Source organism: Litoreibacter janthinus (assembly GCF_900111945.1).
GTDB lineage: Bacteria > Pseudomonadota > Alphaproteobacteria > Rhodobacterales > Rhodobacteraceae > Litoreibacter > Litoreibacter janthinus.
In genome coordinates this window covers 988897-1044229 of sequence record NZ_FOYO01000001.1, presented here as the reverse complement: position 1 = coordinate 1044229, position 55333 = coordinate 988897, and the positions used below count along the sequence as shown (strand labels likewise).

General features: G+C 58.6%; 58 protein-coding genes and 1 tRNA gene (2 of these 59 running past the window's edge). 27 read left to right on the top strand and 32 right to left on the bottom strand.

The annotated features are described in order from the left end of the window. The 3 genes in view from glcF to BM352_RS05260 are tightly spaced (at most 42 nt apart) and all read right to left on the bottom strand, a layout consistent with a single transcriptional unit that may run on beyond the window. Positions 1 to 1107 carry the 5' portion of a glycolate oxidase subunit GlcF gene (gene glcF / locus BM352_RS05270; protein WP_090213422.1) on the bottom strand. The gene continues 225 nt to the left of window position 1, outside the view, so the window shows 1107 of its 1332 coding nt (coding positions 1-1107); it begins with the start codon at positions 1105 to 1107; its stop codon lies off the left edge, out of view. Positions 1108 to 1110: 3 nt separating this feature from the next. Further along, positions 1111 to 2205, bottom strand: a complete 1095-nt coding sequence (locus tag BM352_RS05265; RefSeq protein WP_090219874.1) for an FAD-binding protein — start codon at positions 2203 to 2205, stop codon at positions 1111 to 1113. A 42-nt stretch (positions 2206 to 2247) separates the two neighbouring features. After that, positions 2248 to 3681, bottom strand: coding sequence for an FAD-linked oxidase C-terminal domain-containing protein (locus tag BM352_RS05260; RefSeq protein WP_090213420.1), 1434 nt, complete (start codon positions 3679 to 3681; stop codon positions 2248 to 2250). Between the two features lie 90 nt (positions 3682 to 3771). Here BM352_RS05260 and BM352_RS05255 point away from each other — a divergent pair, with 90 nt between their 5' ends. The 3 genes from BM352_RS05255 to BM352_RS05245 are packed head-to-tail and all read left to right on the top strand — an operon-like array spanning position 3772 to position 5590. Then, a complete protein-coding gene (locus tag BM352_RS05255) occupies positions 3772 to 4497 on the top strand; it encodes a DUF599 domain-containing protein (RefSeq protein ID WP_090213417.1) in 726 nt (241 codons plus the stop codon). Next, on the top strand, positions 4494 to 4853 hold the full coding sequence (locus BM352_RS05250; protein WP_090213414.1) for a hypothetical protein: 360 nt from the start codon (positions 4494 to 4496) through the stop codon (positions 4851 to 4853). Before BM352_RS05255 ends, BM352_RS05250 begins: the two co-directional genes overlap by 4 nt. Then, the gene (locus BM352_RS05245) at positions 4850 to 5590 is read left to right on the top strand and encodes a DUF4344 domain-containing metallopeptidase (protein WP_090213411.1); all 741 of its coding nucleotides are present in this window, start codon (positions 4850 to 4852) and stop codon (positions 5588 to 5590) included. The genes BM352_RS05250 and BM352_RS05245 overlap by 4 nt, the downstream gene beginning before the upstream one ends. On the opposite strand, the gene BM352_RS05240 is transcribed toward BM352_RS05245, so the two are convergent. Genes BM352_RS05240 through BM352_RS05225 form a run of 4 tightly spaced genes read right to left on the bottom strand, consistent with a single transcriptional unit; the run spans position 5587 to position 12302 of the window. Then, positions 5587 to 7650 carry a hypothetical protein gene (locus tag BM352_RS05240; RefSeq protein WP_090213409.1) on the bottom strand — a complete coding sequence of 688 codons (2064 nt, stop codon included), beginning with the start codon at positions 7648 to 7650 and terminating at the stop codon, positions 5587 to 5589. The two genes, BM352_RS05245 and BM352_RS05240, sit on opposite strands and share 4 nt — an antisense overlap. 1 nt (position 7651) lies before the next feature. Beyond that, on the bottom strand, positions 7652 to 10396 hold the full coding sequence (locus tag BM352_RS05235) for a DUF4159 domain-containing protein (RefSeq protein WP_090213406.1): 2745 nt from the start codon (positions 10394 to 10396) through the stop codon (positions 7652 to 7654). Beyond that, positions 10393 to 11298: a DUF58 domain-containing protein gene (locus BM352_RS05230; RefSeq protein WP_090213403.1), complete on the bottom strand. Its 906-nt coding sequence runs from the start codon at positions 11296 to 11298 to the stop codon at positions 10393 to 10395. Before BM352_RS05230 ends, BM352_RS05235 begins: the two co-directional genes overlap by 4 nt. Beyond that, positions 11295 to 12302 (bottom strand): AAA family ATPase, encoded by a 1008-nt coding sequence (locus BM352_RS05225; protein ID WP_090213399.1) that lies wholly within the window; start codon positions 12300 to 12302, stop codon positions 11295 to 11297. The genes BM352_RS05230 and BM352_RS05225 overlap by 4 nt, the downstream gene beginning before the upstream one ends. Before the next feature lie 66 nt (positions 12303 to 12368). On the opposite strand from BM352_RS05225, the gene BM352_RS05220 reads away from it, so the two are divergent. The 5 genes from BM352_RS05220 (at position 12369) to BM352_RS05200 (ending at position 15649) form a co-directional block, all read left to right on the top strand. Then, on the top strand, positions 12369 to 12956 hold the full coding sequence (locus tag BM352_RS05220; protein ID WP_090213397.1) for a DUF1285 domain-containing protein: 588 nt from the start codon (positions 12369 to 12371) through the stop codon (positions 12954 to 12956). 158 nt (positions 12957 to 13114) lie between these two features. Next, positions 13115 to 13393 carry a DUF2798 domain-containing protein gene (locus tag BM352_RS05215; RefSeq protein ID WP_090213394.1) on the top strand — a complete coding sequence of 93 codons (279 nt, stop codon included), beginning with the start codon at positions 13115 to 13117 and terminating at the stop codon, positions 13391 to 13393. Between the two features lie 162 nt (positions 13394 to 13555). After that, positions 13556 to 14233: a hypothetical protein gene (locus BM352_RS05210; protein WP_139229787.1), complete on the top strand. Its 678-nt coding sequence runs from the start codon at positions 13556 to 13558 to the stop codon at positions 14231 to 14233. Continuing rightward, the gene (locus BM352_RS05205) at positions 14226 to 15161 is read left to right on the top strand and encodes a glycoside hydrolase family 19 protein (protein ID WP_090213385.1); all 936 of its coding nucleotides are present in this window, start codon (positions 14226 to 14228) and stop codon (positions 15159 to 15161) included. The genes BM352_RS05210 and BM352_RS05205 overlap by 8 nt, the downstream gene beginning before the upstream one ends. Positions 15162 to 15169: 8 nt before the next feature. Then, positions 15170 to 15649 carry a hypothetical protein gene (locus BM352_RS05200; protein WP_090213382.1) on the top strand — a complete coding sequence of 160 codons (480 nt, stop codon included), beginning with the start codon at positions 15170 to 15172 and terminating at the stop codon, positions 15647 to 15649. A 98-nt stretch (positions 15650 to 15747) separates the two neighbouring features. On the opposite strand, the gene BM352_RS05195 is transcribed toward BM352_RS05200, so the two are convergent. From BM352_RS05195 to BM352_RS05175, 5 genes are all read right to left on the bottom strand, one after another. Beyond that, a complete protein-coding gene (locus BM352_RS05195) occupies positions 15748 to 16257 on the bottom strand; it encodes a GNAT family N-acetyltransferase (RefSeq protein ID WP_217642982.1) in 510 nt (169 codons plus the stop codon). Beyond that, complete coding sequence (gene polA / locus BM352_RS05190) at positions 16254 to 19040, bottom strand: DNA polymerase I (protein WP_090213380.1); 2787 nt, start codon at positions 19038 to 19040, stop codon at positions 16254 to 16256. Before polA ends, BM352_RS05195 begins: the two co-directional genes overlap by 4 nt. Continuing rightward, complete coding sequence (locus tag BM352_RS05185) at positions 19040 to 19219, bottom strand: zinc-finger domain-containing protein (RefSeq protein ID WP_090213378.1); 180 nt, start codon at positions 19217 to 19219, stop codon at positions 19040 to 19042. The genes polA and BM352_RS05185 overlap by 1 nt, the downstream gene beginning before the upstream one ends. 267 nt (positions 19220 to 19486) lie before the next feature. Further along, complete coding sequence (locus BM352_RS05180) at positions 19487 to 19858, bottom strand: histidine triad nucleotide-binding protein (protein WP_090213375.1); 372 nt, start codon at positions 19856 to 19858, stop codon at positions 19487 to 19489. A gap of 4 nt (positions 19859 to 19862) precedes the next feature. Next, positions 19863 to 21440 carry a DUF5928 domain-containing protein gene (locus BM352_RS05175; RefSeq protein ID WP_090213372.1) on the bottom strand — a complete coding sequence of 526 codons (1578 nt, stop codon included), beginning with the start codon at positions 21438 to 21440 and terminating at the stop codon, positions 19863 to 19865. A gap of 156 nt (positions 21441 to 21596) precedes the next feature. On the opposite strand from BM352_RS05175, the gene BM352_RS05170 reads away from it, so the two are divergent. Both BM352_RS05170 and BM352_RS05165 read left to right on the top strand, forming a co-directional pair. Then, positions 21597 to 22415 carry a sulfotransferase family protein gene (locus tag BM352_RS05170; RefSeq protein WP_090213370.1) on the top strand — a complete coding sequence of 273 codons (819 nt, stop codon included), beginning with the start codon at positions 21597 to 21599 and terminating at the stop codon, positions 22413 to 22415. Positions 22416 to 22503: 88 nt separating this feature from the next. After that, the gene (locus BM352_RS05165) at positions 22504 to 23427 is read left to right on the top strand and encodes a sulfite exporter TauE/SafE family protein (RefSeq protein ID WP_090213368.1); all 924 of its coding nucleotides are present in this window, start codon (positions 22504 to 22506) and stop codon (positions 23425 to 23427) included. An 83-nt stretch (positions 23428 to 23510) separates the two neighbouring features. Here the strand turns inward: BM352_RS05165 and BM352_RS05160 are convergent, their stop codons facing one another. Next, positions 23511 to 24506, bottom strand: a complete 996-nt coding sequence (locus BM352_RS05160; RefSeq protein WP_090213366.1) for an adenosine kinase — start codon at positions 24504 to 24506, stop codon at positions 23511 to 23513. Continuing rightward, a complete protein-coding gene (gene nth / locus BM352_RS05155; protein WP_090213364.1) occupies positions 24499 to 25155 on the bottom strand; it encodes an endonuclease III in 657 nt (218 codons plus the stop codon). Before nth ends, BM352_RS05160 begins: the two co-directional genes overlap by 8 nt. A gap of 141 nt (positions 25156 to 25296) precedes the next feature. Here nth and BM352_RS05150 point away from each other — a divergent pair, with 141 nt between their 5' ends. The 5 genes from BM352_RS05150 to BM352_RS05130 all read left to right on the top strand — a co-directional run bounded on the left by BM352_RS05150 (position 25297) and on the right by BM352_RS05130 (position 29368). After that, entirely contained in the window at positions 25297 to 25980 is a 684-nt protein-coding gene (locus tag BM352_RS05150; RefSeq protein ID WP_090213361.1) for a Hint domain-containing protein, read from the top strand. Between the two features lie 68 nt (positions 25981 to 26048). Next, a complete protein-coding gene (locus BM352_RS05145; protein WP_090213359.1) occupies positions 26049 to 26936 on the top strand; it encodes a methylated-DNA--[protein]-cysteine S-methyltransferase in 888 nt (295 codons plus the stop codon). Between the two features lie 151 nt (positions 26937 to 27087). Next, complete coding sequence (locus BM352_RS05140) at positions 27088 to 27723, top strand: YiaD family glycine zipper/OmpA-like lipoprotein (protein WP_090213357.1); 636 nt, start codon at positions 27088 to 27090, stop codon at positions 27721 to 27723. 125 nt (positions 27724 to 27848) lie between these two features. Continuing rightward, positions 27849 to 28493 carry a YiaD family glycine zipper/OmpA-like lipoprotein gene (locus BM352_RS05135; RefSeq protein WP_090213354.1) on the top strand — a complete coding sequence of 215 codons (645 nt, stop codon included), beginning with the start codon at positions 27849 to 27851 and terminating at the stop codon, positions 28491 to 28493. 104 nt (positions 28494 to 28597) lie between these two features. Further along, positions 28598 to 29368, top strand: a complete 771-nt coding sequence (locus BM352_RS05130) for a FadR/GntR family transcriptional regulator (protein WP_090213351.1) — start codon at positions 28598 to 28600, stop codon at positions 29366 to 29368. Here the strand turns inward: BM352_RS05130 and BM352_RS05125 are convergent. Both BM352_RS05125 and BM352_RS05120 read right to left on the bottom strand, forming a co-directional pair. Then, positions 29358 to 30587 (bottom strand): mandelate racemase/muconate lactonizing enzyme family protein, encoded by a 1230-nt coding sequence (locus BM352_RS05125; protein WP_090213349.1) that lies wholly within the window; start codon positions 30585 to 30587, stop codon positions 29358 to 29360. The genes BM352_RS05130 and BM352_RS05125 overlap by 11 nt on opposite strands. Further along, entirely contained in the window at positions 30584 to 31672 is a 1089-nt protein-coding gene (locus tag BM352_RS05120) for an alcohol dehydrogenase catalytic domain-containing protein (protein ID WP_090213346.1), read from the bottom strand. The genes BM352_RS05125 and BM352_RS05120 overlap by 4 nt, the downstream gene beginning before the upstream one ends. Before the next feature lie 152 nt (positions 31673 to 31824). Between BM352_RS05120 and pcaD the strand changes: the two genes are divergently transcribed. Next, the gene (pcaD, locus tag BM352_RS05115) at positions 31825 to 32610 is read left to right on the top strand and encodes a 3-oxoadipate enol-lactonase (RefSeq protein WP_090213343.1); all 786 of its coding nucleotides are present in this window, start codon (positions 31825 to 31827) and stop codon (positions 32608 to 32610) included. 39 nt (positions 32611 to 32649) lie between these two features. After that, entirely contained in the window at positions 32650 to 33870 is a 1221-nt protein-coding gene (locus tag BM352_RS05110; RefSeq protein WP_090213341.1) for a TCR/Tet family MFS transporter, read from the top strand. Here BM352_RS05110 and BM352_RS05105 read toward each other — a convergent pair. The 8 genes from BM352_RS05105 to fabA form a co-directional block, all read right to left on the bottom strand. Then, a complete protein-coding gene (locus BM352_RS05105) occupies positions 33839 to 35029 on the bottom strand; it encodes an endonuclease/exonuclease/phosphatase family protein (protein ID WP_090213338.1) in 1191 nt (396 codons plus the stop codon). The two genes, BM352_RS05110 and BM352_RS05105, sit on opposite strands and share 32 nt — an antisense overlap. Then, complete coding sequence (locus BM352_RS05100; RefSeq protein ID WP_090213336.1) at positions 35026 to 36006, bottom strand: threonine ammonia-lyase; 981 nt, start codon at positions 36004 to 36006, stop codon at positions 35026 to 35028. The genes BM352_RS05105 and BM352_RS05100 overlap by 4 nt, the downstream gene beginning before the upstream one ends. After that, positions 36003 to 36824: an alpha/beta fold hydrolase gene (locus BM352_RS05095; protein WP_090213333.1), complete on the bottom strand. Its 822-nt coding sequence runs from the start codon at positions 36822 to 36824 to the stop codon at positions 36003 to 36005. The genes BM352_RS05100 and BM352_RS05095 overlap by 4 nt, the downstream gene beginning before the upstream one ends. Continuing rightward, positions 36821 to 37507 carry a haloacid dehalogenase type II gene (locus tag BM352_RS05090; RefSeq protein WP_090213331.1) on the bottom strand — a complete coding sequence of 229 codons (687 nt, stop codon included), beginning with the start codon at positions 37505 to 37507 and terminating at the stop codon, positions 36821 to 36823. Before BM352_RS05090 ends, BM352_RS05095 begins: the two co-directional genes overlap by 4 nt. 56 nt (positions 37508 to 37563) lie before the next feature. Further along, complete coding sequence (locus tag BM352_RS05085; RefSeq protein ID WP_090213328.1) at positions 37564 to 38346, bottom strand: metalloprotease; 783 nt, start codon at positions 38344 to 38346, stop codon at positions 37564 to 37566. A 123-nt stretch (positions 38347 to 38469) separates the two neighbouring features. Then, positions 38470 to 39258, bottom strand: coding sequence for an enoyl-ACP reductase FabI (locus tag BM352_RS05080; RefSeq protein WP_090213326.1), 789 nt, complete (start codon positions 39256 to 39258; stop codon positions 38470 to 38472). Positions 39259 to 39261: 3 nt separating this feature from the next. Further along, the gene (gene fabB, locus BM352_RS05075) at positions 39262 to 40491 is read right to left on the bottom strand and encodes a beta-ketoacyl-ACP synthase I (RefSeq protein ID WP_090213323.1); all 1230 of its coding nucleotides are present in this window, start codon (positions 40489 to 40491) and stop codon (positions 39262 to 39264) included. A 21-nt stretch (positions 40492 to 40512) separates the two neighbouring features. Continuing rightward, positions 40513 to 41022: a bifunctional 3-hydroxydecanoyl-ACP dehydratase/trans-2-decenoyl-ACP isomerase gene (fabA, locus tag BM352_RS05070; RefSeq protein ID WP_090213321.1), complete on the bottom strand. Its 510-nt coding sequence runs from the start codon at positions 41020 to 41022 to the stop codon at positions 40513 to 40515. A 161-nt stretch (positions 41023 to 41183) separates the two neighbouring features. On the opposite strand from fabA, the gene irrA reads away from it, so the two are divergent. From irrA to BM352_RS05055, 3 genes are read left to right on the top strand one after another with little or no spacing between them, the layout of a single operon-like run. Then, the gene (gene irrA, locus BM352_RS05065) at positions 41184 to 41600 is read left to right on the top strand and encodes an iron response transcriptional regulator IrrA (RefSeq protein WP_175500623.1); all 417 of its coding nucleotides are present in this window, start codon (positions 41184 to 41186) and stop codon (positions 41598 to 41600) included. A gap of 29 nt (positions 41601 to 41629) precedes the next feature. Beyond that, positions 41630 to 42301: a DUF1007 family protein gene (locus tag BM352_RS05060; RefSeq protein WP_245780916.1), complete on the top strand. Its 672-nt coding sequence runs from the start codon at positions 41630 to 41632 to the stop codon at positions 42299 to 42301. Next, positions 42286 to 43209: a nickel/cobalt transporter gene (locus BM352_RS05055; RefSeq protein WP_090213315.1), complete on the top strand. Its 924-nt coding sequence runs from the start codon at positions 42286 to 42288 to the stop codon at positions 43207 to 43209. Before BM352_RS05060 ends, BM352_RS05055 begins: the two co-directional genes overlap by 16 nt. 30 nt (positions 43210 to 43239) lie before the next feature. On the opposite strand, the gene BM352_RS05050 is transcribed toward BM352_RS05055, so the two are convergent. The 4 genes from BM352_RS05050 to BM352_RS05035 form a co-directional block, all read right to left on the bottom strand. Beyond that, entirely contained in the window at positions 43240 to 44685 is a 1446-nt protein-coding gene (locus BM352_RS05050) for a TRAP transporter large permease (RefSeq protein ID WP_090213313.1), read from the bottom strand. Between the two features lie 4 nt (positions 44686 to 44689). Then, positions 44690 to 45484, bottom strand: a complete 795-nt coding sequence (locus BM352_RS05045) for a TRAP transporter small permease subunit (RefSeq protein WP_090213311.1) — start codon at positions 45482 to 45484, stop codon at positions 44690 to 44692. Between the two features lie 96 nt (positions 45485 to 45580). Further along, complete coding sequence (locus BM352_RS05040) at positions 45581 to 46627, bottom strand: TRAP transporter substrate-binding protein (protein WP_090213308.1); 1047 nt, start codon at positions 46625 to 46627, stop codon at positions 45581 to 45583. Positions 46628 to 46881: 254 nt separating this feature from the next. Next, positions 46882 to 46958 (bottom strand) — tRNA-Arg (locus BM352_RS05035). 94 nt (positions 46959 to 47052) lie between these two features. On the opposite strand from BM352_RS05035, the gene BM352_RS05030 reads away from it, so the two are divergent. The 5 genes from BM352_RS05030 (at position 47053) to BM352_RS05010 (ending at position 50469) form a co-directional block, all read left to right on the top strand. Continuing rightward, positions 47053 to 47661: a TetR/AcrR family transcriptional regulator gene (locus BM352_RS05030; protein ID WP_090213305.1), complete on the top strand. Its 609-nt coding sequence runs from the start codon at positions 47053 to 47055 to the stop codon at positions 47659 to 47661. A 96-nt stretch (positions 47662 to 47757) separates the two neighbouring features. After that, entirely contained in the window at positions 47758 to 48435 is a 678-nt protein-coding gene (locus BM352_RS05025; RefSeq protein ID WP_090213302.1) for a PspA/IM30 family protein, read from the top strand. 39 nt (positions 48436 to 48474) lie between these two features. Beyond that, positions 48475 to 48762, top strand: a complete 288-nt coding sequence (locus BM352_RS05020) for a hypothetical protein (RefSeq protein WP_090213297.1) — start codon at positions 48475 to 48477, stop codon at positions 48760 to 48762. A 109-nt stretch (positions 48763 to 48871) separates the two neighbouring features. Continuing rightward, positions 48872 to 49510 carry a lysophospholipid acyltransferase family protein gene (locus BM352_RS05015; RefSeq protein WP_090213295.1) on the top strand — a complete coding sequence of 213 codons (639 nt, stop codon included), beginning with the start codon at positions 48872 to 48874 and terminating at the stop codon, positions 49508 to 49510. Further along, positions 49507 to 50469: a phosphatidate cytidylyltransferase gene (locus tag BM352_RS05010; RefSeq protein WP_342713590.1), complete on the top strand. Its 963-nt coding sequence runs from the start codon at positions 49507 to 49509 to the stop codon at positions 50467 to 50469. Before BM352_RS05015 ends, BM352_RS05010 begins: the two co-directional genes overlap by 4 nt. Before the next feature lie 4 nt (positions 50470 to 50473). Here the strand turns inward: BM352_RS05010 and BM352_RS05005 are convergent, their stop codons facing one another. Continuing rightward, positions 50474 to 50785 (bottom strand): ETC complex I subunit, encoded by a 312-nt coding sequence (locus BM352_RS05005; protein ID WP_090219864.1) that lies wholly within the window; start codon positions 50783 to 50785, stop codon positions 50474 to 50476. 129 nt (positions 50786 to 50914) lie between these two features. Here BM352_RS05005 and uvrB point away from each other — a divergent pair, with 129 nt between their 5' ends. Then, on the top strand, positions 50915 to 53125 hold the full coding sequence (gene uvrB / locus BM352_RS05000; RefSeq protein ID WP_090213292.1) for an excinuclease ABC subunit UvrB: 2211 nt from the start codon (positions 50915 to 50917) through the stop codon (positions 53123 to 53125). A gap of 546 nt (positions 53126 to 53671) precedes the next feature. Here uvrB and BM352_RS04990 read toward each other — a convergent pair. Continuing rightward, positions 53672 to 53989 (bottom strand): antibiotic biosynthesis monooxygenase family protein, encoded by a 318-nt coding sequence (locus tag BM352_RS04990; protein ID WP_090213287.1) that lies wholly within the window; start codon positions 53987 to 53989, stop codon positions 53672 to 53674. A 199-nt stretch (positions 53990 to 54188) separates the two neighbouring features. Here BM352_RS04990 and BM352_RS04985 point away from each other — a divergent pair, with 199 nt between their 5' ends. Continuing rightward, positions 54189 to 54527 (top strand): hypothetical protein, encoded by a 339-nt coding sequence (locus tag BM352_RS04985; protein WP_090213285.1) that lies wholly within the window; start codon positions 54189 to 54191, stop codon positions 54525 to 54527. Positions 54528 to 54602: 75 nt separating this feature from the next. Here BM352_RS04985 and BM352_RS04980 read toward each other — a convergent pair whose 3' ends face one another. Both BM352_RS04980 and BM352_RS04975 read right to left on the bottom strand, forming a co-directional pair. Beyond that, positions 54603 to 55010 (bottom strand): universal stress protein, encoded by a 408-nt coding sequence (locus tag BM352_RS04980; protein ID WP_175500621.1) that lies wholly within the window; start codon positions 55008 to 55010, stop codon positions 54603 to 54605. A 125-nt stretch (positions 55011 to 55135) separates the two neighbouring features. Next, positions 55136 to 55333: the 3' portion of a glycosyl hydrolase family 28-related protein gene (locus BM352_RS04975; RefSeq protein ID WP_090213279.1), read on the bottom strand. It continues 2094 nt past the right edge of the window; 198 of the gene's 2292 nt are visible here — the last part of the coding sequence; its start codon lies off the right edge, out of view; the stop codon is at positions 55136 to 55138.

Genomic DNA, 55333 nt, shown 5'->3' with positions numbered 1-55333 from the left:
GGAAATCTCCGGCTGCATCAGGTTATACGTCCCCGCCGAGCCGCAGCACAGATGCGGGTCTTTCGGCTCTAGCACCGTGAAGCCCGCGCGTTTTAGCAGGTCTTTCGGGTAGGTTTTGATTTGCTGGCCATGCTGTAAGGAACACGCCGCGTGGTAGGCGACCTTCAGTTCTTGATCCGCCACTTGAGGCAGGTCCAGCTTCATCAGCACTTCCGACACGTCCATGGCGATCCTGGAGACGGCTTCCGCCTCTGTCGCCAATGCATGCTCGCGGAACATGTGGCCGTAGTCTTTGACCGTCGTGCCGCAGCCGGAGGTGTTGATGACAATGGCGTCCAAGCCTTTGCCCTTCATCTCGGCATCCCATGCACGGATGTTCTTGGCGGCGGTGGCGTGGCTCTCGGAGGTTTTGCCCATGTGGTGGGTCAACGCCCCGCAGCAGCCCGCACCCTCGGCCACGACAACCTCGCATCCCAGGCGGGTGAGCAGGCGGATGGTGGCATCGTTGATATCGGTGTTGAGCGCCTTTTGCGCACAGCCGGTCATCAGCGCCACACGCATTTTCTTGGGCGCCTCCGGCGGGAAAGTTTGCGGGTCATCGTTGCGCGAGACGGGCGGAATGGTTTTCGGGGCCATTTCAAGCATTGCCCGCAGACGCGCATCCGGCATGAATCGCGCGAACGGACGGCCGATTTTGGCGCCTAGGAGTGCCACGCGGAAGCGGTTTGGGTAAGGCAAAATTCGCGCCAACACCCAACGCAACGCACGGTCGGTGAGGGGGCGGTCATAGTTCTGCTCGATATACTCGCGCGCGTGGTCGACAAGGTGCATGTAGTGCACGCCTGACGGGCATGTGCTCATGCAGGCAAGGCAGGACAGGCAACGGTCGATATGCTTTACCGTCTTGGCGTCCGGCTTGCGCCCATTTTCCAGCATGTCCTTGATCAGATAGATGCGGCCTCGCGGACTGTCGAGTTCATCACCCAGCACCTGATAGGTGGGACAAGTGGCCGTACAAAACCCGCAATGGACGCAAGCCCTCAGGATTTTTTCAGAATGGGCTGTGGCGGTGTCTTCAAGTTGCGCGGGAGAGAAATTCGTTTGCATGGCTTATCCCATCAATCCGGCGTTCAGAATGCCGCGCGGGTCGAATTGCGCGCGCAGGCCCTTGGAAATTACAGCGAGCTGGGCTGGTTCGGGCTGGAATGTCGCTGCCGCGCCGCGCAGGCAGGTGGCATGGCCAGAGACATGGCTTATCGCGCTGCGAATATCAGCGCCCTTAGGAGCGACCACCCAGACAAGACCGCCGCCCCAGTCAAGAGACAGCTTCGAGCCACCAGGCAGGTGGCTTACCACCGCAGGTGCATCGCTGGGCTTCACCGAAATGCGCCAGATGTCGCCCTCTGCCCCTGCGAAATGGGTGACGTCACGGGTGGCAGTCCACAACTTTTTGGACGCTTCGCCTTGCAGCTCCTCCATGTCGCCAAAGCCATCCAGAAGCACGCGCAGTTGCGTCATGCGGTATTTTACGGAGGCCTCGAACCCTTCGAGCCTTAGCGTGGTTTTGCCTTCATCTGGGAACTGGGCTGCGGCCGAAATCTCGAACGGGGAGCCGAGCGCTTTCGACATCGCTTCCACTGCACGCTGGACATCCAGACCGTGCAGCACCAACGTCGCCGTGGCCTCAATCCCCGGCAAGACTTTGAAGCCCACCTCGCTCAGTACACCCAAGGTGCCATAAGACCCTGCGAGCAGCTTCACCAAATCGTAGCCGGTGACGTTCTTCATCACACGACCGCCGTTCTTGATGATCGCCCCCTGCCCGTCCACATAGCGCACGCCGATCAAGCTGTCGCGGCACGCCCCTGCCTGAATGCGGCGCGGGCCGGAGGCGTTGGTGGCGACGACGCCGCCAATTGTCGGTTCGCCCGAGGTGCCAAGCAACGCACGGTGGTCCATCGGCTCGAACGGAAGGCGCTGGTTTTCCTTGGCGAGCGCGGCTTCGATCACCGAAATCGGGGTTCCAGCCTTCGCGACCAGCGTCAATGCACCCGGCTCGTAAAGCTCGATACCCGACAGGCCCGTCGTGGACAGAACCTCGCCCTCCGCATGTCCAATGGGGCGGGTGCCACCGCCTTGGATGCGCAGAGGGCTTTTCGCGCTTGCGACCGCTTCGGCCAGCGCAACTTCACTGTCAGGTTTCATCATATCGGATCAACTTCTTTGAATTTCTCTTCGTCTGCGCAGTTATCCCGCGCGGCGGGTCTCGGTGGCACTGAGCGGGAAGACCTTGGCAGGGTTCAGCAGCCATTTCGGGTCAAAGACGTCTTTGACTTTCATCTGCGCCTCCAGATCCTCCGGCTTGAACTGGTCGAACATCAGGTCGCGCTTTTCGATGCCCACACCGTGTTCGCCTGTCAGGCACCCGCCGACTTCGACACAAAGGCGCAGGATGTCAGCGCCCATCGCTTCGCACAGCTCCAGATCACCTTCTTTGTTGGCGTTGAACAGGATCAGAGGGTGCATGTTGCCGTCGCCTGCGTGGAAGACGTTGCCAACATCCAGACCATACTGCTTGGACAGCTCGCCGATGCGCTTCAACACATAGGGCAGCTCGGACACCGGGATTGTGCCATCAAGGCACATGTAATCGTTGATTTGCCCCATCGCGCCAAAAGCGGATTTGCGGCCCAGCCAGATTTTCGCGCTTTCCTCGGCAGAGGTGCTTTCGCGCAGTTCCACCGGGTTATGCTTGCGGGCAATCTCCATGATCTTGGCAAGCTGGTCGTCAATTTCACCGGGGGAGCCTTCGACTTCTACGATCAGCAATGCTTCGCAGTCAGGGTAGCCTGCGCCCGCAAATGCCTCGGTGGCGCGGATAACGGGGCGGTCCATGAATTCGATCGCGACGGGCAAAACGCCTGCTTTGATAATGTCTGCGACGCAGGCTCCCGCGACCTCGTTGTCGTCAAAGCCCATCAGAACGGGCCTCGCGCCCTCGGGTTTGCGCAGGATGCGCAGTGTGGCTTCCGTCACTACGCCCATTTGCCCTTCGGAGCCGCAGATGATGCCGAGCAAATCGTAACCTGCCGCATCCAGATGTGCGCCGCCGATCTCGATCACGGTGCCGTCCATTTGCACCATCACGACGCCCAGAAGGTTGTTGGTGGTCACACCATATTTCAGGCAGTGCGCCCCGCCCGAGTTCATCGCGATATTGCCCGCGATGGCACAGGCAAGCTGCGAGGATGGATCAGGGGCGTAGAAGAAATCGTTCTCCTCCACGGCGCCAGTCACCGACAGGTTGGTGCGGCCGGTTTGCACGCGGATGTAGCGATCGTCGTAATTGGTTTCCAGCACGTCATTCAGCTTGGCCACGCCAAGGATCACGCAGTCAGCAGTCGGCAGCGCGCCGCCTGCCAGCGACGTGCCGGAACCGCGCGGCACTACAGGGACGCCTTCCTCGTGGCAGATTTTGAGCACCGCAGACACTTCTTCGGTAGAGGCCGGAAGCACAGCGCACAGAGGTGGGCATTTATAGGCGGTCAGTGCATCACATTCGTAGGCACGGGTCTCGAATTCGTCATGGATCACCGCATCGGATGGCAACACTTTCTGAAGGCGTTCCACCAGCTTGGCTTTCTTGGCCATGATTCTGACATCTGGGGCCGGCATTTCCATGGGGCATCCTCCTGAACGCGGTAATTGGTAAAAACATATTACCAATTTACCCATATGGCAAGTCCCATGAATCACAGGTAGCATCCTCCGATGACTATTCTTGAACGCCTGTCCCTTTTAACACTTCTTGACGCCGTAGCGCTTGCGCTTCTGGCCGCGTGTTGGGTGTTCTTGAGCTGGTGGATTGAGCGGGGAAACGCCAGTCGCCCGTCCGTGACCGTCTTGATGGTAGAGTATCGGCGCGAATGGATGCGCCAACTTGTGACGCGCGAGCCACGCATCTTTGACGCCGCGATCCTCACCAACTTGCGTCAGGGCACGTCATTCTTCGCATCCGGCTGTATGATTGCAATCGGTGGTCTGCTGGCCATGGTCGGCAACACCGAGCAAATTCAAATGGTTGCGTCCGACCTGACATCCGAAGCGGTGCCGAGCATCGTGTGGCAGATCAAGCTTCTGGTCGTGGTGTTGTTTCTCACGCATGGGTTTTTAAAGTTTGTGTGGGCGAACCGGCTGTTTGGCTATTGCGCCGTCGTCATGGCTGCCGTTCCCAATGACATATCCGCGCCAACGGCCTATCCCCGCGCGGCGCAGGCCGCAGAGATTAACATTCGCGCTGCTTGGAACTTTAATCGCGGGCTGCGTGCTATATATTACTCGTTGGGCACACTGGCTTGGCTGCTTGGCCCATATGCTCTAATGGCAGCCACCGCAGTGGTGACCTTCATCATCTGGCAGCGCGAGTTTTCGTCGTTGCCCCGCACAATACTGGAAGCCGGCCCAGCCATGCCCGGCCCCGAGGAGACGACATCATGAAGACCATACTGTCCACCACAGTCGCGTTCTTCCTACTTGCTGCGCCCGCGATAGCGGATCAGGCAAAGATCGAGAGAGTCACCGCGCGGCAGTCCGGCGGGGCTTGGACCTTTGACGTGACGATCCGTCACCCGGACACTGGCTGGGACCACTACGCCGATGGCTGGTCGGTCAACACGCCGGACGGCACCGAGTTGGGGTTTCGCAAGCTGGCCCATCCCCATGAGGATGAACAACCGTTCACCCGCTCGCTTTCGGGGGTAATTGTCCCTGACGGGGTGAGCCAAGTCATCATTCGTGCTCGTGACAGCGTGCATGGCTGGTCCGACGCGACCCACACGGTAAAGCTGAAGTGAAACGACTGATCGCTGCGGCGGTCTGTCTGCCGCTATCGGCCCTCGCAGAGGAGCCGGTTGTCGAAGAGCAGACTGCGTTTGTCGAAGCGAACCTGCTGGCGATTTTCTATCACGAAATGGCGCACGCTGTTATCGACCTGATGGAAATCCCGATCTACGGGCAGGAAGAGGACGCCGCCGACACGATGGCGGTTCTGCTGATTGATGCGCTTTACGAGGAAGAGGTGGCGCAGGGCATCGCCTATGACAGCGCGTTCGGCTACATCAACGACCCAGACGGGACCGAGGAGGTCGCCTACTGGGATTTGCACGGGCCGGACGAGCAACGGTATTTTAACCATGTCTGCCTGTTTTACGGCGCCGCGCCCGAAGATCGCGAAGAATTGGCCGAAGATCTGGGACTGCCTCCTGAACGCGCAGTAAGCTGCAGCGAGGAATATGAACAAGCCATCGATAGTTGGGGTCAGATTTTTGACGAGCTGGAAGACGGGAAAGGCGGGTCAAGCTTTACGCTACGCCCAGCGGCCGAGAACGAGCCTGCACGTATCAGGCCATTGATCGAGCAAGAAGTCGCCGCGTTGAACCGCGACTTTGCCCTGCCGACACCTGTTGAGGTGCGGATCGAAGCCTGCGATGAGGCCAACGCATTTTACGACCCCGAAAGCGTTTCGATCACCCTTTGCACGGAGTTCGAGCCCTATCTGGACGAGCTGTTCCAAAAGCTGGATCTGGACTAGCGACGCCCCTCGCGCAGCCATGCGCCGACTGTCAGCACCATCGCGAAAAGCAAGAAAAGCCACGGGGACACCAGCGGCGTCACGGTCACATTGGTGGTCAGATAGGCATTGCGCGGGGTGAGACCCAGCCAACCGCGACCGGCAGCGTTGCGGCCCTCACCGACCATGCGCAGGTTCGGGATGCCATCTTCCAAGCGGAGGATACCGCCGCGGGTCGCCTTGACCTGCGTTTCCAGCTTGTCGCCGGAGGCAATTGTTTCGATGAATTCACGCGGCGCTGCGGGGCCAACGGCGACAACACTTTCCTGATCGCCCTCTTTGAGACGATACAAGCCCGGCTCTGGCGCTTCGAACACCGTGGTGAACCGGCCTGCGCTGGACTCTTCGAACGGCAAGGTCGTGACCGTGCCATCGGGGCCTGTGATCTCGAGCTCCCCCACCTCAAGCGACAGAGTCCGACGGGTCAGTGTCAGGGTCTGCCCTTCGGCCATTGCGGTCAGGGCTTCCTCTTCCAGTTCCGGCTCTTTCATCATCCAGTGCGCAAGCCTGCGCAACAGCTCCAATTGCGGACCTCCGCCTTCGAAACCGCGATGCCACAGCCACGCGTGATCGGAAGCCATCAGCGCGATGCGTCCGTCACCGACACGATCAAGGATCAGCAAGGGCCGGTCTTCAATGCCTGTCATCACGGTCTGACCTTGCAGCGGCTCAACCTCGATCTGACGCATCCAACGGCCCCAGCCGGGAACACCGTCAACGGTCGGGCCCGGCGCAAACTTTTCCAAGCCTTCGGTCACGGGATGACGCTCTCCCAATTCCGAGATCAGTGGCGTGAAGCCCTGATCCAGCACCCTCGCAGTCGGTTCAGCCGGCAGAATGTCACCCAAGGGGGAGCGATAAATGCTGTCTGCAGAAGCGAAGTCTGGCCCCGCCGCGACAAGAACTGCGCCGCCGTTCTCGACATATTGGCGAATGCTGTCGAAGTAGAGCGCCGGCAGGATGCCACGCCGCTTGTAGCGATCAAAAATGATCAGATCGAATTCGTCCACTTTCTCCAAGAACAGCTCGCGCGTTGGGAAAGCGATCAGAGACAGTTCTGACACCGGCACGCCGTCTTGCTTTTCCGGCGGGCGCAGGATGGTGAAATGAACGAGGTCCACCGCACTGTCGGATTTCAGCAAGTTGCGCCATGTCCGCTCCCCCGCATGGGGTTCACCCGAGACCAGAAGCACCCGCAAGCGGTCTCGCACGCCGTTGATCTGCACCACGGCGGCGTTATTGCGATCCGTCAGCTCGCCTTCATTGGCAGCGACGGTGAATTGCAGGACGTTCATGCCCCCGTGGGGCAGCTTCAGCGGCAATTGAAGGTCTTCGCCGGTTGGCACATCGAAGCTCTGGGCCTCCGCGCCGTCGATGGCGATGGATAGGCTTGCGCGTGCCGGGACATCCTGAGGCACGACGCCTTGATCCTCAATCCGCAGCGTCAGAGTGATTTCCTCGTCGAGGATTGCGAACGCGGGCGCGTTCTTGACGATCAGACGACGGTCCCAATCTGTGGCACGGCCCGTCAACAGCGTGTGGAGCGGCGCGTTAATGTCTGGCGTACGCGCCACGTCATGCACCTGACCGTCGGTAATCAGGATCGTGCCGGCGATGCGGGTTTTCGGCTCCTCCGACAGGGTGTCGCTGAGCGCCGTCATCAGCTCGGTCCCCGCGTCGCCTTGGCCATCGGGCACCGTCACCGTACGCAGCTCCATCCCGCGCGAGGTGATGTCGGTGCTGAGCGCGTCGACGGCTAGCGCTGTCTGGCTTTCGCGGTCCGACAGGCGTTGAGACGCGCTTTCATCGACGATCATCACCACGATGTCGGAAAGCGGATCACGCTCCTCGTCCTGCAAGGACGGGTTCGCCAACGCCAACAGCAAAACGGCCATTGCCGGCGCGCGCAGCCACCAGCCGTTCAGCCCGCGCCAGATTGCGAGCGCTGCGAACAAGGCGGCAACCGCGACGGCGACATAGAGCACCGGCCACGGCAAAAGGGGGTCGAAGATTACATCCATCTCAGTTCCCCAACCTTTCAAGCAAGGCAGGCACGTGGACCTGATCAGATTTGTAATTTCCGGTGAGCACATGCATCACCACATTCACGCCGAAGCGGATAGCCATTTCTCGTTGCCGCTCGCCGCCAAATCCACGACCGACGGGATAGCGCGGATTGCCCCGTTCATCCCGCGCCCAAGCGGCGGCCCAGTCGTTGCCACCAATCAGCACCGGGGTCACCCCGTCGTTTAAGTCGCGGAAGGGCAATCCTTCGGCGGCTTCGGCATCGGCGGGTGCGGCTTCCACCCAGATGTCACGGGACGTAAAGCGCCCGGGGAAATCCTGCAGCAGGTAGAAGGTCCGTGTCAGCACGTGGTCCTGCGGAATTGGCTCCAGCGCGGGAATGTCCAAAGGGGCCGCCAAAGCCTGAAGCTTGCGCCCCTGCGGCGTGGAGGTGCCGAAACCGCCGATATTTCCGTCGCGGGTGTCGAAGAGGATCATGCCGCCGGTGCGCAGGTACTGGTTCAGCTTCGCATATGCCTGCGGCGACGGGGTTGGCTGACGTTCGGTGATCGGCCAGTACAGGATCGGGAAGAAAGCCAGCTCGTCGGTTTCCAGATCGACCGCTAGGGGGTCTGCAGGCTCCACTGATGTGCGGCGAAACAGGCTGAGAGACAAGCCGCGCAACCCTTCGTCGGACACGCGGTCCAGCTGGGCATCACCGGTTTTCACATAAGCCAGAACCACCTCAGACGTCGCTTCGAGTGCGCGGTCGTCTGACTGCGCCTGCGAGGGCTGCGGCATGACAAAGACGGCCATCACCACAAGTGCGGTTGTCGCCGCGCCGCGCAGCTTGCCCGACAAAGCGAGCGAGGCGAGAATGTCCACCAACAGCAATGCCAGAGCCAATGAAAGAAGCGCCCCCATTAACGGGGTCTCCTGCGCGATGACAATGCCTTCCACAGTCGTTCCAGCAGGCCATTCGGACCGAGAGAGCTCAGCGTCGGAGGACAGCACATTCAGCGCGATGCGGCGATCCTCGCCTGCGTAGAGTCCGGGCGGCAGATCGACGCCGATCGGGCTTTCGGCAATCATCTCGCCAGCGACCCCCGCCAGATTGCCAGCATCGCGGACCACACCGAAGGCGTCCAAGGTTTCTTCAGGCACCCAAGTCGTGCCTGCCAGTTCTTCTGCCGGTATTTCCGCAGGGCGAGTCGAGATCGCAAGCCGCTCCAACATCTGAACGAACAAGCCAGACAGGGGAAGGGTTGACCATTCGGCATTGGCGGTGACGTGGAACAGAATGATCTGCCCGTCCCCAAGCTGTTTGCGTGTGACCAGCGGCGTGCCATCCGCCAAGGACGCGATAGTGCGCGCGGCGAGTTCGGGGTCGGGCTGGGCCACCACCTGCGAAGTCACTTGCACATCGTCTGCAATGGCGAGGCCGAAAAACGGACTGTCGCGCGTAAAGGCGCGCAGGGCTTTCGGCTCCCCCCAGGACATCGCGCCACCGACGCTGCGCCCACCCGCCCGCAGACGTACGGGCATCAATGGGTCATTGCTTTCGAGATCGGCAGCGGCGGTGCGCGGACCGGCAAATCGCACCAGCATTCCGCCTTCGTCTACCCAGTCCAGAAGTGCGTCACGCTCGGTGCCGGAGACGTTAGCCATATCGGCAAGGATCAACACGTCAGGGCTGGCAAGAAGCATGTCCTGTAACGCGCCCTCGATCAGATCGGCTGTCGGCACCAGCGCCTTGTTCAGATAATACAGCGGCGACAGCAGATCGCCGGCCTCTTGATCATTGCGACCAGCCAGAAGCCCCACCTCGCGGCGTTTCAAGGCGTCGTCGGTCAGTGTCACTGCACCGGCAGAGCGCGTGCCCTGGATTTCGAACCGGTTGACGCGATTGCGCAGCTCGGTTGGCAGATCCAACAAGATTTCCGCCTCGGTCGCGCCGATGCTGAACGACGCGGACGCGGTTGCCAATTCCGTCTCGAGTCCGTTCGGGTCTGGGCCAATTGCGGACACAGTTATTTCGCGCGCGGCGGAGGCCGGACTGCGCAGCGCGGTGAGAGATATGCGCCCGTCTTGGAAAACAGCGGGGGTCAGGGCATAGACCGGACGCGGCGTTTCGACGATTGTCACGCTGCCTTTGCCTTCGAACACCGCAAGCATGTCTGAGCGGCTGTCGCGCGATAGCCCGTCCGAGAACCAGACTGTCTCGAAGCCAGTAGTCCCTAAGCGGGTTTGCCAGTCGGCCAGCTTTTCGGCGTTCGGCTCCCAAGCGCGCGGTTGGACCCCTGCGAGCGTTGCGGCGACGGTATCGGCAGATTGAAAGGTCAGATCGCCCGCAGGCGGGTCTGTCAACACGGCGATTGCTGCGGGGCGCCCTTCGCGGGCGGCTTCCGCCAGCAATTCTTCGACACGCGCGGTGCGCGCAGGCCAGTCACGGGCGCTGGCCCAAGAGCCGTCCATTGCAATCAGAAGCGGGCCGGACCCTGCGCGGTCTTCTTCGGGGTTCAGGACGGGGCCAGCAAAGCCAATGATGAAGGCGGCAACGGCCAACATACGCAAAAGCAGCAGCCACCACGGGGTCGTATCGGTCTGCGTTTCATCGTCATTCAGTCCAAGCAACAGCGCGATACCCGGAAAACGCCGCTTGATCGGTGCGGGTGGCACCGCCCGAAGCAACCACCACAGGATCGGCAGGATGGCGAGCGCGGCCAGCAATATGGGGGTGGTGAAGGCAATGTTTGCGATCATGACGCGCCCCGTTCCAGCGACTGGTAGAGCCAGAGCAACGCCTTGGTCGCCGGATCATTGGTGTGGTGGCACAGGTAACGCCAGCCGGTTTTGCGGGCCAGATCCTGCAAACGCGCCTTCCGCAACGCCAGACGCTCCAGATAGGCGTCGCGTAGGGAGTTGGCCTTCAGGGTTTCGAACTTGATCGCGCCGGACATGCTTTCGAACACTGTGCGCCCGTCATATGGAAACGCCTCTTCATCTGGATCGAGGATTTGCACAAGCGCGCCGCGCACGCCACGGTCGGTGGCAGCGGTCAGAGCGTGCTCGACCTTGGTCGGATCGCCCAGAAAATCCGAGATGAACACGGCGCGCGACCCAGCAGGCAAGACACGCGCATTTGGGGTGCCGTATTCCGCCTCGCCTTGGGCGTTCATCAGATGACCTGCAATGCGGGTCAGCTGTCCTTCGCCGCGGCGGGGCGGCGTGCCACGATCTGCAAGGCCGAACCGCTCTCCGCCCTTATTCAGCAAGACACACAGCGCCATTGCGATAACGCGAGCGCGGTGGCCTTTGGTGGGGCGGTCCTTGCCACCAGAAAACGACATGGACATCGCATCGTCGACCCACAGCATAACCGATTGTGCGGCTTGCCATTCCTTCTGGCGCACGAATGTCGCGTCGGATCGCGCGGAACGGCGCCAGTCGATATCGCGCAGCCCGTCGCCATGTTGCGTTGGGCGGTATTGCCAGAATTCGTCGCCCATCCCTGCGCGTTTGCGCCCGTGTTCCCCCAGCAGGACCGTCGATGCCAGATGTTCCGCCTGCGCCAGCAAAGCAGGGAAGGCGGTGGCATGCGCCTCGGCCCGATGTCTCAGGCTGGCGGGCGAAGTCGCCGGATCATGATGGGAGGACTGGCTCACGCGGCCGCTTTCCGCTGCCCCGTTTGCGCGGCCACATCAGCGATGACGTCAGACAAGACGCGGCCTTCGGCGCGGGCCGCGAAGCTCAGCGCCATGCGGTGCGACAGGATCGGGTCAGCGAGCGCCAGCACATCCTCGGACGATGGGGCAAGGCGGCCTTGGAGCAACGCACGTGCACGAACTGTGAGCATCAGCGCCTGTGCAGCGCGCGGCCCCGGGCCCCAAGCCACGGTTTCGCGCACCAGATTGGTTGCCTCGACTTCGTCAGGGCGGCACGCGCGGACCAGATCAAGGATGTGTTCGACAACCGCATCCCCCACGGGCATCCGGCGCACCAACGTTTGGGCGGCGATCAACTCGGCGGCAGTAAACACTTCCGTCGATCTGGCAGAGGCGGTGCCGGTGGTGGCGAGCAGGATGTCACGCTCGGTATCACGGTCGGGGTAGTCAACGTTGATTTGCAACAAGAAGCGGTCAAGTTGGGCTTCGGGCAGCGGGTAGGTGCCTTCCTGTTCCAGCGGGTTTTGAGTGGCCAGCACATGGAACGGCGCGGGCAAGGCGTGATCAGTGCCTGCGACGGTGACAGAGCGTTCCTGCATCGCCTGCAAAAGCGCCGATTGGGTCCGAGGTGAAGCGCGGTTGATCTCGTCCGCCATCAAAAGCTGCGCAAAAATCGGCCCTTCGATGTAGCGGAAGGCGCGGCTGCCATCGTCTGCGGTTTCCAGCACTTCAGAGCCGATGATGTCGGCAGGCATAAGGTCGGGCGTAAACTGAACACGGTTGGAACTGAGGCCCATCACGGTAGACAACGTGTCCACCAGAAGCGTTTTTCCAAGGCCGGGAAGGCCCATCAACAGCGCATGGCCGCCGGACAGCATGGCGACGAGTGAAAGGTCTACCACATCTTGCTGGCCGATAATTTGCTGGCCGATACTGGCGCGGGCGGAATTCAGCTTTTCCGATAGGGCTTCAATATCTTTTACCAGGTCTTGCGCGTCGGCCATGTGACAACTCCCTCGGGGCGGCTATACTTAATATCTATATAAAGGCAGATATGGCGGAATAAGAGAATGGCAAAAGGAACCGACGCACAAAAGCTTGAGGTGCCCTCGGCGGAAAGCATCGCTGCTGCCGCAAAAGAGGTCACCAAAGGCGGAATGCCGCCGGTCGACAAGTGGAATCCGCCCTTCTGCGGCGATCTTGATATGCGCATCGCGCGCGACGGGACGTGGTTCTATTTGGGAACGCCCATCGGGCGGGCCGGATTGGTGAAACTGTTCTCGTCCATCATCCGCAAGGACGGGGACGACTACTTCCTTGTGACCCCCGTCGAAAAAGTCGGGATAATCGTGGATGACGCGCCTTTCGTCGCGATTGATTTCGACGTGGCGGGCGACGGGGAAGATCAAAACCTGACGTTCGAGACCCATGTTGGTGACCAATTTGTTGCTGGACCGGAACACCCGATCCGCGTGGCCTATGATGCCGACGGGGAGCCTAGCCCCTATGTGCTGGTGCGGCGCAATCTGGAGGCGCTGATCGACCGCAAGAGCTTCTACAGACTGGTTGATCTGGGCGTCCACCGGAACGAGTGGTTCGGTGTCTGGTCGGGCGGCAAATTTTTCCCGATCATCCGCTCAGAGGCACTTGAGGGCTAAACACGCTCCTGTGACGAGGAGCAGCATAGTCAAATAGTTCAAGGGCATACGCGTCGTGACATGCACAGGCGCACCCTTGCTGTGCGCTTGCGCTCTATTTCCGCTTTTGCGTTGGGCGTAGCGTGCGCCGGACATTCAACCCTGCTGAAAGCTGCTTCATGACCCGTTTATTGCTAGCACATGTGTTGTTTAGCGCCGTCACTTCGGCATTGATGTCCGCGCTCGTGTGCGGTGTCGCGACCTTTAGAATGGTCGGTGCCTCGGGGGCGTTCATGCATGTTTGGTCGGGTTCATGGATCTTTGCGTGGCCCGCTGCCTTTATTGTGCTGGCAAGCATTGGCCCGCTGGTGCGCAAAACGGTGTATCGCGGGTGCAAATGTCCGGTAGCCGTGCCCGTCGCGGCTCAGCGATCGACGCCATCGCAGGCTCAGAACTGAAGCCGCGCGTTCGGTATTCCCGATTGTGCAACCCAACGAGCTGCCCTAGACTTCCGTCATTTAAAGGCGGTCTAAGCCATGAATTTTATTCTACCAAATCAGGCGCTTCGAACTCTTGAGGCGCAACAATTAGACAAATATCTCGCTCAGGCGAGCGCCTTCATGGCTGAACATTTTGCGCCGCTTTGCTGCCATTTGGACGATATCACAAGACGGACCGTGGCCCGCATCACCTATGACGACGGGGTTAACCAAGGCCTGACGACCGTGCGCGATCATCTGAAGTTTCTGACCGCACGAATGTTTCTTGGGCAGGCGTTTTGCGACAACCCGTTGTTCGCAGGTCGCATTGACGCACTTGGAGTGCGGCGCGCGAATGGCAAGCTGATCGGGGACGTCGGTCTTGATCTCCTGCTCGAACTTGTGGACGAGATACAGGAGGCGCGCGACACGGACTTGCGCAGCGTGCAGACAACGCGCGCCGCGCTGTCACATATCTACGCGACCTGCCCCGACACGCCGCGCTTCGGCACGATCCACGAGCTGGTGTCGCAGTGCTGGCCGAACAGCCTTTCGGACGTCACAGGACCGCAGTTCCGCGCCTTTGGCGAGCGCCCTTACAACGCTGTCATCAGCGCTGGTGGGCAGGCTTGCGACGCGACGGCTTTCCTCGCGCTTAGTGTCCAGTTCGGGCACGTTTGGGACAGCGATCCTCTCTACCAATGGGGCCATGTGGCACTGCAAACGGACAAACCTTTGAACGAGCGGCGAGACGTCATGCGTGTTGCTTTGCAGGGTCACCTCGACCGCCTGATCCAGACCGGAGAGCAGCATGACTGAACACGCCATTCCTGCTCCGGTGACGACCATCCCGAGACCGCAAGCACGGCCTGCCGATCTGGGGCCTACTGAACAAGCGCCCTCGCAATCGCTACGCCCGACCGCGCGCCCGGCCGACGCAGCGGGCGCTGCATCCAATGCCGACGCCGACTGCCCCACCGGAAATTGCGAAACTTGCGAAGTCATCACGGCGGCAATGGTTGGGACGGTGTTTGACCGCGCGGCTGCCAGCGAGTTGGAAGTGGCCGCGAAGGAGTTGAACTGGGCTATCGGGTTTGGTCAGCTCGACAGCGAATTCCGTTTGGCCCATTTCCATGGCCAATGCCGCCAAGAGACGGCGGGACGGATCCTGAAATCCGAGAACCTCAACTACCGCGTGGCAGTCCTTAAGGCCAAGTTCAGCTATTATGGCAATAATCCCGCCATGGCGGATTTGCACGGGCGCAGCAGTGCCCATGCCGCCGATCAGGAAGCCATTGCCAACCACGCCTACGCAAATCGCATCGGCAATGGCGATATCGCCTCGGGCGATGGCTGGCGCTATCGCGGTCGCGGGATCAAGCAGCTGACTGGGCGCGCCAACTATGCCGACTTCACCACCGGTCACGCGCGGCTTTGGGGCCAAACAGTAGATTTCGAGGCCAATCCCGACTTGCTGCTAACCGATCCGAAATATGCAGTGCGGTCTGGCATCTACTTTTGGGTGTCACACAATTTGGGGCAGACGGCCGACCGCGGCGGGTCTCGCGCGACCGCCGACGCCATTTCCACAGTCGTGAACCGCTGGGATGGCGACGTGGGCTTCACCAACCGCTATAACAATATGCGTGCCGTGCTTGACGCGGAAACTTACAAGAAGATCTGCTTCAACCGCACGCTCATCGACAGCAACAGGCTGGCGCGCAACCCCAGAGGCAACCAGCAATAGGACAGGTTATGCTCCGAACGATCGCTCTCACATTGACCCTTTTGAGCGGCCTGCCATTGGCTGCCGAAACGGTGACCATTCTTTCGACGCGTAGCTGGGTGGAACCTGATGAGGGTCGACCCTTTTTCAGGCTGACGACGCCCGACTGGACATCTGAACTTCGCGAAACCGAGGATGAAAACACTGGCCTGATCGTTCTTGCCCCCGCGGATGGTCGGTGGCGACATGAAAGCACCTTCGAACTGGAGGCTGGCAAACTGCCCTACCTGAGCTCTGTTGAAGAGGTGATACATTGTGACGAGACCACTGTGGTCCTCAGCACCGAGTTGATTTTTGGCGGCCCGACGTCCGCGATCATGTACGAGCGCTACAGATTCGACTTCGAGACTGGCGAACTCCTTGGCCATGCCTTCGACGAACTCTCGCGCGACGTGGGCGGCCTGTTGCCCGCAGCATCCGTCGTCGCGGTCATGTTCCCAGACTGCTGACGGCAACGCTGCCGCTTTTTTGCATGTCGTGTGTCGCCGGTGAGCGGTTGCTTAGACGGCCCTCGCGGATCGAACAGGATCGTCAGCCCTGCTGCGCATCATGCACTGAAAGCAGGGTGAAACCGAACCTCACCTGCCGGACCGGGCCCTGAAAAGCGGACGACTTGGATAAAGCGACTAAATTCGCCGCCATAGGTCAGCCCTGCATCCGTAACGAAGCCGAAACGGCTGTAGTAGTTTGGGTCCCCCTCCAGGACGCAGCCTTGTGCCCCGTCGCGCCGCAAGCGGTCAATGCCATCCTGAATGAGCAGGCTGCCAATTCCGCACCGCTGACGGTCTGGGCGCACGGCAATCGGGCCAAGAGCAAACCAATCCGTAAGCTGTCCCACGGTCGCGGGGGAGAAGGCGACATGCCCTACAATCTCTCCGCGCTCCACGGCGACGGTCGAAATCGTCAAAGCAGATGCTTTGCGCAATGCTTCGATCAATGCCCCTTCTGTTCCGTCGCTGAACGCTTTGGGGCGAAATGCATCTTCCGTCAGGGTGCGGATGGTTTGGGTGTCGTCGGGGCGTTCAGGCCGTAATGATATGCCTGAAAGCTGGCTCAATGAGCCTCTGCCCAATTTGCGCCCTGCCCCGCATCCACCACCAATGGCACATCGAATTTCACCGCCGGATCGGAGGCGTTTTCCATCACGTCGCGCACCACCTCGATGGTTTGATCGACGGAACCTTCCGGCACCTCGAAGATCAGTTCGTCATGGACCTGAAGCAACATCTTGCAAGGCAAATCCTTGATCGCATCTGGCATTCGGATCATGGCGCGGCGGATGACGTCGGCTGCGGTGCCCTGGATCGGCGCGTTGATCGCGGCGCGTTTGGCGAAGCCCGCACCGGGGCCTTTGGCGTTGATCTCGGGCGTGTTAATCTTGCGCCCGAACAGCGTCTGCACGTAGCCATGGTCTTTGGCGAACTGGATGGTCTCGTCCATGTATGTGCGGATGCCTGGGAAGCGTTCGAAGTAGCGGTCGATGAACCCCTGTGCCTCGGCCCGAGGGATGCGCAGGTTACGCGCAAGCCCAAAGCCGGAGATGCCGTAGATTACGCCGAAGTTGATCGCCTTGGCCTTGCGGCGCACATCTGGCGTCATTTCATCCAGAGGCACGTCGAACATCTCTGACGCGGTCATGGCGTGGATATCGTGACCATCGCGGAAGGCCTGCTTCAGCGCGTCGATGCCCGCGACGTGGGCGAGGATGCGCAGCTCGATCTGGGAATAGTCCAAGCTGACCAGCACATTGCCCTGTTCGGCGACGAACGCCTCGCGAATGCGGCGGCCTTCCTCGGACCGGACGGGAATGTTTTGCAGGTTCGGATCCGACGACGACAAGCGCCCTGTGTTGGCCCCCACGATGGAATAACTGGTGTGCACCCGCCCCGTGTCGGCGTTGATGTGGGTTTGCAGCGCATCGGTGTAGGTGGACTTCAGCTTGCTGAGCTGCCGCCAGTCCAGAACTTTGCCGGGCAGCTCGTGCTCTGTCGCGAGGTCTTCAAGGATATCGACGCCGGTGGAGTAAGCCCCGGTCTTGCCCTTCTTGCCGCCTGGAAGCTCCAGCTTGTCGAACAGGATTTCGCCCAACTGCTTGGGGGAGCCGACGTTGAAGTCCTGCCCTGCCAGCTCATGAATTTCAGCCTCGAGCCCCGCCATCTTCTGCGCGAAGGCGTTGGACATGCGGCTGAGGGTATCGCGGTCGACTTTGATGCCGTGACGCTCCATCTGGGCCAGCACGGGGACCAGTGGGCGTTCAAGCGTTTCGTAAACCGTCGCGACGCCTTTCTGGTGAAGTTGCGGCTTCAGAATTTGCCACAGGCGCAAGGTAATGTCGGCGTCTTCGGCGGCGTAGGGCGTGGCCTCGTCAATTGGTACGCGGTCAAAGGTGATCTGGCTTTTGCCAGTGCCCAGCAGCGATTTGATCGGGATCGGCGTGTGACCCAGATAGCGTTCGGACAGCGCATCCATGCCGTGATTGTGCAAGCCCGCATGCTGCGCGTAGCTGATCAACATTGTGTCGTCGAAAGGGGCCAAATCCACCCCGTAGCGGTGGAAAATCTTGGCGTCGTATTTCATGTTCTGGCCGATCTTGAGGATGCTTTCATCCTCCAGCATTGGCTTCAGCAGATCGAGCGCCTCTTGCAGCGGCATTTGCCCCTCGGCGGGCGCGTCGGAGCCGAACAAATCGTCGCTGCCGTCTTTATGGGCCAGCGGTATATAGCAGGCGTGCCCCGCGTTCACACAAAGTGAGATGCCAACCAGATCAACGATCATTTCGTTCAGACCGGTGGTTTCCGTGTCCACGGCGACATGGCCGTGCTCATAGGCAAGATCGATCCAATTTTGCAGCTCGGACGCGGTGCGCACCGTCTCGTAGGTTGCATCCTTCATCTCCGGCATTTCCGGTGCGTCGGCGGCGGGCGGAGCCGTGTCTTCGATCACAGGTGCCTCGGCGCCCAGCTTGTCGGCAATCCGTTTGGACAGCGTGCGGAATTCCATCTTCGCGAGGAATTCGAGCAGTTTGTCAGGATCGGGGTCGCGCACCTCGAGATCGTCGATCGAGAAGGTCAGCGGCGTATTTTCATCCAACTGCACCAAGCGTTTGGACAGTTCGATCTGCGCGCGATGCTCGATCAGGACTTGGCGGCGTTTGGGCTGCTTGATCTCTTCGGCGCGGTCGAGCAGTTCTTCCAACGTGCCGTATTCGTTGATCAACAGGGCGGCGGTTTTGACCCCGATGCCCGGCGCACCCGGCACGTTGTCAACGCTGTCGCCGGCGAGCGCTTGCACATCGACCACGCGGTTGGGGCCGACGCCGAATTTCTCCTCAACGCCTTCAACTCCAATCACCTTGTTCTTCATGGCGTCGAGCATCTCGACACCGCCACCAACAAGCTGCATCAAGTCCTTGTCGCTGGAGATGATCGTGCAACGACCGCCCAATTCGCGGGCCTGAACTGCCAGCGTCGCGATAATGTCGTCAGCCTCATAGCCTTCCATCTCTTCGCAGGCGATGTTGAAAGCGATCGTCGCCTCACGGGTGAGCGGCATTTGCGGGCGCAAATCCTCTGGCAAAGCCTCGCGGTTGGCTTTGTAGAGGTCATACATGTCGTTGCGGAACGTGTGGCTGCCCTTGTCGAAGATCACCGCGACGTGGGTCGGGGCGTCGGGGCCGGTATTGCCGTCAACATAGCGCTGCAACATGTTGCAGAAGCCCGACACCGCCCCAATCGGTAACCCGTCGGATTTGCGCGTCAGCGGTGGCAAAGCATGGTAGGCGCGGAAGATAAAGGCGGAGCCGTCAATCAGGTGAAGATGGCAGCCCTTGCCAAAACCCACTAGACCTTGCCCTCAAAATCCTTGTGGACGATCTTCTTGTCGCAATACGGACATTCCACAAAGCCGGTGGCTTCGGGGATTTGCAGCCAAACGCGCGGGTGGCCCAATGCCCCTTCGCCGCCGTCACACGCGACGCGCGTGGTGTCCACATAAACAGTCTCAGGGGCAGCGGTGGCCATCGTGAATCGTCCCATTCCAAGAGTAAATCCGAGGGCGCAATCATAACGCCCCCACCCGTCCCTACAAGAGCCGACTGAGGGTTGTGCGTTGGGAAATTTGTCAGGGACGACATGTGAATTATCGCGCTTTTGCTGTTCGATGCTGTAGCGGAAGATCTACGGAGTCCGTCAAGACTCACGCGGCGGCGATGCGGACCCAAGAAAGCTGCGTCCTAGCTCAACGCCCGAGCGCAGAAGACTGAGGGGTTAGACGGTCCGCGCGAGCTATCAGGCTGGCTTCATCAACATTCTGCCAAGGGGACGACCGCCGATGATGTGCACATGCAGATGCGGCACCTCTTGCACGCCGTTATGGCCGGTGTTGGAAATCGCACGGAAGCCTTCGTCGCTGATGCCTTCGAGGCGGCACACCTCGCCAATGGCACGCATGAAGCCGACCAATTCCTCCTCGGACGCCTCTTGGGTGAAGTGGTCCATCGACACGTAAGGCCCTTTCGGGATCACCAAAACATGGGTCGGCGCAGCAGGGGAAATATCACGGAAGGCCAGCGCCTGACCGTTTTCGTAAACTGTGTCGTTGGGAATCTCACCGCGCAGGATTTTCGCGAAGATGTTTTGGTCGTCATAGGCGTAGGCCATGGGGTTAGTCCTCAAACAGATAGTCGATGTTCAATATTTCTCTGGCTTTTTCCTCGGATACATCAAGGAAAGCCATCAAAGGCGCAATGTTCTCACTGCGGTGCACGTTTTCGGATATTTTGAAATAGTTCGGAAAGTCAGCGTCCTTGATTTGATCGCTCTCGAACAGGAAGTTCTGCCGAACGGTGGGCAGCAAGCGGTCGATCGTGTCCTGAGGTGTCATTTCACCGGCCAGCCCCACCCGTTTGGCGTGGCCGAGCAGGTATTCATCCTCGAAGCGGCATTCGATCTCTAGCAGGCGCGTGGTTGAGTTGTCCGAGAACAGATCGGTCAACAGGTCCAGATTGGACGGGTCAAGACAGATCACCATGCGGTTTTGCTCGTAGTGATCATAGAGCAGCCGCATAAGGGCACGACGGTGCCGTGTTCGTTTATCAAGTGTCGTCTGGATACCGCCAAGATCAGGCAGAACGGACCCTTCCTCGTCGAACAGGTATTCCGCGCCCTTAAGCTGCGTGTGGTCCAGAATGCGACTGAGAAGACGTTTGGCCACGTGCCATTTCTTGCAGGCGATGACCATCAGCTCCCGCTCCCGGCCAAGCGAGCTTTCGCGTTCCCAAAAGCGCGGGGCGAAGCGCCGACCAATCCGGCCCCGTCCGGTGAGAAACTTGAACAGCGTCAGCCCCTCGTTCGAGGTTTGGAAATCCATCCGCTCGGACGCGTAGAGATCACCCAACCGCTCTTTCAGCTCCAACGCGTCCGGGGACACCTTGCGTGCGAAAAGGAAATCCTGACTGAGCAGCAGGTCATAGTGATCGTTATAGAATGTCACCGGCATCCCGTAGTCGGTGAACATCAAGAAGGTCAGCGTGCGTGTTTTGATTTCGGCGGAGGGCACCAAGTGGCGCACAAGTGTCTGGAAAAACGTCTCGTCGGGGATCCATGTCGTTTTGAAGAAGCGCATGACATCGGGGCGGTCACGGGTAAAATCCAGCACCCATTCCACAGTGCGCCGCCGCAAGCACCACCATTGCGAACCGATCATCATTTGCAGGTCGGACGGAATCTCCCGGGTGAACCCTAGCTTTTTTTGCAACTCGTAGGATGTGTAGAACAGCCATTTGCGTGCCCGTTCGTTGAACCAATGACGGTAGATCAGGCGGTCAGCCTTCATCCCAGTTTTGATCCAGTCCGACGCGAAGAAGTCAAAGCTCTCGATGTAGTCCACATCGCTGGAATCCAGAAACTCATGCGCATAGGTGGCGGACTTGATCGCCATACAGTCGCCCGACAGCATGTAAAAATGTGTAGCGCGCGGAAATGCTTCTACGGCTGCGCTCATCGCGTGAAGGGTCGCCTGAACCAAAGACCACTCCCCCCAACCGCATTTGATGCGCTTTTTGGCAAATGCCACGTTAGGATTGTCGTCGAGGGCGTCACGAATTTGTTTGTAGGCCACGGAATCAGCACTGGCATCGAAGTGAATCGACATGCAGTCACCGGCCGCAGTCAAACGCTCCGCCTGATCGATAATCGCACCGGGGTCTTTATGACACAGCAGAATGAAGGCGATTTTTGCCATCTGGATATTAACCCCGGTCCCGTCTTAAAACTCTTTTAGGTTTGCCTACATAACCTTAGCTACTGTTGCTTAAACAGTCTGAGATTGCATTTGTAGGCGCAATTGTGGCTAAAACGTAAACAATCGGCCAGTTGGTACAAGAACGAGGACTGCAGTATGGGGTTTCCAGGAACCTGGATGACGGAAAGCGAGAGCATGGTGTACCGTGTGGTGCCCAAATGCGCATGCTCGTCCATCGGCCAAATCATGTATTATTCGGACCACGGTGATTTCTTTGACGGTGACATCCACGATGCCACTGGAAAGATGCATAAATGGGCCATCGAGGCCAGCCAGCCGAAGATCGAAAAGAACGTGAAATCTCACAAGAGCTATTCGTTCACCTGCGTGCGCAACCCCTATGGACGCATCCTGTCGTCGTTCTTCGACAAGATTTGCGGCATTCAACGCAACGGCAAACGTTACCGCGGCAATCTCGTGCCGCTGCTCGTGCAAAAATACGGGATCGAAGTCGGTGACCCGGATACCGGTTTCGAGTTTGACCAGATCGAGTCGTTCCGCCGATTCTTGCTGTTTGCGCGTGACACCATCCGCTGGCGCCGTCCGATGGACCCTGACATCCACTGGTCCGCGATGTCCGGCCATATCTCGACCTTCATTGTGAATGGCGGGCGCTATGACAACATCTTCTTCACCGAGACTTTCAATGAAGGCATGCAGTCGGTGATGGATGCTGTGGAGACCAAGCATAAGGTGGATGTGGCGACGATCCCGCGTTTCAACGAAAGCGAAGGCCACGGCCCGAAACGCGCCCACCCGATCGAAGACTACTTCGACGACCTGTCGATGCATCTGGTCTATGAGATCTACAAGCGTGACTTCAACCTGTTCAAATATGACTTCGAGAACCCGGGCAACAAGATGCCCATCGGGGAGATCGACTTGGACGAAGTGCACGCCAAGCTGGGCGACTAAGTGTCCGGCAAGGTCGACCCGGCCACTTGATCCTGTGATGGCTTGGGCGTAGGTGCGACATGCATCCAACGCCGCAAGTTCGGGACCAATGGAAATATATCTGCCCATAGCCGAAGTTTCGGTGAACGGTCCGCTTCTTTTGTCTATCGGACTGATTGTCGGTCTGCTCTCGGGCATGTTCGGGGTGGGCGGCGGTTTCCTGATTACGCCGCTCCTGTTCTTCATTGGAATACCACCCGCTGTCGCCGTCGCCACATCGGCCAACCAAATCGTCGCATCGTCGTTCTCAGCGATCCTGACGCATATCCGCCGCCGAACGGTCGATTTTCCGATGGGCACGGCGTTAATGATCGGCGGCCTCGCAGGCTCAACGGTTGGCGTCTACATATTCAGTATGTTGCTTGAGCTTGGGCAGGTCGACCTTCTGGTCAATCTCTTTTACGTCGTGTTCCTATGGTTGATCGGCGCGTTGATGTTCATCGAAAGCCTGAACGCCATACGCAAATCAAAGGCGCAAGGCCCCAGGCCAAAACGCAAGCGCGCCGGCGGCGGTTGGGTTCATGCCATGCCGTTGCGAATGCGCTTTCGCTCGTCAGGCCTCTATATTTCGATTTTCCCACCCTTACTTGTCGGCTTCTTTGTGGGTGTGCTTTCAGCAATTATGGGCGTCGGTGGCGGTTTCGTTGTCGTACCTGCGATGATCTATATCCTGGGAATGCCCACCAAAGTCGTGGTCGGCACCTCGCTCTTCCAAATCCTCTTCGTATCGGCCTACACCACGATGATGCACGCCTATAACAGCCACACGGTCGATACTATGCTGGCTGTTTTGCTGCTCGTAGGCGGCGTGGTCGGCGCACAGATCGGTGCTCGTATCGGCCTGCGGCTGAAAGCTGAACAGCTCCGCATTCTGTTGGCGTTGCTCGTTCTCGGGGTCTGCCTGAAGCTGGGGCTGGATTTGGTGCTCCACCCCTCCGAGTTGTTCTCTGTCTCGACACTAAAGCGCGCCTGAACACCGCTAGAACCGCGCTTCGATGCGGTAGGGCTGACAATGCGCGGCGCCCGGTTATCGTCCGAGGCGCGCGCTTTCGGGTTTCAGAGCAAACCTTGCTGCTTGAACAAGGCCTTCAGATCGGCCTCGGGCCGCGCTCCTATGTGCGATATAACCTCGGACGCCGCGACGCATCCCATGCGCCCGCAGGTCGCCAAGTCGTGCCCGTTGGTAAGCGCCCAAAGAAACGCACCAGCGAACAAATCACCCGCGCCCGTTGCATCAACGATCTGCACCGGCATGGCCGGCGCGTGCCAGCGCTGGCCGTGCGACAGCACATGCGCGCCGTCCTCACCATCTGTGCAGGCGACGATTTCGACCTCGGAGGCGGCTCTGGCCAAGGCGACGTCGAAGTCATCCGTCTCATACATCGACAGCATTTCCGCGCGGTTGCAGAACAAAAGATCTATGTGGTTTTGGATCAGTGCACGGAACGCTTCGCGGTGACGGCCCACGCAAAACGGGTCAGACAAGGTCAGCGATACACGGCCACCGGCCCCTGTACAGGCGGCAATCGCCTTATCAAACGCGGCGACAGATTGCGGGCCATCGAAGCGATAGCCTTCAAGATAAATCCATTCAGCCTGCGCCATCTGCGCGTCGTCGATATCCTCGGGTCCAAGGAACTCGGTCACACCGAGGTAGGTGTTCATCGACCGCTCCCCATCCGGGGTCACCAGAACGATGCAGCGGCCAGTTTCGGCCTCGTGCGACGCAGGTGCGAGCGGAGTCTCGTAGACCGCACCTTGCGCCCGCAAGTCGTGAGCAAAGATAGCGCCAAGCTGGTCGTCCTTAACCTTGCCAACATAGGCCGTGTCTCCGCCCAGATGGGCGATGCCCGCAATGGTGTTGGCAGCCGATCCGCCGGAGATTTCCTTGGCTGGCCCGATGAGGCCATACAGCTCCACGCCGCGCGCACGATCGGTGAGCTGCATAATGCCTTTTTCGATGCCATTATCGGCCAGAAAGGCGTCAGAGGTGGAGGACAGCACGTCGACCATAGCGTTGCCGATGCCGACGACTTGGAATTTCTTACTCATAGTTTTTGTCCTCAGAGGTGCAGAGATCGCGGATGATGCAGTTGTTACAGACGGGCTTGCGGGCTTTGCAAACGTAGCGCCCGTGCAGGATCAGCCAGTGGTGCGCATGTTGTTGGAACTCAACGGGGATGTTGTCCTCGATTGCGCGTTCGACGACATCGACATTCTTGCCGGGGCAGATGCCGGTGCGGTTGCCGACGCGAAAGATATGAGTGTCCACGGCCTGCGACGGGTAGTGCCACCACATATTCAACACCACATTGGCGGTTTTGCGACCAACGCCGGGAAGCGACACGAGTGCCGCGCGCGATGACGGCACCACGCCGTCATATTCGTCCACCAGTATCCGGCTCAGCTTCATGACGTTTTTGGCCTTGTTGCGGAACAGGCCGATGGTCTTGATGTGCTCGATCAGCCCGTCCTCGCCCAAATCCAGCATCTTCTGGGGGGTGTCGGCGATCTGGAACAGCTTTTCGGTCGCCTTGTTCACTCCGATATCGGTCGCTTGCGCGGAAAGTGCCACAGCGACAACCAAGGTGTAGGCATTGACGTGGTTCAACTCGCCCTTGGGCTCGGGGTCAGACGCAGCGAAGCGCGAGAAAATCTCGTGGATCGTGTGGTAATCGAGCTGTTTGGCGGGCGTGGTCATGTGCGCGGTATGCCCCGTCGCCTTCGCGCGGGCAAGAGGCTGCCAACTCTTTCAAGTTTTACAAACAGGTCGCGGCGCAATTCAGCGGCGCTTTACCCTTTTGGCGGCATTCAGACCTGTCACGAACTTAATTGAGTAGAGATGGCAGAACTACGTAAACCCGACGCGATGGAGCCTGAAGGTCTTTTCCGGCCCTCGGCGGCTGCGCGTTTGCCAATATCGGGTTTCGGCGCAGGCACCCTGATTACATGTGATGAGGGCGACATTCCCGTGGAATGGCTTCGTGCGGGCGATCGGGTTCTAACCTATCAGGGCGACTTCCAACCTGTGCGCTGGATCGGGCGCGACTGCCTGCGTCATGCGCCTGAAGACGTCGCCGCAGTCAGGCTGGCGCCACGCCCTATCGCAGACCGCCGCAAACAGCCCGTCACCGTTTTGGCTGCCCGCCATCGTGTCCTGCTGTGCGGCTGGCAAATACAGTTGAACTTTGGGTTGGACACAGTCCTTGCGGAGGCTTGCGATCTAGAGGCTGCGACCGGTCACTTCGCGCCTCTCGCGCCCGGTGCCACGTCCTGTTCTCTGCTGGTGTTGAACAGCCCGCAGGTTATCCGTGCAAACGGCTTTTGGGTGGAGAGCTTTCAAATGACCCCGGAAGCGACGGATTGCCTTGATGACGAGGCCGCCGACGAGCTTGGAAAGCTGGCCATTGACCGCACGGTACATACCCGGCCTGCAACAGGCTGTCTCCAACCGTGGGAGGCGCAGGGACTTGGGCTGGATTTGGCCAGCATGATCGTCACCGAACCGGGCAATCGGCGACGATAACGGCGCCCCTTTTCAGAAAGCGCAAAAAGCGGGTCGATAGGATTGATTTCGCACCGTAGATTGGGTGCATGGAACATAACCCAGATCATATCACCGCCCATGACCACGCTGCCCGCGCGGAAGCCAGCTATCACTACGGTCTGGTGAAACGCGCCATCGAAGCGATTGACCAACATCAAGACGGGCCCCTTTCGCTCGACCAGCTGGCGCAAGAGATGCAAATGAGCTCTGCGCATTTTCAAAGGGTTTTTAGTAAATGGGCTGGTGTTTCGCCGGGCCGCCTGCAGCAATATCTGCGCCTCGGACATGCAAAATCGCTGCTTGAGGAACGGTTCACCATGCTGGAAACCTCCGGCGCCGTGGGGCTTTCAGGAAGCGGACGCTTGCATGATTTGTTTGTCAAATGGGAGGCGATGAGCCCCGGCGAATTCGCCCGTAAGGGTGAGGGTCTGACAATTTTCTGGGGGTGGTTCGAAAGCCCCTTTGGACCTGCTTTGGTCATGGGGACCGATAAGGGCATATGCGGCATCGCGTTCGGCGCAGAAACCGGCGAGGCCGCCGCGATGGAGGATCTGGTCGGGCGCTGGCCCAAAGCGACCTATGTCGAGGACCCGATGATGCTACGCCCTTGGGCGATGGCCGCGTTCGGTGCGGATGCGGCCGGTGCAGAGCAACCGCCGCTTTACCTGATCGGCGCGCCCTTTCAGATCAAGGTTTGGGAGGCTTTGCTCGCCGTCCCGACCGGCCATGTCACCACCTATTCGGAGATTGCGAGCACAGTGGGCCACAAGAAGGCTGTGCGTGCGGTCGGCACCGCCGTTGGGCGCAACCCGATCAGCTGGCTTATCCCCTGCCACCGCGCGTTGCGCAAATCAGGCGGCCTTGGGGGCTATCATTGGGGCTTGCCCGTCAAACGTGCCATGCTCGCTTATGAAGCCGCAAAAACGGACATGTAACCAGCAGCCTGACCGCCAAGTATTTCAATACCGTGACATCTCCGGCGGGAACCTGCCGGAGATTTATTCTGTCCTCTTGAAACAAATGCAGCAGTGCCGACGTTAGTAACATAAGCGCCGCATCTGTGCGGCCAAGAGAGGACTTGTATCCATGAAACCTATTTTACTTGCTCTGCCTGCCGCCGCGATGATCCTTGCTGGCTGTGAGGCATCAACTCCTAACCAACGCACCAAGAACGGCGCATTGATCGGCGCTGCCATCGGTGGCGCGTTGGGTGCGAACTCCACTTCCGACAACAAGCTGGAGCGCGGCATCATCGGTGCTGCCATCGGCGGCGCTGTGGGTGGTGCCATCGGCAACGAGCTGGACAAACAGGCCGATGATCTGCGCCGCGACATTGGCAACGACAATGTGGGCGTGGTGAATACCGGCTCTGAATTGCGGGTCACGCTGCCCCAGGACTTGCTATTTGCGACGGACAGCACGCGCCTGCGTCCAGACCTTCAGGCCGATCTGCGTGCCGTTGCGGGCAACCTGAATGACTACCCGAACAGCGATGTGATCATTGTTGGCCACACCGACAGCACCGGCGATGCGTCTTACAACCAGAACCTCTCCGAGCGACGCGCCGAAGCCGTATCCTTCGTGCTCCGCAACGCCGGGGTCTCGGGCGCACGCCTGCGCACCAGCGGCCAAGGTGAAAGCCAGCCGATCGCGTCGAACGACAGCAGCGCTGGCCGCGCACAGAACCGTAGGGTCGAAATTATCATTCGCCCCTACTCCTAAACGAACAGGCCGGCGGCATGTTTCCGCCGGCCAACGCTTCCCCCTTAACAGACGCGTCTATTTGGCCTAATATCTGCCCATAACCCACGCCGAAAAGGCGGGACCCACATACCGAGGCAGGTACCATGACGATCAAACCTATCGCAGCCCTTGCGGCTGTTTCGCTTGCTGTCAGCGCATGTACTACAGATAGCATTTCACAAGCCAACAAGTCCCAAACCGGCGCCATCATCGGTGGCGCAGTCGGCGGGCTGATTGGCGCATCCAGTGATGACAACAAGCTGCTTAAGGGCATTGTCGGCGCAGGCATTGGTGCTGCAGCCGGTGGCGTGATTGGACACCAGCTGGACAAGCAGGCCGAAGATTTGCGCCGCGACATCCCGAACGAAAACATCGATATCGTCAACACGGGCGACGAGCTGCGGATCACCATGCCGCAAGACTTGCTGTTTGCCGTGAACAGCTCTGACCTGCGTTATGATCTTCAGGCAGACCTGCGCGCACTCGCTGGTAATTTGCAAGACTACCCCGACACGACGGTCAACATTGTCGGCCACACCGATGACACCGGCTCGGACAGCTACAACTACGAACTGTCGGAACGTCGCGCGCAAGCCGTGGCCTTTACCCTTGAGGATGCGGGCGTCACCCCGTCGCGCATCCGGTCCTACGGGCAAGGCGAAACGCGCCCTGTCGCGTCGAACGTGACCGAGGAAGGTCGCGCCCAAAACCGCCGCGTTGATATCGTGATCCGCCCTAACGCGGCTTAGGATTTCGAACATCAAGCATAGAACGGCCCCCTGATCCGGGGCCGTTTTTTGTTGTGAAACGCCTTGGTTGGTCATATAAATTTACCAATTCAAAGGGTGAATTCATGCCGTTCAAAAAAATCGAAGCTGAAAAACTATCGAACGCCGTTGTGCGCCAGATTGAGCTTCTTATCCTGCGCGGCATTCTCAAACCTGGCGAGCGACTACCGTCAGAACGCGAACTCGCCGACAAGATGGGGGTCTCGCGCCCGTCGCTGCGGGAGGCCGTCGCCAACCTGCAAGAGCGCGGGCTTCTGGCGACAAAAGCAGGTGCTGGAATCTATGTCGCCGAAGTGGTTGGTGCCGCCTTTTCAGACGCTTTGGTACAGTTGTTCGCAGACCATGAGGAAGCCGTCTTTGACTATATATCCTTCCGCCGCGATCTGGAGGGGCTAGCAGCTGCCCGTGCAGCGCGGCTGGGGTCGGATACCGATCTGAAAGTGGTCGACACCATCTACCGCAAGATGGAGGTCGCTCATGCCAAACGGAACCCCGCAGAAGAAGCGCAACTTGACGCCGAATTTCACCTTGCGATTATTGAGGCCAGCCACAACGTCATCATGCTGCACATGATGCGCGCGATGTTCCAGATGCTGCGCGAAGGCGTGTTCTACAACCGCCAGATGATGTTCAAACAACGCACCACCCGCGACACGTTGCTGGAACAGCACCGCGCCATCAACACAGCCCTTCTTGCCCGCGACGAAGACGGCGCCCGTGCCGCTGTGGAGGCGCATCTGAACTATGTCGAAGCAAGCCTGTCGGACAGCCTGAAAGCCGAGCAGAACGAAACCATTGCAAAGCAGCGCTTGGAGCACGAAAACTCTAAGCCTTGAGCGGTGCCCCACCGGCGAATGCATTACCATTTTGGTAGTCGCAGGGCTCTTCCTGCATCTGCAAATGCAGCCCCGTGCCGGTGAACGGATTTTGCAACGCCAGTTCCTCGTTCAACACGACACCTAAACCGGGCGCTTCCGGCGGCGTGATGTAGCCGTTCTCGACCTTCAATGCGCTGCCGATCAGATCCGCATGGAACTGCGTCTCAATGGTCTCGCACATCAGCAAGTTGGGGATCGACGTCGCCAGATGGATATTCGCTGCCCACTCGACGGGCCCCGCGTAGAGGTGCGGGGCCATTTCAGCGTTGAAGACTTCGGCCAATCCGGCGAGCTTCTTCATCTCCCAAATGCCACCTGCCCGACCCAAAGCAGGTTGAAGGATTTTTACCCCGCCGGTGCGCAGCAAGGTTGCGAACTCTGCCTTTGTCGTGAGGCGTTCGCCCGCCGCAATTGGGATGCGCACGGCCTTTGCGACCTCAGCGAATTCCAGTGGGTTGTCCGGTGGCAACGGCTCTTCGAACCATAGGGGTGAATAGGGTTCTATCGCTTGCCCCAGACGGATCGCACCCGATGTGTTGAACTGCCCATGCGTGCCGAACAGCAAATCCGCGCGGTCGCCGACGGCCTCGCGAATGGCTTTGCAAAATGCCACAGAGAGCGAGATGTCGAACATCGCGGGCTGATGGCCGGAGTGGATCGTATAGGGACCGGCAGGATCGAATTTCACCGCAGTATAGCCGCGATTGACCGCGTCCACGGCTGCCTCTGCCGCCATTTCGGGCGAGGTCCAGAACTCGGTCAAATCATGATGGGGCAGCGGGTAAAGATAGGTATAAGCGCGGATTTTCGGGTTCATCTTGCCGCCAAGCAAGGCCCATACCGGCCGGTCACGCGCTTTGCCAAGGATATCCCAGCATGCCATTTCCAAACCGGAAAACGCGCCCATCACAGTCGGGTCCGGCCTTTGAGTGAAGCCGGAAGAATACACGCGGCGGAACATCAACTCGACGTTCTCGGGGTTTTCCCCCTCCATGTGCCGCCCGAAGACATCCTCGATCACCGCGCGCATTGCGTCAGGTCCAACAGCGGAGGCGTAAACCTCTCCAATGCCTTCAATGCCGCAGGCTGTCGTCAGCTTGACGAAAATCCAATATTGCCCGCCCCAGCCCGGCGCCGGAGGGGATGTTACGATGATCTGAAGGTTCTGGAGTTTCATTTGAACATAATCACATTGCGACGTGCCGCGCCGGAGCGCGTGTCGGTAATCGCCTCGTTGATCTGGTCAAGCGACCAGCGGCCGGAGACCAGTTCGTCAAGTTTCAGGCGTCCCTGACTGTAAAGGTCCACCAGCCAAGGGATGTCGCGCTTCAGCACGACATCGCCCATCTTTGTGCCTTTCATCCCTTGAGCCAACGCGCCGAAGATCACGGGCTCGTAGCTGGCTGTCTGGCCTGAATGGGGCATGCCTACAAGATACATGTTCCCACCCGATCCAAGGAAGCGCGGCGCACTCTCGAAGGCTGGGATCGCGCCGACCGTGACCATCACCGCATCAGCCATGCGACCGCCGGTGATCTCGGCCACCTGCGCCCATGGCTTCGGATCAGTGGCCAGAACGCCATCGGTCGCGCCGAACTCTTTGGCGACTTCCAGCTTTTCGGCGGTCATATCAACAGCGATGATCCGCGCTGCGCCCGAAATGGCTGCGCCTTGGATCGCATTCAATCCTACGCCACCTGCCCCGATTACAACCACGTTCTGCCCAGGACGCACCTTGGCCGTGTTGACCACAGCGCCAACCCCGGTGACGACCCCGCAAGACAGCAACGATGCCGCGTCCATTGGCATCGCGTCAGGGATTTTAGCGATCTGGCTTTGGTCCACCACCGCACGTTCCGCAAAGGCGCCACACGCCATCCCGTGCTCCAAGGCGCTGCCATCCGGCATGGACAGAGGGCCCGCCATGCGGTCATAGGGCGTGGCGCATTGGGTTGGAACACCAGAGGCACACGGCGTGCATGTCGCGCAGGACCGGATCAATGTCACCAGCACCGTGTCACCGACTTCCAGTCCGCGGACTCCCTCGCCCAGCGCCGAGACGCGGCCAGCGGCCTCATGACCATAGACCGCGGGTAAGTTACCGCCCCAGCCGCCGTCCAGATATGAGATGTCGGAGAAACAGATTGCGCAGGCCTCAAGGTCCACTTCAACTTCGCCGGCCTGAGGAGCACGAAGCTCTACCTCTTCGATACGAAGTGGGGCGCCGAACTCGTGGCAAACAGCGGCTTTGATTTTGGTCATGGGTGGCCCTCGGGAAATGTTGTTCCGGAAGACAACCTGCGAAGTTGACGTTTCGCAAGAGCGTTATTCGAAATTTCCGCATCTGTCGGTCATTTTCGTTCTGGTTTATGCTTCCCGCTAGAAAAGTTCGGACATACCGAAAGGCGTTTATGATGCAGATAGACCTAGGACATATCACGCTAAACGTCGTCGAGGACGGCGACCCGAACGGCGCGCCCGTTGTCTTTTCGAACTCCTTGGGCACGTCAATCGCTTTGTGGGACAAAGTGATCCCGTTGCTGCCGCAAAACTTGCGTATGATCCGCTATGACATGCGTGGGCATGGAGCATCAGACGTGCCGGACGCGCCCTATTCCATGGGAATGCTGATCCGCGACGCTGAAGCTTTGCTGGATTATTTGAAGGTCCGCGACTGCGTGTTCGTGGGCCTCTCCATCGGCGGCATGATCGCGCAAGGGCTGGCGACCAAGCGGTTGGATCAGGTCCGTGCACTGGTGCTGTCCAACACGGCCGCCAAGATGGGCAACGCAGCAATGTGGCAAGACCGAATGGCCATGATCGAGGCTGGCGGAATTGAAGGCATGGCGGACGCGGTGATGGAGCGGTGGTTTTCCCCCGCGTTTCGCAAGACGCCAGAACTCGCGAATTGGCGCAAGATGCTGACCGACACGCCGCAGCAGGGCTACCTTGGGGCGTGTGCGGCAATCGCAGGCACTGACTTCTACACGACGACAGCAGCGCTCAAACTGCCTACGCTGGCCATTGCGGGCAGTGACGATGGCGCGTCACCTGCCGATCTGGTGCGCGAAACAGCGGACCTGATCCTTGGCAGCCAGTTCAAGCTGATCCGCCGCGCGGGACACCTGCCTTGTGTTGAACAGCCAGATATTTATGCGACGCTTCTGACACAATTCTTGAGTGATATTGGCCATACGTAAACCTTGCCTCGCAGGCGGGGTAAGGCCATGTAGGCCGCTATGACGCGCAATCTGCCGATCACTTTTATCCTGATTACTGTTCTGATCGACGCCATGGGCATTGGTCTGATCCTTCCAGTGATGCCGCAGCTTATTCAGGATGTAGGCCACACCGACATATCCGGCGCAGCAATCTGGGGGGGCATCCTGTCCGCTGTGTTTGCGCTAATGCAGTTCATGTTCTCGCCTACGGTTGGCTCACTTTCGGACAGGTTTGGCCGTCGTCCCGTGCTGTTGGTCTCGAATGCCACGATGGCGCTGGATTACGTCCTGATGGCGCTGGCCGGTACAATCTGGCTTCTATTGATCGGCAGGATCATTGGCGGCCTTACCGCGGCGACCCACGCCACAGCCAATGCCTATATGGCGGATGTGTCCCCGCGAGAGAAAAAGTCCCAGAACTTCGGACTTATTGGCGCGGCCTTTGGCATTGGCTTTGTTCTAGGGCCTGTCGTCGGGGGGCTGTTGGCAGAGCTTGGACCGCGTGCACCATTTTGGGCCGCAGCGATCCTTGCAGGTGCCAATTTTCTGTTCGGGTATTTCGTCCTGCCCGAAACCGTCACCCCCGAAAAACGGCGCCCGTTCGAGTGGAGGCGGGCCAATCCGATCGGTGGTTTAGCAGCGATCACCGCCCTGCCCGGCCTTGGCGCATTGCTGTCGGTGTATTTCTTCTACCAGATCGGCAACATGGTCTACCCCGCAATCTGGGCCTATTACACAGCCGCCAGTTTCGGCTGGTCGCCCGGAATGATCGGGGGATCACTCGCGATTTACGGAGTATCCATGGCGATTACCCAAGCTGTGCTTATCCGCTGGGTCATTGCCAAACTCGGTGAGGCACGGACCGTCTACTGGGGCTTGGTCTATAACGCCTTTACCTTGGCAATGATGGCCTTCATTTCGGACGGCTGGGTTTTGCTGGCGCTGACCCCATTGGCTGCATTCGGCGCAGTGGTTGGCCCTGCCTTGCAAGCCGTCATGTCGGGCCGTGCGGCGGATAATCAGCAAGGCGAGCTGTTGGGAGTGATGTCGTCGATTAACGCGCTTGGCATGATCTTTGCACCGTTGGTCTTCACCCGCGTGTTCTCGTACTTCACTGGCGAGGGCGCACTGTTCTTCTTACCGGGTGCTGCTTTCCTGTTGGCAATGGGCTTGATGCTTGTCGCGTGGAGCGTCGTGGCTCTTGCGCTTACGCGTCCCATAGCCGCAGATGCGCCATGATTTGACCGTGGTCCGAGGCGAGCTTGTTGTAAGGTGCCTCATCATGCGAGCCGTCGGTGAGATGATCGTTGAAGACCGAGAAGTAAGACATCTCCCCGATTTGGTCCGATCCGCCGGTAAAGTGACGCGACAGCAAAATCTGATCGATGCTTTCGAAAACCCCACCAAACGCGGAGGTATAAACCATGTCGCGCAAGGATTTCCGGACGAACAGCTTCTCGCAGCTCTCTAGGCGCACGGCTTTGATCTTGTTCTGAATGATCTCGTTCTCGGCGTCGGTGTAGCGGTCGCTGGCCGACTTTGCGTCGTGGCGGCGCATCCATGCGTAGTTTTTGAACGGGCGTTCACCAGCAATAATTTCAGAGCTAACGGCGTTCTCGCTGTCGTTGAAATCGCCCAGAACGATGACAGGGATGCCGCTGTTAATCTCTTCGACGATCAGTTGACGCAGCACCCAAGCCTCGGCCATCCGGCGTGTGGCAGCACGGAGCGAACCGAGCGCCCGACCCACCGGATCGTAATTGACCAAATCAACCTCCGGTGACTGCCCTCCCTCTTTTGGGCGGGTAAATTCGCCAAGTTTTGATTTCAGGTGACAGTTAAAAACCGTAACGATTTGGGACCCGACAGGTATGCGGGCCTTCAGGATCGGTCGCGACAGACGGTCAAGCCGGAACGATCCGCCATCCCCGTCACCCATCATTGCGAACGGAATTACCAAGTCGGGGTCAACCTCTTGGATCACCTCAGGCTTCCCGACAAATCCAAAGCGCGACAGGATCGCAAGCCCGGGGCGGCGCTCCCCCGGCTCCCCGTCATTTATATTGGGGGCGAAGGCCAGATGCGCCTCGGAATAGTCGCGGTAAGCCAGTTTTCGAAAAATCGCTTTGCGGGCGTAGCGTTTGCTGCGATCCGGCACCGTATCTTCATTGGACGCGGTGCCACGGCGGTCTGCTTCCGCAATCACATCTTGCAGCGGGGCTTTGTCGAATATTTCCTGAAAGCCCACGATGTCCGCGTTTAAGGTAAAGACCTGATCAGCAAGCCAGTCTTCTTTCCACGCATGCTCTTCCGGCGTATATTTTTCAAACCGATAATACTCCTGATCTGGCCCGATCAGGTTTTTGACGTTGAAGCTTGCGATGGTAAAATCGGTCACACGTCGCCCCCGTATTTGGCCAAAGCCATCTGGAACATTTCCGCATCCACATTGCCACCGGATGCCACTGCGATGACGTCGTCACCTTCGATCTTGTCGCCATGATACAAGGCCGCCGCTAGTGCGATCGCGCCCCCTGGTTCCAGCACAACTTTCAGCCGCGCGAAGGCGACTGCCATTGCGCGCAGACAGTCTTCGTCGGGCACTACGATGCCCGGTCCGCACAGACGGCTGAGGATCGGGAAAGTGACGTCGCCGGGCTGAGCCGTGATGATCGCGTCGCAGATGGAACCGGATAAGCTGGCGTTGCGTTTGATCTCCCCTGCTGCGAGCGAGCGGGTCACGTCGTCGAAATTCGCTGGCTCCACGGGGCGCACACGAAGATCAGGGGCCCTGGCTTCCAGCGCCAGAGCGATGCCGGAGGTCAGCCCGCCGCCACCACAGCACACCAGAACTTCGCGGGCATGTGCGCCAAGCTCCGCGGCTTGCTCGGCGATTTCCAACCCGACGGTTCCTTGGCCCGCAATCACCAAAGGCTCGTCAAATGGTTTGATTAAGGTCAGGCCGCGTTCGGTTGCGAGCCGCTGCCCGATTTCGTCGCGATCTTCAGTGGCGCGATCATAAAGCACGACCTCCGCACCCAAGGCGCGCGTATTGTCTATCTTCATCGCCGGCGCATCGGCAGGCATAACGATGACTGCGCTGGTGCCGTGTTCTCGCGCTGCCAGTGCTACGCCCTGTGCGTGGTTGCCGGACGAGAATGCGATCACGCCAGCTTTTAGGGCATTGTCAGTGAGCGACGAAACCGCCGACCAAGCACCGCGAAACTTGAACGACCCTGTATGCTGCAAGGCTTCGGGTTTGACAAAAACCCGCCGCCCCGCGATTTCGTCCACGAAGGGCGATGATAGCAACGGGGTGCGCCTTGCGTGGCCTTTGATCCGCTGGGCAGCGGCTTCGATCATCTCAATGTTCATTGCATTTCCTGTAGCCAAGCTTTGATCACCAATAGGGATTCGGGTTCATCAAGGAATGGCACATGGCCGCGTCCCGGCACCTCTGCCACCAGCATGTCGGGCCTACGGCGCACCATTTCGGCTGTGGTCTCTGGCGTCAGCAGGTCCGAGTTTGCCCCACGTATAAGTGCCAGCGGTAAACCTGCTAAAGCATCAAAGAACGGCCATAGGTCGGGGTTCAGGTTCTGAGGGCCTGACAGCACACCATCCCGCAGCTTTGGGTCATAGTTGATATCCAAGCCGTCCGGTTTCTCGATGTAGTGTTTCTGCGCCTCTTCGCGCCAGCGGGTTTCAGGCACTCCCTCGAACCCCGCCATAAGCTTGGCGCGTTGGGATGTCGCCTCGTCATAGGTTTTAAAGTTGGGCCGTCGACCCAGATAGCCTTTGATCGCTTCCAACCCAGGCTCTGCGATCTCGGGGCCGATGTCGTTCATGCATACCCCAAGCAGGCGGTCTTTGACCGCGGCGGCAAGCCCCATCGCGATGATCCCTCCGCGCGAGGTTCCCAGAATGGCGGCTTTCTCGATGCCCAGATGGTCCAGCAATGCCAGTGCGTCCTGACCCTCTTGCGGCAAGGTGTAGGTCGACGGGTCGGCCCAATCGGACTGCCCGCGCCCGCGATAGTCCATGCGGATGAGGCGGACACCTTTCAGATGCGGCGCGACGTAGTCAAAGTCCGACCCGTTGCGAGTGAGACCCGCGAGGCACAGGACGGGTAGCCCTTCGCCTTCGTCAGAGTAATGCAGCGAAATGCCGTCCGCGGCGGTAAACTTGCTCATAGTGACGCTGCCAATTCTGGGATCGTGGTGAGGTCACTTAGGACATGAGCAGGTTTCCACGGCAGGCGATCCATCGGCTCTCCGGCGCGGTTCACCCAAGCAGTGGTGAAGCCATAGCCCGTCGCGCATCCGGCATCCCAACCGTTTGATGACACGAACAGCACCTCGTCTTTTGAGCAGTCGAAGCGCTTGCCCACCAAATCATAGACCGACGCATGTGGTTTGAAGACCCCGACATCCTCAACAGACAGAACATCATCAAGGTTCTCGCCAATTCCAGCGGAAGAGACGGCACCGTCCAGCATATTGGGGGAGCCGTTGGACAGAATGGCCGTGTTCATCCCTGCCGCTTTCAGATGTGCCAACATGAAGGGGACTTCCTTGTAGGCGCGCAGCTCCCAGTAGAGGGCCAAAAGACGTTCCCGCAGTTCTGGATCTTCGAGACCGTTTGCTTCCATCGCCCAATCCAGCCCGTTCTGGGTCACGTCCCAGAAATCAGCATGGTCACCGGTCACCGCACGCAACCATGTGTATTGCAACTGCTTGAGACGCCAGTCATTTGCGACCTTCTGCCAGCACGCAGCCAGCTTGTCGCGACCCGGCTCCTCAGCCGCGAGGCGGGCTGCGGCGGACACGTCAAACAGCGTGCCATAGGCATCAAAAACACAGGTGGTAATTGGCATGGAAACTCCTCCGTCGTTGAGGGCAGCTTGGCACAGCCCAAGACAGAGGAAAACGCCTAAAGGTAGCGGGCCAACATTGTGAAACCACCCCAGAAATGGGCACCCACCGTAAACAGATAAGCCCCCAAGGCGATCAGGCCTTGTGCCTTAGTCAGCCGTTTGGTCTGCGTCCATGCGGCCGACCACGTAAACAGCGACTGTGCTCCGAGGATCGCGAAGAAGAACAGAACCATGGATTGCATTGCCACTGCGGCAGCGGCCAAAGCCGCGCTCATCGCGATGGTCACGAAATTTGTCGCACCGGGCACGAAAGTGTCGGTCAAAATGCGCATGCAACGTCCGCCATCCAAAGGCCAGAAGGGCAGCAAGTTGAAGAAGTTCAAGGCACCCGTCACGATTGCGAAGACCCAAAGGAACTCCGCTGCATCAGCAGAGAACGGCGCGACCATGTCTGATATTGAATAGGCCAATGCCATAGGGGCGAGGCAGATGCCGGGGCCCATCAGCGTGATGAAGAAATCGTGCGCCTGCGTTTCGGGCGCGCGATCCGAAATCGCTACGCCGCCCATCAACGGGATCAGGCGAAACCGCGCATCGTCATGGCCGGCGATCCGGTAGGCGGCAACATGGCCAAACTCGTGGATCATCACCGACAGAACAATCGCGACCCCGTAGAGCGGGCCAAAATACCAAGCGGCTGCCACGAAGGCGAGCACGCCCATACCGAGGCCTTGGATATCCATGCCAACGATGGTGAGCCCGCGGTTGGACACCAGCCCACCCCGCAGCGTGCAGAGCATCATCAAGCACAAAACGAGCGTTGCAAATAGCACCAGCATTCGGATCTTTCTTTAACAAACTGCGAGTACAAAACCCGAATAAAGTGGCCAAAGAAGGACTGCGAATGGGCGTCATCTTGACCCGATGGGGCAAAAATCTGCGGAATTGAACGCCGGAAGGGCTTAGAGGTTTTCTGGCTGCGGCATTCCCAGCACGTGATAGCCGCCATCGACGCGGATGATCTCGCCTGTGGTGCAGTTGCCCTGATCGCTCGCCAGATACACCGCAGTGCCGCCCACGGCCTCCAGCGTCGCGTTTGCGCGCATAGGTGCATTCGCTTCGGTCTGGCGGAAGGTCTTGCGCGCGCCACCAATGGCCGCACCGGCAAGGGTCTTCATCGGACCGGGGGAGATGGCGTTGACACGGATGCCGTCGGGGCCAAGATCGTTGGCCAAATAACGAACGGTGGATTCCAGCGCCGCTTTGGCAACGCCCATGACGTTGTAGAACGGCGTCACGCGGTTGGACCCTTGATAGGTCAATGTCAACAATGTGCCACCGTCCTTCATCAAAGGAGCCGCGCGGCGGGCGACGTCGATCAGCGAGTAACAGCTGATGACCATGGAGTTTTTGAAGTTCTCGCGCGACGTGTTGATGAAGCGCCCCGTCAGCTCGTTCTTGTCCGAGAATGCGATGGCGTGCACCACGAAATCCAAGCTGCCCCACTTGTCTTCAAGCGTTTTGAAGCAGGCATCCAGCGAGTCGTCGTCGGTCACATCGACATCCACAAGAATGTCGGAGCCAAGAGAAGCGGCGAGCGGCTCTACGCGTTTGCCGAACGCTTCGCCCTGATAGGAAAACGCCAGCTCTGCGCCCTGCTCGGCCATTGCCTTGGCGATCCCCCACGCGATCGACCGCTCATTGGCGACCCCCATGATCAGGCCGCGCTTGCCGTCCATCAATCCAGCCATTTCTTATCCCTCGAATTTTGAAAGCAACATGGACCCGTTGGTCCCGCCAAACCCGAAGGAGTTGGTCATAACAGTGTCCAGCCCGGCATTCTCCACGAGTGAAGTGGCGATTTCGGCGGGCTTTAATGCCGGATCAAGCGTCTCTACATTGATCGAAGGCGCGATGAAGTCGTTCTTCAGCATCAGCAGACAATAAACGGCTTCCTGTGCGCCAGTGGCGCCTTGGGAGTGGCCGGTCATCGACTTGGTAGAACTGATGGGTGGCGTCGTGCCTTCGCCGAAGACGCGACGCACGGCCTCGACCTCGCCCACGTCACCTACTGGCGTCGATGTACCGTGTGCGTTGATATAGCTGACCTTGCGGCCGTCTGGGATGGAGCCCATTGCCAAACGCATCGCGCGCTCGCCGCCTTCACCCGAGGGCGCGACCATGTCTGCCCCATCTGAGGTAGCACCGAAACCGGTCACTTCGGCATAGATTTTCGCACCGCGCGCTTTGGCGTGCTCTAGGTCTTCCAGCACAACGATACCGCCACCGCCTGCGATCACGAAGCCGTCGCGGTCCGCATCAAAGGCGCGGGAGGCGCGGGTGGGCGTGTCGTTATATTTGGACGACATCGCGCCCATCGCGTCGAACAGGCAGGACAGAGTCCAGTCTAATTCCTCGCCGCCGCCTGCGAACATGACGTCTTGCTTGCCCATCATGATCTGCTCGCTTGCGGCCCCGATGCAGTGCAGTGAGGTCGAGCAGGCAGAGGTAATCGAGTAGTTGATGCCCTTGATCTGGTATGCGGTCGCCAAGTTAGCGGAAATGGTTGAGCCCATGCATTTCGGAACCGCAAATGGACCGATCCGCTTGGTTGCACCGGTTTTCAGAACTGACTGGTGTGCCGCAAACATGGCAGAGGTGGACGGCCCGCCGGAGCCTGCAATCAGGCCGGTGCGCGGGTTAATGACGTCGCTTTCTTCCAGCCCTGCATCGGCGATCGCTTGTTCCATTGCGATATGGGCATAGGCGGCACCCGGCCCCATGAAGCGGAGGCGGCGTTTGTCGACATGCTCGGCCACATCAATCTTCAGCGTCCCCGCGATCTGGCTACGGAACCCGTGCTCGGCCATTTCCTCCGAGGCAACGATGCCGGAGGTGCCGGATTTCAGAGCGGTGGTGACTTCTTCGGCTGAGTTGCCAATGGGGGAGACAATCCCCAGACCTGTAACGACGACGCGACGCATGGGCGTGCTCCTCTTTGGACTTTAGCTCTCGGAGAGAGCGACTTTCATGTCTTTAACTTGGTAGATAACCTCGCCATCGGCCTCCACTATACCATCAGCCACGCCCATGGTCAGGCGGCGGGTTTGGATCGCTTTGGTGAAGTCAATCTTATAGGTCAGCATCTTGCGGTCCGGGCGCACCATGCCGGTTAGCTTCACTTCGCCGACGCCCAATGCGTAGCCGCGCCCCTGCCAGCCGCGCCAGCCAAGGTTGAAACCGGTCAATTGCCACAATCCGTCGAGGCCGAGGCACCCTGGCATGATCGGGTTGCCGGGGAAGTGGCAGTCGAAAAACCACAGATCGGGTTTGATATCGAATTCTGCAATCACATGGCCTTTGCCATGCGCGCCACCATCGCCGGAGATGTCGGTAATACGGTCCATCATCAGCATCGGCGGCTCGGGAAGCTGCGCGTTGCCGGGGCCAAACAGTTCGCCGCGTGCGCATTTCAGAAGTGCGTCCCTGTCAAAGCTCGTTGGGTAATCGCTCATTCTACCCTGCCCCCATGTCTCGTGTTGTTTCCTTACAGTCCATCTAGCATTGGCACTTCGCGGCGTGCAAGGGCCGCCATATGGCCGTCGGCGACTGATTTTCATTTGAAACATGGGGGGTAGACGCCCTATATGTAAAGCAAGCAAAGGGATTTTGGCTCATGATGTCAGAGACGACAAAGCGTGGAACAGATTGGTTGGCGGGTGCCGGATTGCGCCCGACACGTCAGCGCGTGGCCCTGGCCGAGCTGCTGGTCGGTGATGGCCAGCATCGCCACATCACCGCCGAAAGCCTTCATGCCGCCGCAACCGACCGCACCGACGGCGTGTCGCTGGCTACGGTCTATAACACGCTCAAGGCCTTCTCGGAGGCTGGCCTTATCCGCGAAATCATGGTCGATGGCACCAAAAGCTATTTTGATACCCGCGTAGACGACCACCCGCACTTCTTCTGGGAAGACGAGGGGCATCTGACAGACGCACCCAAAGAACAGCTGGAGATCGCCGCCCTGCCAGACGCGCCTGAGGGCACGGAAATTGCCAAGGTCGACGTCGTCATCCGTCTTCGCCGCACCTAACCCCATCTAGGTTAAGGACACCAAACCGCATGTTACCTATGCGAAAAGGCTTTGCCGCATTCACCGCAGCGTTTCTGTCCTTGGGCACCACGCCCACATTTGCCCACCCCCACATCTTTATCGACACCGGAATTGAGGTCATTTTTGACGACACCGGCCGACTGACGCATGTGCGTGTGACGTGGAAATACGACGATCTTTATTCGCTGCTGCTGTCGGAAGACTACAAGCTCGACACCGATCATGACGGGGCGCTGACCGATCTAGAGCGTGACCAGATGGCGGGGTTTGATGCCGAATGGGTTGAAGGCTATGCGGGCGATCTGGAGGTCTTGCTAGACGGGCAAGTGTTGACCTTGTCGGGCCCCATGGAGCCGACGGCTGACATGATCGACGGGCGCCTCATTTCCACGCATCTGCGCGAAATCACCGGAACGCCACTGATTGAGGACGAAACCCTGTCACTTAAGGCGTTCGACCCGACCTATTATACGGCCTACGACGTCACACTGCCAGTCACACTGAGCGGACGTGACGATTGCAAAGTCCTGCGCATCGAGCCGGACATTGACGGCCAATTGGCGCAAATGCAGGCGCAGCTTCTGACGCTGGACGCGAATGCCGACCTTGAGGAAAATGACATCCCGCTGATCGGCGGCGACTTTGCCACCGATATTCGCGTCACATGCCCCGCATTGTAATTGTTCCCGTTGGCATCGCCATCGCGGCGCTGATCTGGCTTTGGAGCAGCGGCGGCTTTGACAGCATTGCCGCTTGGGCGGCGTCCGAGCAACGCGACTTCCAGAACCAGATCGCCCGCACATTGCGCGCGTTGCGCGGCGGCGAGCCGGGTGCGCTGGCGTTGCTGATCACTCTTTGCTTTGCTTATGGGTTTTTCCATGCGGTCGGCCCCGGGCATGGCAAGGTGCTGATCGGCGGCTATGGGCTGGGGCGTCAGGTGCCGTGGTTTCGACTGTCTCTTATCTCGTTGATTTCGAGCCTTGGGCAGGCGGTCACCGCAATCGCGCTCGTCTATGCGGGCGTGTTGCTGTTCAACCTGAGCCGCGGGCAGATGGTCGGTGCGGCAGAAGACTATATGGCGCCGTTCAGCTATGCGGCGATTGGCCTGATCGGACTTTGGTTGACGCTCCGCGCCTTGAAGAAATTCTTTGGTCAGCGCAAGATCCATAGCCATAGCCATAGTCACGATCACGCAGATCACCACCATCCTGAGGACGACACTTGCTCGGAGTGCGGCCACAAGCACGGGCCAAGCCTTGCGGAAGTGGAAAGCGCCACATCTTTGCGCGATGCCTTGATCCTGATCGCAGGCATCGCGGTTCGTCCCTGCACCGGCGCACTGTTCGTGTTGGTTATCACATGGCAGATGGGCATTGCCGCCGCAGGTATTGCGGGCGCGTTTGCCATGGCGCTTGGAACGGCAGTGGTCACCATCGGCGTCGGAGTTGCTGCGGTCACGATGCGGGCGGGGCTGCTTGGGTCTTTTGCGTCGTCCAAACTGGCCGCGCGGATTGTCCCAGCGATCGAACTGGTTGCAGGTCTGCTTATCGTTTTCATCGCGAGCGGGCTATTGCTGCGCACCCTATGAAAAAGCCGCCCCGAGGGGCGGCCATTTCGTTTAGTTTCCGTAAGCGATGGCTGGTAGCCATGTCACGATACTGGGGAAGGCGAACACGATCCCCAGACCCGCTAGCTGCAGCAACACGAACGGGATAACACCCTTGTAGATATGGCCCAGCGTAATCTCCGGCGGGCAAACCCCCTTGAGGTAGAACAGAGCGAAGCCTACGGGAGGCGTCAGGAAAGACGTCTGCAATGTCACCGCCACCAGAATGGCGAACCAGACGATTGACGGGTTGTCGACGACCCCAAAGCCTTCCACCGGTATGTCCAACGCCAGAACAACAGGCAGCATAAGCGGCATGATGATCAGCGTGATCTCAATCCAGTCCAACAAGAAGCCCAACAGGAAGATGATGAACAAGATGAAAATCACGACCAGATATTTGTCGTCGAATGAGGACAGCACCATATGCTCGATGATTTGGTCGCCACCGAAACGGCGCAAGATGAAAGCAAAGAAATTGGCGGCAATGAAGATACCGACAATGTAGCCCGAGGTGTTCAGCGTTTGGCGCATCACATCCTTGAAGACGGTCATGTTTAACTTGCGATTTAGCAGCGCCAGAATGGTCGCCCCCATGGCCCCAAGACCAGAGGCTTCCGTCGGAGTTGCAAAGCCGAAAAAGATCGAGCCAAGCACCAGCAGGATCAGCGCCATTGGCGGCATCACTGACAAGGCTGTTTCCTTGATCACCTTCATATCCACAGGAGGGCGGTTTTCCGGCACAGGCATCGCCTTAGGATTGACCAAGCCATAGACCACCAAGAAAACTATGTAGAGCACGCCGAGCAAGAGGCCGGGGAACAGTGCGCCCATAAACAAGTCGCCAAGCGAAATGGCCAACTGGTCCGACATGATCACCAGCATGATCGATGGGGGAATCAGAATACCCAAGGTACCAGACGCAGCGATTGTCCCCGTCGCGATGGGCTTGGAGTAATTCTGCGCCATCATTGTCGGAATGCCCATTACGCCCAGCAGCACCACGGAGGCCCCGATGACGCCAGTGGATGCCGCAAGGATGATACCGATCAGCATGACCGACAGCGCGAGCCCGCCTTTGAGCGCGCCAAACAGCACCTGCATCGCCTTCATCATGCGCTGTGCCACGCCGGATTGATCCAGCATTAGCCCCATGAAGATGAACATCGGCAGCGCCACAAGAACCGGGTTCTTGATGATACCGCCGAAGAAGCGACCGCCGTTGGCAAAGAGTTTGGTGTAGGAAATACCTGTGCGGTCAAACTCGATGAACTCGTTGATGTACTTGCGGTTCGGGTCGAGCACAAACTCGCCCAGAACAATAAATACCAGTGAAACCCCTACAAGGGCGTAAGCCACAGGAATGCCGCGGAACAGCATCACGATAAAGATGCCGAACATGGCCAATACAGACCACTCGTTCAGCGTCAGAAAGTTGAAAAGCGATAGGATTTGCATGGTTTCACGCTTCCTTGGAATTGCGGCGCGATAGCACGAAGCCGATCACGATCAGCAGCACAACGATGGCAAAGGCATAAATACCGACCTGCGAGAAAACATCCTCTTTGGTGATCTGGCGCGACTTCATGTCTGTCGTCATCGCATAGAACCAGAAGAAGCCGTAGTGGATCACCCGTGTAAGAAAGAACAGCGTCGCAGGCAGGGTCCAAAGGACTACCTTGTGCAGCGATAAGTCACTGAAGACACGAATGTTTCGTTTGAACACACCCCATGCCGCAATCAGCGCGACCACGAACATCAGCGGCAGAGAAGCCTTCAAGAGGTACAAGCGGTGCAGGCCATTCGGGCTGTCCGACCCTTCCAAGGCCTCGATGGAGGACCACGCGTAGTGCGAGAGTATGTCAGTCATGATCAGCAAGAACGGCATCAGGAGCCACCCAATTGCAAAGACCTCAATGCGGGCTCTTTTCTCGGGGCTGTAGTTCTGATGCAGGATATCGACACGCACATGGCTTTGGGTGGTGATCGCATAGGCAAAGCCTGTGAGCATGGCGAAACCATACATCCACCACTGCGCATCATCCAACCACGCTTGGTTGAAACCGTTCTGGCGCATAACGACCTGAGCGACGATGCCAACCATCAGGAGCGGGAACAGCCACGACACGACGTTCCCTACATTGATGACCAACCGGTCAGCCCAGCCGTGATGCTCACGATCAACGTCACCGGGATCGGTGATGGCGATAGATACGTCATCCAGCCCCCCCGTAAATTCTACAGATTCACCTGACATGGTTAAGATCCCCCCGTCCTGTCCGGAACTCTAAAGTCTTAGGAAAAAGGGTGGCCAATTTGGCCACCCTTAACGTCTCGCCTCTACAGGCCAGCCTCAGTTGCGAGGGCGTGGCAGGTAGATGTTGTCGTTCCAGACTTTGTAGTTTGCACGGTACTCTGAAAGATCAGCCCAAACTTCTGCGAAGTAAGCGTCTTCCTTCGCAAGATCGGCTGCCACTTCGTTCCAAGTGCTCTCGAACAGGTCGAGAAGCTCTGGCGACCACTGGCGAATTTGAACGCCGTTCTTCTCGGTGTTCTCTACCATCGCTGCGAAGTTGGTGGCTTCACCCTCTGCGAGGTTGGTCGTGATGTTGGCCAAGCAAGCAACTTCGATCTGGGCTTGAGCCTTCTCGTCCAGACCTTCCCACGCATCTTTGTTCACAATCAGCTCGAACAAGGTGGATGGCTGGTGCCAGCCAGGGAAGTAGTTGAACTTCGCGATTTTGTGGAAGCCCAAGCGCGCGTCGATACGTGGCATGGAGAATTCGGTCGCGTCAATCGCGCCACGCTCAAGAGCCGGGAAGATGTCCGAAGCGCCAAGAAGCGAAGTTGACACACCGATCTTTTGCATCACCTCGGCGCCAAGGCCGAAGAAGCGCATGTTCAACCCCTGAAGGTCGTCCACGGAGTTGATTTCATTTTTGAACCAGCCGGATGTTTCGGGCGCGATCACACCACATGGCGTGACGTGCACATCGTAGCCAGCTTCATCATACATGCGCTGCCACATTGCTTTGCCGTCATCATACAAAATCCAGCCAAGGAATTCGCCAGCTTCGGGGCCGAATGGCACAGCAGCGAACAGCGAGGCAGACGTGATCTTACCCTGCCAATAACCAGATGTCGTGAACGCAGCGTCAACAGAACCGTTTGATACGGCATCCAGAGCTTCCAAAGTCGGGACCAGCTTGCCGGGATCGAAGTGTTCAAACTCTACTTCCGAGGAGATCGAGTTCACCTTTGCGACGAAGTCAGTCGCGGCGGTGCCGAGGATCGGAAGGTTTTTGCCGAAGGCCGAGGTCATCTCAAGCACTTCTTGGGCCTGAGCGGCGCCGGATGCAACGGACAGGCCGAGCGCGGCTGCGATTAGGTTATTTTTCATGATATCTCCTCCCAGAGAACGTAATTGGTAATATTTTTTCACCACATTGGAGTTTTGCGACAGTTGAGCTCCGCCAGCAATACCCAGAGTTAGGTAGACTAGAAGCAAAAGCCCCTAAAGCCAGCCCTAAACTTGAAGAAATCGCGGATTTTTTTGGGATTCTCGAATCGCACAGGCGAGGTATCGCAAATCTCAATCGCTCTGGCCAAGCACGATTCGCTCTGCTTTGGCAGGGTCAGAAGCAAGCGAAAGAATGGCGATCCCTTGAGGACTCGAACCCCAAACCTGCTGATTAGAAGTCAGCTGCTCTATCCAGTTGAGCTAAGGGACCGCTGCGCGCTTTTTGCGAAAGGCTGCGCCCAAAGGCAAGGGCTTTGCTTCCTAATCCGCTCTGGTTAAACATGAACGCAGTTCAAGGGGGCCAAATGGCAGGCAAAGTTCAAAAGAAGCGCGACGATCTTCGTGCGAGGCTCATTGATATCGCTGAGGAGCGGATCACCACGGGTGGCATCGCGGATGTGAGGGCGCGTGATCTGGCAAAAGAAGCCGGGTGTGCGGTCGGCGCGATATATAATGTCTTCGGCGATATGAATGACCTGGTGATGGCGGTAAACGCGCGGACGTTTAAGCGCGTCGGCGCTCATGTCTCTGCCGCAGTTGCCGCAGAACCTGAGGGGCATCCGGTCAACACCCTTATCACCATGTCGCACGCTTATCTGCACTTCGCCCGAGACAATACACCAGCGTGGCGCACGTTGTTCGACCTGGAAGTGTCGACCGAAGAATCCGTCCCTGCTTGGTATCTGGAAGAACTTCAGAAGGTTTTCGCCCTGATTGCCGCACCCCTAGCGCGAATCTTCCCCGATATGCCCCCCGAAGATGTGAGTTTGATGACCCGAGGATTGTTCTCAGCAGTGCATGGAATCGTCCTTTTGGGGCTGGAGAAACGGATTTCAGCCGTTCCCATAGATCAATTGGAGCATATGATTTCCCTTGTTTTCAATCATTTAACTTCAACTCCATCAAAAAAGTGAACGCCGTTCAAAATATTTCTTGAACGTCGTTCAGAAATGGGTATCTTGAATTCATGAACGGCGTTCACGATACGCCTCCATGTAGGAGAGACCAAGATGTTTTTGACTTTGAAGACCCTGATGACCGGCGCGAACGCCCGGGCCGAAGAAAAGGTCCGCGACGTCTATGCCATCGAATTGATTGAACAAAAAATCCGTGAAGCGACGCACAGCCTCACGGCGGCAAAGGCAACACTTGCCAGCCTAATCCAGCGCCATCGCGGCGAAGATCGTCAGGTCAAAGCGATTGAAACCCGCGTCATCGACCTTACCGAGCGCGCCACCAAAGCCTTGCAAGATGACAACGAAGTTATGGCATCTGAAGCGGCCAACGCCATCGCCCAGCTGGAAAACGAACTGGAGGTCCGACGCCAGACGCTCGCCCGACTTGATCAACGCATCATCCGGCTGCGCCAAAGCATCGAAACCGGCAATCGCCGTATCATCGACTTGCGCCAAGGCGCGATCACAGCCAAGGCAGTGCGCTACGAGCAATCGGTGCAAGCAAAGCTGAACACGACCCTACAAGGCCAGTCCAGCGTCGCAGAAGCTGAAGAGCTGATCGCCAACGTCCTCAAAAAGGATGACCCGTTCGAGCAGGCCGAGATCCTCGCAGACATCGAACGTGACCTGAGCCACGAGACATTGGCGGACCGCATGTCCGATGCCGGATACGGCGCGGCGACACGGGCCACAGGGGCAGATGTTCTAAAGCGCCTGAAATCCAAGAAATAACGAACACAGCACTCAAAATCCAAAACAAGGAATGGAACAATGAACAATGCATTCAAATCCGACAACGCTCTGATCATGATGGTTAACTTGGCTGGTGTTTTCATCGCATACGGCATGCTGGCCCTGTCGCTATACATGTCCCCAGACGTGCCACTGGCCACGAAGGGCTATTGGGGGATCGGTGTCCTCATGCTGTCGCTCAGCTTGGTTAACTTCGTGAAATACCGCTTTGACGAACGGATCAACGAAGACCGCATCCAACAAATCGAGCGCGCCAAGAACGAGAAAATCTTGGAAGACTACGTGACGATCGATAAAGCTGCTTAACCGATCTTCATGGTAGCGACCGCGCCCTCCTCCCCGGGGGCGCGGTTTTTCTTGATTAACGTGCTCAAACCTTGTCCCTTGGGCAGACCTTGAACCAAAGAGAGCCCGAATGCGCCGCTTTGCCGCCTCCGTCGTTGGAAAATTTCTGATCTTCTTTGCGCAGTTCATCACCGCCGCCCGAGCGGAATGGCGCGGGATCGAGCCGGTTCGCAGGCAACGCGTCTATTTTGCCAATCACACCTCCAACGCCGATCTCCCGTTGATCTGGACAGTCCTTCCCGCCGCGTTGCGCCGCGACACACGGGCAGTTGCGGCCGCAGATTACTGGCTCAAGAACAAGCTGCGCGCATTCATCGGGCGTGACGTGTTTCGAGGCGTTCTTATCGACCGCCGCGCAGAGCACAGAACCGACGATCCGATTGCCAAGATCGTCGAGGCATTGGATGAAGGCTCGTCCATCATCATTTTTCCCGAAGGCGGACGGAACCGCAGTGACGACCCGCTGATGCCTTTCAAGGCGGGACTCTATAACATCGCCCGTCAACGGCCCGAGATAGATCTGGTTCCCTGCTGGATCGACAATATCTCTCATATTATGCCAACAGGCGAGGTTATCCCTGTGCCACTTGCTTGCACGGTGATATTCGGCGCGCCGATCCATGTGCGCGACGAAGAAGCGAAGGACGAGTTCTTGCAACGGGCCTCTGACGCACTGCTGGGCTTGATCCCGACACGGGGAGCTGCATGATGACGATGACCCAAACCAGTTCCGACCTTCTGTTCCTGTTCGCGGCCTGCTGCGGATTGCTCGTCATCGCAACCTTGATCGGCGAGGTCCTTCGCGCGCGGCTTCCGAAAACCCATGCCAACCTGACGGTGGAGACCTATCTAACCCGTGTACACAGCTGGTGGGGGATGGTGTTCCTGTTCTCCATCGCGCTTTTGCTGGGATCGATTGGGATCATCATGCTATTTGCCTTTTGCTCTTTGGCAGCCCTGCGCGAATTCCTGACGCTCACCACCAAAACAAACGCGGACCATTGGTCCTTGATCGCCAGCTTTTATGTCATCCTGCCGCTTCAATATGTGCTGATCTGGTGGGGCGAAGTCGGGCTTTTCTCGACCTTAATCCCTGTTTATGCCTTCTTGCTTCTGCCGATCCTGAGTGTCCTGCGCGGCGGTAAGGGAGCGGACAAGAACTTTTTGGCCCGCATCTCGGAGACCCAATGGGGGCTGATGATTTGCGTGTTCTGTGCCAGCTACATTCCGGCTTTGGTCACTTTGGACATTCCGGACTACGGCGACCGTGCACCGCTGCTTATCGCGTATCTGGTGTTCGTGATTCAAATGGGCGACTTGATGGAATACTTTGCTGGACGCCGGATCGGGAAGCGCAAGATTGCGCCTGCCGTGTCACCCAAAACCCGCGAAGGGATCGCCTGCGGAGCCGCACTTGCGGCGGGTTTGGGTTTGCTGCTGACATGGATGACCCCGTTCTCGCCGCTCGCCTCGATAGCGATGGCGGTGGTGGCCTATATGGTCGGCGTGGGCGGATCATTGGTTTTGGCGGCCATCAAATCAGATCGCGGCATCAAGAACTGGGGCCACTTGATCCCTGGCCAAGGTGGTTTCGTGGATCAACTCGACTCGGTGGTCTTTGCGGCGCCAGTATTCTTCCACGTCACGCGCTACTATTACGGCGGGTAGGCCGTTAGTGTGTCCAAACACCACGACGGTTGGTCGCGAAATTCTCACCATAGCCGCCCGGGCGGATCACTGGCTTGCGCTTCTTAGGATCGGTGACCACTGCATCAATGCCCTTGTCTTTGGCATAATCCAGCGCGGCCTCTTTGCTGTCAAAAAACAACTTCACCTGCGTTTGAGTGTCTGCGGAAGAGGTCCAACCCATTAACGGATCCACATCGCGGCCCGTCTCGTTCACGAACTCCAAAACCCAATTCTTGGTCTTTGCGGTGCCCGATTGCATAGCAGTTTTGGTTGGTTGATAGATGCGTGCGCGCATAGCGGTGTCTCCGTAAACTTCGCTCATATATCGCGCTCCTGACACCCTATGGCAAGAGCGCAATACGGCGCGGGTTGAAGCAGAACAAAAAAGGATCATCTTAGGGGCAACTTCAAGGAATCGCATGACATGCACAATAACTCCCCTGAATCGATGCCTCAGCAGCTACCGATCCTGTCCAATCCGGCACCGGATGTGAAAACTCGCGACAAGCTGGAAGGCGGGATCAAGTTCCGTCTGGATACCGAGTTCGAGCCAGCAGGCGACCAGCCTACAGCAATTCGCGAGTTGAAAGCGGGGATTTTGGGCGGGGAGCGCGACCAAGTCCTGCTTGGCGCAACCGGGACGGGCAAGACGTTCACGATGGCGAAGCTCATCGAGGAGACCAATCGCCCCGCGATCATCCTTGCCCCGAACAAAACTCTGGCCGCACAGCTTTACGGTGAGTTTAAAGGCTTCTTCCCTGACAATGCCGTCGAGTATTTCGTCAGCTATTACGACTACTACCAGCCCGAGGCCTATGTTGCGCGGTCTGACACCTTTATCGAGAAGGAAAGCCAGATCAACGAGCAGATCGACCGCATGCGCCACTCTGCCACCCGTGCGCTGCTGGAGCGCGACGATGTGATCATCGTGGCCTCGGTCTCCTGTATCTACGGCATTGGCTCTGTAGAAACCTATGGCGCCATGACCCAAGACCTTCATGCCGGTCAGGAATACGATCAACGCAAGGTCATGGCCGACCTGATCGCGCAGGCTTACAAGCGTAACGACCAAGCCTTCCAGCGCGGCACGTTCCGAGTGCGTGGCGACAGTCTGGAAATCTGGCCCGCCCACCTTGACGATCGCGCGTGGCGGCTTTCGTTCTTCGGCGAAGAGCTTGAGAAGATTGTCGAGTTCGACCCACTCACCGGTAAAAAAACCGACGATTTCGAACGGGTCCGTATCTATGCGAACTCCCACTATGTGACCCCGCGCCCGACGATGCAGCAGGCCATTAAGGGCATCAAAGCTGAACTGGCGATGCGGCTGAAGCAACTCGTTGATGATGGCAAATTGCTAGAAGCGCAGCGGCTGGAGCAGCGCTGCAACTTTGACCTCGAAATGCTGGAAGCCACTGGCGTGTGCAACGGGATCGAAAACTATTCGCGCTACCTCACAGGCCGCGCTCCCGGCGAGCCGCCCCCCACCCTGTTCGAGTTCATCCCGGACAATGCCATCGTGTTCGCAGATGAGAGCCACGTCTCCGTCCCGCAGATCGGCGGCATGTATAAAGGCGACTACCGGCGCAAATTCACGCTGGCAGAGCATGGCTTCCGCCTGCCCTCCTGCATGGACAACCGCCCGCTGAAGTTCGAGGAATGGGACGCCATGCGCCCGCAATCCGTCTTCGTGTCCGCCACCCCCGCCGCGTGGGAAATCGAGCAGTCCGGCGGTGTCTTCGTCGAGCAGGTGATCCGGCCCACGGGCCTTCTGGATCCGATAATCGAAATCCGCCCTGTCGAGACGCAAGTTGATGACGTCATGGATGAAATTCGCAAGGTCACCGCCAAGGGGATGCGCACGTTGGTCACCACGTTGACCAAGCGCATGGCCGAGGACCTCACCGAATTTCTGCATGAAAACGGCATCAAGGTCCGCTACATGCACTCGGACATCGACACGATCGAGCGGATCGAAATCCTGCGCGACCTGCGCCTTGGGGCGTTCGACGTGCTGATCGGGATCAACCTGCTGCGGGAGGGTCTCGACATCCCCGAATGCGGCCTCGTCGCCATTCTGGACGCCGACAAGGAAGGCTTCCTGCGCTCCGAGACGTCGCTCATCCAGACCATCGGCCGCGCCGCGCGGAACGCCGACGGGCGCGTCATCATGTATGCCGACCGCATCACCGGCAGCATGGAGCGCGCCATGGGCGAAACCGACCGCCGCCGCGCCAAGCAGATCGCCTATAACGAGAAACACGGAATCACACCGGCCACCGTGAAGAAAAACGTCGAGGACATTCTGGCGGGCCTCTACAAAGGCGACGTCGACATGAACCGCGTCACCGCCAAGATCGACGCGCCCCTCGCCGGTGCCAATTTGCAAGCCGTTCTGGACGGTCTGCGCACCGATATGCGCAAGGCCGCCGAGAACCTGGAGTTCGAAGAAGCCGCGCGCCTGCGAGACGAGGTGAAGCGGCTGGAGACCGTCGATCTGGTGATCTCCGACGATCCGCTGGCGCGACAGTATGCTGTGGAGAAGGCCGTGGCCGACGGCCAGAAAATGAGCGGACGGTCTACGGCTGGCAGACCGGGGCAACGGGGTGGTGTTAAGGGACGAGGGAGGGGGAAGTGAGTAGCGTTTTCAGCGTAAGATGCCTTAGCGACTATTTCAAAGAAGTCGTCGAGAAAGATTATCATAAGTACAACTCTTCAATTTCTTTAGGCAGTTGCATACACCTCGCTCAAGGCCTTTTTCATATGGCGGATTGGACCTTCACATATCAGAAGTCTTTGCTAGAGAGTTTAGAAAAGATGAGGTTCAAGTCCGAGAAGGATATCTACCCTCACTTAGCCAACAAAAACCGCTCGTTTGGCATAATTCGTGACATCGCAAATGCCTCGAAACACGTTAGCTTGAGAAAACCGAGTACAGATATCAAGAACGCATCTGATCTTAAGGTCGAATCCCGAGGATACGGCATGGGAACTTTTGGAGACGGGCGTTACGGGGGAGTAAACCCCGTTGTCTCCGATGGTAACCAGATAGAGTATCTAGACATTCATATGCGGGCTGTTTTTCAATACTGGAGCGACTTCACGAAATCGACCCAAGCTGGCTAGCTAAGCAGTGCACCAAGTCGACGCAAGCTAGGATAGGTGCTCCGCACCCATCACCAACTCAAAAACCCTCCACCACGTCATACATCACCGGCTCGAAGCTCTTGCACAGCCCGCTGATCACGCGGTTGCGTTTGCGCATTTCGTCGGTGCGCAGCATCGCCTGAAAGTCCTCGCGCTTCTCCCATTGGGAATAGTTCGCGATCCGCGTCTGCGCGTCGTTCACATGCAGCGCCGCCGAGATGAAACCCGGCTGGCTAGAGATAAACTCTGCGTAGGCCGCGGTCAGCTCGTCCAGCAAATCCTGACAGGTGCCCGGCGTCATCTCGAACGTGGTGATTACCGTCTGGCACTGCGCTTGTTTGGAAATCTTGGTCATTGAAAAGCCCTCCTGCGATTAAGTCTAGCATAACAGATTTGGTTTTGGTTCGGCGCATTTAACCGCGCCTCCCCCTCAAACCTGCGGCGGCGCGACCAGTGGGAGCCCCCTCACGTATTCCTCACGCGCCGTGACGGGCCAGATCAGCTACACTGTCCCTCATAGTTAATAGGATTTTGTCAGCCCATGGGGTGCTCGGATGTTGAATATTACTATCGGATACGGATTCTGCCTGCTTACTGCGATGATTGTCATTGCCGGAGATTACATTCTGAAAGTTGCTGCTGACGGCGACATGGCCCTTAACTCCCGCCATGTCATTGCGGGTGGGGCGCTTTATGCCAGCTCTGCGATCCTGTGGTATTTCTCCATGCGCTACGTGACACTCGCCCAAGCTGGTGTGGCTTTCTCGATGATCACCTTGCTGGCTTTGTGCGTCATAGGGGCCGCGATGTTTGGCGAACGGTTTCAAGCCCGCGAATTCGCTGGTATCGCCTGCGCATTGGCCGCGATGGTTCTGCTGATCCGCGTTGCCTGAAGTGGGCATCTAGCGCAGTCGAAAGAATCTTAGTCGCGCAAATGCATCCGCCAGGGTCTCTGGTTGCACTACGCCTTAGCGGACCACATGGACCGCGCATTGAGCATATCGTACGACACGCGCAGCAGTGCCCCCTAAGAAATAATCCTGAACGCCCGGCTTGTGGGAGGACACGATGATGCAGTCGTTCCCATGGGTGTCGGCCCATTCAAGGATGGTGCGTGCGGAGTGGCCTGTGACAACCATCGCCTCCCCGCCCGGGACCATACTGGCAATTTCATTCAGGCGAGCTCTCACGTCCTCTCGGCTCTTCTCGATAAAGTCACCGGACACGTAACGCGACGCGTAGCTGGGAAGCTCTTCAATGACGTGAAGAATGGTGACCCGTGCGTCTTTGTCAGCAATCGCCTTGGCGACCTCTAGGGCCGCGTCGGGTGTGTGATCGGGATCGAAAACGACGGGAACAAGGATTCGGGAATACATGATGGCTTCTCCTCTGGTTGCCTCAGTCATACCCCGGATCAAACAAGCTGAGCCTTGATCCACGTCAAGCACCCTAAACCGGTTGGCCGACCGAACAGATGTCGGTCGACCAAAATAGATTTTACCTAGTAAGGGTTATCAACGCGCGCGGTGACGTTCACTTTGCCCTTCACTGCAGTTTCCCAAATGATGTCAACCGAGCCGCCGCCGCTGCCCTCTTCCGGGTCCGTGTAATGTGTAACGAATTGCTTGACGTTGTTGGCATTCCGCAACGCCCCCACAGGGGTGACATCCGTCACATTCCGCGCCCGACCGCCAAACGG

What these genes read in the sequence shown, in the direction of transcription:
- BM352_RS05265 (WP_090219874.1), bottom strand. Translation starts at nt 2,205, where the DNA reads ATGAAACCTGACAGTGAAGTTGCGCTGGCCGAAGCGGTCGCAAGCGCG.
- BM352_RS05260 (WP_090213420.1), bottom strand. Translation starts at nt 3,681, where the DNA reads ATGGAAATGCCGGCCCCAGATGTCAGAATCATGGCCAAGAAAGCCAAG.
- BM352_RS05255 (WP_090213417.1), top strand. Translation starts at nt 3,772, where the DNA reads ATGACTATTCTTGAACGCCTGTCCCTTTTAACACTTCTTGACGCCGTA.
- BM352_RS05250 (WP_090213414.1), top strand. Translation starts at nt 4,494, where the DNA reads ATGAAGACCATACTGTCCACCACAGTCGCGTTCTTCCTACTTGCTGCG.
- BM352_RS05240 (WP_090213409.1), bottom strand. Translation starts at nt 7,650, where the DNA reads ATGGATGTAATCTTCGACCCCCTTTTGCCGTGGCCGGTGCTCTATGTC.
- BM352_RS05235 (WP_090213406.1), bottom strand. Translation starts at nt 10,396, where the DNA reads ATGATCGCAAACATTGCCTTCACCACCCCCATATTGCTGGCCGCGCTC.
- BM352_RS05225 (WP_090213399.1), bottom strand. Translation starts at nt 12,302, where the DNA reads ATGGCCGACGCGCAAGACCTGGTAAAAGATATTGAAGCCCTATCGGAA.
- BM352_RS05220 (WP_090213397.1), top strand. Translation starts at nt 12,369, where the DNA reads ATGGCAAAAGGAACCGACGCACAAAAGCTTGAGGTGCCCTCGGCGGAA.
- BM352_RS05215 (WP_090213394.1), top strand. Translation starts at nt 13,115, where the DNA reads ATGACCCGTTTATTGCTAGCACATGTGTTGTTTAGCGCCGTCACTTCG.
- BM352_RS05210 (WP_139229787.1), top strand. Translation starts at nt 13,556, where the DNA reads ATGGCTGAACATTTTGCGCCGCTTTGCTGCCATTTGGACGATATCACA.
- BM352_RS05205 (WP_090213385.1), top strand. Translation starts at nt 14,226, where the DNA reads ATGACTGAACACGCCATTCCTGCTCCGGTGACGACCATCCCGAGACCG.
- BM352_RS05200 (WP_090213382.1), top strand. Translation starts at nt 15,170, where the DNA reads ATGCTCCGAACGATCGCTCTCACATTGACCCTTTTGAGCGGCCTGCCA.
- BM352_RS05185 (WP_090213378.1), bottom strand. Translation starts at nt 19,219, where the DNA reads ATGGCCACCGCTGCCCCTGAGACTGTTTATGTGGACACCACGCGCGTC.
- BM352_RS05180 (WP_090213375.1), bottom strand. Translation starts at nt 19,858, where the DNA reads ATGGCCTACGCCTATGACGACCAAAACATCTTCGCGAAAATCCTGCGC.
- BM352_RS05175 (WP_090213372.1), bottom strand. Translation starts at nt 21,440, where the DNA reads ATGGCAAAAATCGCCTTCATTCTGCTGTGTCATAAAGACCCCGGTGCG.
- BM352_RS05170 (WP_090213370.1), top strand. Translation starts at nt 21,597, where the DNA reads ATGGGGTTTCCAGGAACCTGGATGACGGAAAGCGAGAGCATGGTGTAC.
- BM352_RS05165 (WP_090213368.1), top strand. Translation starts at nt 22,504, where the DNA reads ATGGAAATATATCTGCCCATAGCCGAAGTTTCGGTGAACGGTCCGCTT.
- BM352_RS05160 (WP_090213366.1), bottom strand. Translation starts at nt 24,506, where the DNA reads ATGAGTAAGAAATTCCAAGTCGTCGGCATCGGCAACGCTATGGTCGAC.
- nth (WP_090213364.1), bottom strand. Translation starts at nt 25,155, where the DNA reads ATGACCACGCCCGCCAAACAGCTCGATTACCACACGATCCACGAGATT.
- BM352_RS05150 (WP_090213361.1), top strand. Translation starts at nt 25,297, where the DNA reads ATGGCAGAACTACGTAAACCCGACGCGATGGAGCCTGAAGGTCTTTTC.
- BM352_RS05145 (WP_090213359.1), top strand. Translation starts at nt 26,049, where the DNA reads ATGGAACATAACCCAGATCATATCACCGCCCATGACCACGCTGCCCGC.
- BM352_RS05140 (WP_090213357.1), top strand. Translation starts at nt 27,088, where the DNA reads ATGAAACCTATTTTACTTGCTCTGCCTGCCGCCGCGATGATCCTTGCT.
- BM352_RS05135 (WP_090213354.1), top strand. Translation starts at nt 27,849, where the DNA reads ATGACGATCAAACCTATCGCAGCCCTTGCGGCTGTTTCGCTTGCTGTC.
- BM352_RS05130 (WP_090213351.1), top strand. Translation starts at nt 28,598, where the DNA reads ATGCCGTTCAAAAAAATCGAAGCTGAAAAACTATCGAACGCCGTTGTG.
- BM352_RS05125 (WP_090213349.1), bottom strand. Translation starts at nt 30,587, where the DNA reads ATGAAACTCCAGAACCTTCAGATCATCGTAACATCCCCTCCGGCGCCG.
- BM352_RS05120 (WP_090213346.1), bottom strand. Translation starts at nt 31,672, where the DNA reads ATGACCAAAATCAAAGCCGCTGTTTGCCACGAGTTCGGCGCCCCACTT.
- pcaD (WP_090213343.1), top strand. Translation starts at nt 31,825, where the DNA reads ATGCAGATAGACCTAGGACATATCACGCTAAACGTCGTCGAGGACGGC.
- BM352_RS05110 (WP_090213341.1), top strand. Translation starts at nt 32,650, where the DNA reads ATGACGCGCAATCTGCCGATCACTTTTATCCTGATTACTGTTCTGATC.
- BM352_RS05100 (WP_090213336.1), bottom strand. Translation starts at nt 36,006, where the DNA reads ATGAACATTGAGATGATCGAAGCCGCTGCCCAGCGGATCAAAGGCCAC.
- BM352_RS05095 (WP_090213333.1), bottom strand. Translation starts at nt 36,824, where the DNA reads ATGAGCAAGTTTACCGCCGCGGACGGCATTTCGCTGCATTACTCTGAC.
- BM352_RS05090 (WP_090213331.1), bottom strand. Translation starts at nt 37,507, where the DNA reads ATGCCAATTACCACCTGTGTTTTTGATGCCTATGGCACGCTGTTTGAC.
- BM352_RS05085 (WP_090213328.1), bottom strand. Translation starts at nt 38,346, where the DNA reads ATGCTGGTGCTATTTGCAACGCTCGTTTTGTGCTTGATGATGCTCTGC.
- BM352_RS05080 (WP_090213326.1), bottom strand. Translation starts at nt 39,258, where the DNA reads ATGGCTGGATTGATGGACGGCAAGCGCGGCCTGATCATGGGGGTCGCC.
- fabB (WP_090213323.1), bottom strand. Translation starts at nt 40,491, where the DNA reads ATGCGTCGCGTCGTCGTTACAGGTCTGGGGATTGTCTCCCCCATTGGC.
- fabA (WP_090213321.1), bottom strand. Translation starts at nt 41,022, where the DNA reads ATGAGCGATTACCCAACGAGCTTTGACAGGGACGCACTTCTGAAATGC.
- irrA (WP_175500623.1), top strand. Translation starts at nt 41,184, where the DNA reads ATGATGTCAGAGACGACAAAGCGTGGAACAGATTGGTTGGCGGGTGCC.
- BM352_RS05060 (WP_245780916.1), top strand. Translation starts at nt 41,630, where the DNA reads ATGTTACCTATGCGAAAAGGCTTTGCCGCATTCACCGCAGCGTTTCTG.
- BM352_RS05055 (WP_090213315.1), top strand. Translation starts at nt 42,286, where the DNA reads ATGCCCCGCATTGTAATTGTTCCCGTTGGCATCGCCATCGCGGCGCTG.
- BM352_RS05050 (WP_090213313.1), bottom strand. Translation starts at nt 44,685, where the DNA reads ATGCAAATCCTATCGCTTTTCAACTTTCTGACGCTGAACGAGTGGTCT.
- BM352_RS05045 (WP_090213311.1), bottom strand. Translation starts at nt 45,484, where the DNA reads ATGTCAGGTGAATCTGTAGAATTTACGGGGGGGCTGGATGACGTATCT.
- BM352_RS05040 (WP_090213308.1), bottom strand. Translation starts at nt 46,627, where the DNA reads ATGAAAAATAACCTAATCGCAGCCGCGCTCGGCCTGTCCGTTGCATCC.
- BM352_RS05030 (WP_090213305.1), top strand. Translation starts at nt 47,053, where the DNA reads ATGGCAGGCAAAGTTCAAAAGAAGCGCGACGATCTTCGTGCGAGGCTC.
- BM352_RS05025 (WP_090213302.1), top strand. Translation starts at nt 47,758, where the DNA reads ATGTTTTTGACTTTGAAGACCCTGATGACCGGCGCGAACGCCCGGGCC.
- BM352_RS05020 (WP_090213297.1), top strand. Translation starts at nt 48,475, where the DNA reads ATGAACAATGCATTCAAATCCGACAACGCTCTGATCATGATGGTTAAC.
- BM352_RS05015 (WP_090213295.1), top strand. Translation starts at nt 48,872, where the DNA reads ATGCGCCGCTTTGCCGCCTCCGTCGTTGGAAAATTTCTGATCTTCTTT.
- BM352_RS05010 (WP_342713590.1), top strand. Translation starts at nt 49,507, where the DNA reads ATGATGACGATGACCCAAACCAGTTCCGACCTTCTGTTCCTGTTCGCG.
- BM352_RS05005 (WP_090219864.1), bottom strand. Translation starts at nt 50,785, where the DNA reads ATGCGCGCACGCATCTATCAACCAACCAAAACTGCTATGCAATCGGGC.
- uvrB (WP_090213292.1), top strand. Translation starts at nt 50,915, where the DNA reads ATGCACAATAACTCCCCTGAATCGATGCCTCAGCAGCTACCGATCCTG.
- BM352_RS04990 (WP_090213287.1), bottom strand. Translation starts at nt 53,989, where the DNA reads ATGACCAAGATTTCCAAACAAGCGCAGTGCCAGACGGTAATCACCACG.
- BM352_RS04985 (WP_090213285.1), top strand. Translation starts at nt 54,189, where the DNA reads ATGTTGAATATTACTATCGGATACGGATTCTGCCTGCTTACTGCGATG.
- BM352_RS04980 (WP_175500621.1), bottom strand. Translation starts at nt 55,010, where the DNA reads ATGTATTCCCGAATCCTTGTTCCCGTCGTTTTCGATCCCGATCACACA.